Below are 56,019 nucleotides of genomic sequence, written 5' to 3'. Positions count from 1 at the left end.
GCTCGACCTGTGGCCCCGGTTGCAGTCGACGGGCCTGCGGCTCGGCGCGCCCGCGGTGGCCACCGGCGCGGACACCGCAGGCAGCTGGCTCGACCAGTTCCTCCAGGGCGCCGCCGGCCGCGGCCTCAAGGTCGATTTCGTGCCCGTCCACTGGTACGGCGCCGACTTCAACGCCGCCAACGCCACCGGCCAGTTGCGCGGCTACCTCCAGGCCGCCTACAACCGCCACCACAAGCCGCTCTGGCTCACCGAGTACGCCCTGATCGACTTCTCGTCCGGCACACCGCGGTATCCGACGCAGGAGCAACAGGCGGCCTTCGTACAGCAGTCGACGGCCATGCTCCAGGGCCTGCCGTTCGTCGAGCGGTATGCCTGGTTCACGCTCTCCACCAGCCGCGGCGACGGCACCGGACTGTACAACGGCACGACCGCCACGCAGGTGGGCGCCGCCTACCGCGCCGCGGGCTGAGCCGCAGCCCTCCCCCGCATTCCCGCTCCGGAAAGGCAGCAACCATGGCCCGCGCACTCCCCCTTGCCCGCCTGGCCGTCGGCGCCACCGCCCTCGCCGCGCTGGTCGTGGCGGCGCCGCCCAGCTCCGCCGCGCCGCGCGCCGACACCTGCTGGGCGACGCACTACGGCCCCATCCCGCCCGGCTCCTACACCGCCAGCGGCGAAATCTTCGACAACAACGCCGACACCGCGGCGACCTCCCTCTCCCGCAACCCGCAACTCCCCTTCAACACCCGGGTGAAGGTCACCAACAACGCGAACGGCGCCTCCCTCGTCGTCCGCATCAACGACCGCGGCACCTTCACCCAGACCCCGCAGGAACCCAAGTGCCTCGACCTCACCGACGGCGCCTTCCAACGCCTCGGCGGCGTCATCGACCCCGACCAGGGCCACATCGAGGTGACGGAGGAGGTGCTGCCGTAGGGGCCCCACCACCGACGCCGGCGCGGCCGGCCAAGAACGACCGCGCCGGCATCGGCCTGCCAACCTCCACGCAGACAAGACCGACCACTCAGCCGAGCACCGGAGGTGGCTGGGCGACCGCGACGTCATACACGCGCTAAGCGTGGGTGAATTCGCACAGCCATCGCGCGTCGGGATCGCCTACCACGTAGTAGAGGTGCAGGGAGCCCCCCTCCCTCTTGACGCTCATCGCCCAGGTGTAGGTAACTGGGCTGCTTTTGCGGTCCTGGGGGACGGAAGGGGAACCGCCGAGCTCAGCTAGCCCGGCTTTCGCGGCACGCGACTCCCCGTTCCTGATCGTCACCTGCACGTTTGGGCCTTCGGCGACGGTGCGGCCCCCGTTGTAGGTTTCGAGGACCCGCCAACTCCCTTTGCCGGAAAGGCTCCAACGATCATCGAAATCCATTTCCTGGCCTCGAAGTTTCACCGCCGTGAGGATCCCTGTGCCGCTGAGGGTGAGACGGGCCCCTTCGGGGCCGCGCCACTCCCCTGCAAGTTCCTTTGTCTTGAAGTGAGGTGCCGGCGGCAGTGGTTCATATGCCGCCGCACACGAAGTCGCGGGAAAGGCGAATAGCGCCAGCCCTAAGGCGAGGAGTCTTCTGTTGCGCATGGCAGTCGGCTCAGGCTTCCGCTCTTGTCGTTGGTATGCGAGAGGGCGTCAGTTGCTGTCGAGTGGGTGTCTCATCTTGACCTGGTCCCACCCCGCACTGCAGACGCGGACCAGATGTTGCGGACGAGGAGCAGGACACTCAGGACGAGGCGCAGGCCATCACCCTCCGGCCGACGGAACGAAACCGCAGGTCAACACACCCGCCGCCGCGGACGCAAGGTCACCGAGGGCAGTTCAGGTGCCGGCAGTCGGTCGCCGTCGTAGCCGTGCACCTCGCCGAAACGGGTACCCGCCATCCAGTCCGCGCGGGCCTGGACGATGTCGTCATGGGACCGGCCGATGAAATTCCACCACATGACGATCTCCTCCTCGAAGGGCTCACCGCCGAGGAGGATCGCGCGGGCGGGCTCCTCCGTGGCGTTCGTCAGCGTGAGGCTGTCGATGCCCGGGTGGACGTAGCCCAACTCGGCTTGCTTCAGCGGGGTTTCGGCCATGCGGACGGAACCGGTGTCGACGAGGAGGCCGTGCTCGAAGGTCGGGTCCAGGTCGAGCGTGATCGTGGCGTGCGGCGCAAGGAGGACCTCGGCGCCGAGGAGGGGCGTGAAGGTCCGCACCGGGGACTGGGCGCCGGCCAGCGAACCGAGGAAGACCTTGAGCTCGGCTCCTGGGAGGCGTACGGGATCGGGGACGTAGTGCTGGAAGTCGCGGTCGGTGTGGCGGTGTTGCTCGGGTAGCGCCACCCACAGTTGCACGCCGTGCAGGACGGTGGTCCGCGGGGTGGAGACCTCGGAGTGGGCGATGCCGTATCCGCCGGTCATCAGGTTCAGTTCGCCGGGGCGTACGAAGGCGTGGCTGCCGAGGCTGTCACGGTGCTCGATCTCGCCGCGAAACAGCCAGCTCACCGTCTGCAACCCGGTGTGCGGGTGGGGTGCGACGTCCATGCCGCCGGTGGCGGCGACGTCGTCCGGTCCGTAGTGGTCGGCGAAGCACCACGCCCCGATCAGGGTCCTGGCCCGCTGCGGCAGCGTGCGCCGCACGGTCATCGCACGCGGCCCGCCCAGGGGCACCGCCCGCGAGGAGAGGATCTCGACCCGCGGCGCGTCGGCGCTCCGCGCACCGTCCACCGGCGCATCGCAGCGCACCTCGGTCGGTTCCGCCTCGACATTGCTCACGGCGCACACCACCTTTCACTCACCCAGCAAGATAGTTCAATTTGAAAATACTGGACGCCTGCGCGAGCGTCCGCAAGCACCGCATTACCGCACACCAACGCCGATTCGCGCATGCACACCGTCGCCGCGCATCACCCTCCGTCGCCAAACAGCGCCACCCCACACCGCCCGACACCGCCTCCACAGTCGCCCGATCGACTGCGGAATACCCCTCGCCCCGGATTTTGTTTATGATTCAACCAACCGCGAAAGGGGCCCTCCCTCCGGCCACAGGCACCCGCCCTCAGGCCCGAGCCACAGGCCCCGGACCGCCCGCACCAGCCAGAAAGGACCGCCGCACCATGGCTTCGACCCTCGACATCCGTCGCGCCGACGAGCGCTTCCACACCCGGGCCGGGTGGCTGGAATCCCACCACTCCTTCTCGTTCTCCCGCCACTGGAACCCCGACAACACCCACTTCGGGCTGCTGCTGGTCTCCAACGACGACATCGTCGCGCCGGGTACCGGCTTCGACACCCATCCGCACCGCGACATGGAGATCGTCACCTGGGTGCTCGACGGCAGCCTCGTCCACCAGGACTCCGAGGGGCACAACGGCGTGATCTACCCGGGTCTGGCCCAGCGGATGAGCGCCGGTACCGGCATCCTGCACAGCGAGAAGAACGACTCGTGGACCCTGACCGGCCAGCCCGAGCACCGGGACCCGGTCCACTTCCTCCAGATGTGGGTGATCCCCGACGAGGCCGGTATCCGTCCCGGTTACGAGCAGCTCGACATCAACGACGAGCTCGCTCGCGGGGGCTGGACCACCCTGGCCTCCGGCATGCCTCAGCACGCCGACCAGCGGGCGATCGGCATCCGCCAGAAGCACGCCGCCCTGCACGTCAGCCGTGTCCGTCCCGGTGAGACGCTCCAGCTGGTCACCGCTCCGTTCGCGCACCTCTTCGTCGCCCGGGGCAGCGTCGAGCTGGAAGGTGCCGGGCATCTGGCCACGGGCGACGCGGCGCGCGTCACCCGCGCCGAGGGCCAGCGCATCACCGCCAGGCCGGAGGGCGCGGAGGTCCTGATGTGGGAGATGACCGCCGCGGTCTCGATGAAGTGAGTGAGCGGCGTGGTGAGTAAGGGCGCCGCGACGGCCGGCCCCGGCCGCTGAGCGATCCGGGGCCGGCCGGGACGGGGCGGGCGGGGTGAGACGGGCCGGCCGGGCGTCGAACTGTTGCGGTCCGCCTGCGCCGCCACCAGCACCACCGGCTGGGAGATCCCGTCGGGCGGACGAGTGGGAAGAACCCGTGGGGAGAACAGGCCTTCCACAGCCGTGATTTCGGGGTCGAAGGCCACATGGGTGGCGCTCGCGGGTGGGCGTGCCCGGGCGCCGGTTGTCGCGCCGGGGCGGGCGAGTAGATTCGTGGTCGTGCGAGCAGTGGTGATCGACGGCAGGGGCGCGTTCGGGCTTGAGCGGCGCGCTGATCCGGTGGTGGGGCCCGGTCTGGTGGCGGTGCGGGTCCGCGCCGCGGGGCTCAACGCGGCTGATCTTCAGCAGGCCCGGGGGGACTATCCGGCGCCGCCGGGCTGGCCGGACGACATCCCGGGGCTGGAAGTCGCCGGTGAGGTCGAGCAGATCGGCGCGGGGGTCACGGGAGTGGGCGTCGGCGACCGGGTCATGGCCCTCGTGGGTGGCGGTGGCCATGCCGAGAGGATCGTGGTGCCTGCCGACTTGCTGCTTCCGGTGCCTGCGGGGTTGTCCTGGCAGGAGGCGGCGGGGTTCCCGGAGGCGTTCAGCACCGCCTGGGACGCGCTGGTGGTCCAAGCCGGGGTGCGCGCCGGGGATCGGGTGCTGATCACCGGAGCCGCGGGCGGGGTCGGTACGGCCATGGTGCAGGTGGCCGCCGTTTCCGGCGCCCAGGTCGTGGCCAGTGTGCGCCGGCCCGAACTGCACGACCGCGTCAGGGGACTTGCCCCTGCCGGCAGCGGCGTCGAGGTGGTGGTCCCCGGTCAGGAGGGCGGACGGGCGCCGTACGACGTCGTCGTCGAACTGGTCGGCGGGGAGGACTGCCTGCGGCGCGTTGCGCTCCTGCGCACTCGGGGGAAGATCCTCGTTGTGGGGGTCCAGGGCGGGACGGTGGCCCCCTTGCGCATGTTCGACCTGATGCTGGCGCGCGCCCAACTGATCGGCACCACCATTCGAGGCCGCTCCCCCGCGGAGAAGGCGCTCCTGGCGGCCACCGTGCGGACGCGCGTCGTCCCGCTGCTGGCCGAGGGCCGGCTGCGGGTGCCCGTCGACTCGGCTTTCCCACTGGACCGTTACTCCGACGCCTACGCCCGGCTGGCCGGCCCGGGGAAGTTCGGCAAGGTCGTCATGCTGCCCTGAGCGCACCGCATCGGGCCGTTGCCGGGCCCGGTCCGACCCGGTCCGACCCGGCCCGATCCGATCCGATCCGCGGCGGATCCGCATCCGCGTCCGCATCCGGCCGAGCGCATGCCCAGCACGGGCGGACCGACCGAACGGGGCCCAGGAAGTGGCCGGTTGCCAGGCATGCGGGTGCGGGCGTGGCCGTCAGGAGTCGAAGCGGTGGCGGGCGGCCTCGATGTGTGTGAGGTAGCGGTGGGCCCAGTCCCACATGCCGTCGACTGTCGCGCACAGGGCTCGCCCCTCAGTCACTCGCTCCGGAGCGCCGCGCCACGACTCGCCATTCCGCAATCCCGTCCAACTCCCTTTGCTTTCCTTAGAGTTGATGGATGAATCAAGACGAGGGCAAGCGGATTCGGATCAGCAGAAGTTGATGGATAGCGCGCGCTGCCCGGGCCGGTGCGGTGACGGCGGGACTGGCGTTGTTCGCCGTGTCTGTCGCCCCGGTCGGGTCGGCCGTGGCCGTGGGGCGGGGCGGCGCGTCGATCAGTGCGGCTGCGAGTATGACCGTTCCGTCGCGACCGGCCTCCGAAGAGGACGCGCGGACGCGCGGGCTGGTGTCCGTCACCCCGCCCGGCGGCCCGCGCTACGGTGGCCGCGGCCTCGGAGACGGGCGGTGGGGATATGGCCGCCCCGGGATGTATGCCGTCCGGTACGGATACGGAAGAGGTGCCCGGTGGGCGCAGAGCCGCAAGGGGAGCAGGAGGTGCCGTTCGCGCGGACGAAGGTGCGGGTGGCCTGCCTGGTGTTCTGCGGGGACGAGGTGGCGCTGCTCCGCCGGCGGCGGCCGCGGGGTGACCAGTACTCGGTGCCCGGTGGCAACGTCGAGCGGGGCGAGGACCTGTTGCACGCGCTGCGCAGGGAGCTGCGCGAGGAGCTCGACCTCGACCTGGACCTCGGTCCGCAGGAGGTGTCCGAGCCCGAACTGTGGTGGGTGCAGGACCAGTTGGTGAGCAGGCCCGGGCCGACCGCGCCGCCCCGCAAGCTGCATTTCGTCTTCCGGGTCCGGGTGAGCGCCGGGGTCCGTGCGGGGCTGGCCACGGTGGAGCGGGACGAGTTGCCGGACGGCAGCTATGAGGAGGGCGAGACCGTCTGGGTCGACTACCGGTCGACGGCCGGGCTTGCGCTGTATCCGGCCGTGGGTGGTGCGCTGGCGGCGTTGCCCGGTCCGGAGGGGCCGGTGGGGAGCGTGCTGCTGCCGGCGCTCAATGACCGCACCTATCGGTGGGTGTGAGGGGCCGGCCCCGAGCCTCGGCAGCCACCTCGCCTGGACATTTCACACCCCTCATGTGTTAAGAAAGCGTCAATAAACGTCAAAAGAACGCGTTGAGGAGTGAAGGACACGTGACGGGGCGAGAGCTGCCCGAGGAGTTTCTGGACGGGTATGCGGAGGTTCTCGCCGATGTCGCGCGGACCGGGCGGCGGCTGAACCGCGAGGAACTCCAGGCACGGCGGGTCGCCGGGGAACGCGCCGCCGAGGCGGGGCACAGCCTGCGGGTGCTGGTCAACGCGCACCTCACGGTGGCCCGGGCGGCCTGGCCGCGGTCCGCCTCGGCGCCGGCCGACAGCGCCCTGGCGGCGCTCGCCCAGGCCGTGGACGCGCTGGCCGGCGGCTATGAGCGGGCGCAGCACCTCGCGGTGCGCCAGGAGGAGGCCGCGCGCCGGGAGTTCATCGACGATCTGCTCTTCGGGGGCAGCGATCTGGGGCGGCTGGCGGAGCGCGCGGAGCGTTTCGGGCTGCGGCTCTCGCACGCCCACGCGGTGGCGGTGGCCGAGGGTTCGCAGGCGTACGCGGAGGCGGATCCGGTGGCCCGGCGGGTGCAGCAGGCGCTGGTGGGGCGGTTCGGGGACCGGCAGTTGCTGCTCACCACGAAGGAGGGCCGGCTGATCTGCATCGCCCCGGGCGATGCGACCGAGGTGCTGGAGTGCTTCGTACGGGAGGCGCAGCAGGCCACCGGCGGGGTGCGGGTGGCGGTGGGCCGGACGCACGGCGGCGCCGGGGGCATCGTGCAGTCCTACGAAGAGGCGCTGAACGCACTGGAGTTGGCCGAGCGGATGGGGCTCGGCGACCCCGTGCTGTACGCGGCCGATCTGCTGGTCTATCCGGTCCTGACCCGGGACCGGGAGGCCATGGCCGACCTGGTGCGCAGCGCGCTGGGGCCGCTGCGGACGGCCCGGGGCGGGGCCGGGCCGCTGCTGGAGACGCTGGCGGTGTACTTCGACTCGGGGTGCATAGCGGCGGAGGCGGCGCGGCGGCTGTCGTTGAGCGTGCGGGCGCTGACGTACCGGCTGGCGCGGGTGCACCAGCTGACGGGGGCCGATCCGTCCGATCCGGTGCACCGGTACACCCTGCACACCGCCGTGATCGGCGCCCGGCTGCTGGACTGGCCCGCCCAGGAGTTGTGACCGCGGCGGTGGCCGGGGCGGTCAGTGGAGGATGCCCAGGACGATGAGGGTGAGGCCGGCCAGGGCGGCGAGACCGGTGCCGATGCCGTAGCCGAGCATCCGGTGCCCCTCGGAACGCAGCAGTTCCTCCTCGGACCTGGCCGAGAGGACGAAGACGCCGCCCTCGGCGGGTGCGCCCACGGCGAGGAGGCCGCTGGCGTCGCTGGCCTCGCCGTGGACGTAGGCGCGGCTGCCGGGGCGGACGATCCACTCCTCGCGCCGGTAGCCGATGGTCCCGTTGCCGCCGCCGAGGTCGAGGCTGAGCGGGCCGATCGCGAGGCGGTTGCCGCTGCCGGTGTGCGGTTCGAAGCGGTCCAGGACCTTCTCCGCGCCGATGAAGTTCTCGCTGCCGGGGCGGATCACCATCCGGCCGGTGCCGTCCTCGACGAAGAACGCGGTGACGCTGGAGTTCTCGGAGACCACCTCGGTGCGGGTGCGGCGCTTGCGGTTGCCGCTGCCGTCCCGGTAGCGCTCCTCGTACCTGCGGGTGATCTTGTGCTTGTGCCAGACGCACTCCGCGCCCTCCAACTCCGAGCGGAGCGCGCCGTTCTTGTGCGGGAGCGCCTGGCCGGCCACCTCGCAGCGGTAGCGGAAGTGCCCGGGGCCGGCGGCCTCCTCGGCGGCCCCGTGCAGTGCCTTGAGCTCCCGGACCGGGAGGGTTTCGGTGCGCTCCATCGCACGGGCCCGGACGTTCGCCATACGCGCGAGGAAAGCACAGCAGGCCGCGACGACCAGTCCGACCAAACCCACCCAGATCACGACAGTGTCCCTCCGTCCCGTCCCTACTCGACCGCGCGACCCTACCTGGGACCGTCCAGGGGTGGGCAAGCGCGGGGCGGCGGCCTCCTAGGATCTCCGCGTGCTCACCTCCATGTTGTGGTTCGCCGGGGTCGCCGCGCTCATCAACGTCACCCCGGGGCTGGACACCATGCTCGTCCTGCGCACCTCCGTGGCGCACGGCCGGACGGGCGGACGGGCCGCCGCGCTGGGCATCCTGGCCGGGTGCTTGGCGTGGGGCGTGGCCACCGCCATCGGGCTGACCGCACTGCTGACCGCGTCCCGTCCGGCCTTCGACGTGCTGCGCATCGGCGGGGCGATCTACCTGGTGTGGCTGGGTGGTTCGGCGCTGTGGCAGGCCCGGCGGCAGCGCACGGCGGAGGGTGCGGCGGCAGGCTCGGGCGGGGTCGAGGACGCCGCCCCGGTGCCGGCGGGGAGCGCCCGGCAGGGGCGGCGGGCCGCCTTCCGGGCCGGGGTCGGCACCAATCTGCTCAACCCGAAGGCGGGCATCTTCTATATGAGTCTGATCCCGCAGTTCATCCCGCACGGCACCCCGGTGTTCGGCGCCACGTTGCTGCTCACCGCGGTCGATGTGCTCGAACTGGCGCTGTGGTACTGGGTGGTGTGCCTCGCCGCCTCCGCCCTGGGCGAGCGGTTCCGGCGGCCGGCCGTCCGGCGCCGCCTGGAGCAGATCAGCGGCATCACGTTCCTGGGATTCGCCGCAAACCTGCTCCTCGCGGAACGGGCCTAGGGCGACCGCGGCGGATCGGACCACCACCGGCGACGCCAACTCACGTGATTCCCGGAGATCTTGGCTGCGGGACGCGCCGAGCACGTCCTGGCCCAGGGCCGGTCTCCCGGCCCCGTGGCCGCGGTGGCGCATGCTACGGTTTTACCGTGCGGTCAAAAAATCGAGCAAGCGGTAAGCAGGAGCTGACCTTCGTCGAGGCGGCGCGGCGTGCGCAGTTGGTGGACTGTGCGATCGCGGCCATCGCGGACGTGGGGTTGCACCGGGCGTCGCTGGCCGAGATCGCGCGGCGGGCGGGGATCACCAAGCAGGCGATCTTCTACCACTTCGCCACCCGCGAGGAGTTGATCCATGAGGTCCTCGCCGTCGCCACCAGGCAAGGGGCGGAGTTCATGGCCGAGCGGTCGCGCCGCCGGCCCACGCCCGCGGACGAGTTGCGGGCGTACATCGAGGCCAATGTGGAGTACATCGGCAGTCATCGCGACCGGGTCAAGGCGCTGGTGGCGATCGCGATGAACTTCACCGACGAGGACGGCCGCTCCCGGCTGCTGCCGCTCGACGCGTCGGTCTACGGCGACAGCCTCGCCCCCTTGCAGGATATTCTCCAACGCGGCCAGGAGCAGGGCCAGTTCGGCGTCTTCAACATCCGCACCACGGCCATGTCGATCCGCGCGGCCATCGATGCGATCGGACCGCAGCTCAACGCGATTCCCGACCTCGATCTGGACGGCTACGCCCGCGATCTGGTGGAGCTGTTCGACCGCGCCACGACGAGGGGGCGGGCCTGAGGCCCGCTCCTCGGCAACACCGGGCAGGAAGAAAAGGGGGAGTCAGCAGTGAACGGATCAAGTCCACGCGTCGTCCTGGTCACTGGCGGCGCGCAGGGAATCGGGGCCGCGCTCGTCCGTCGCTTCGCGGCGGCCGGAGACCGGGTGGTGATCGCCGACACCGATGCCGACGAGGGCACGCGCCTCGCCGAGGCGACCGGCGGCCTGTTCGTCCGCACCGACGTCGCGCGGCTGGACCACAACCGCGCCGCCGTGGCAGCCGCCGCGGAGCGCTTCGGCGGTCTGGACGTGGTGTGCCTCAACGCCGGTATGTCCGGCGGCACTTCGCTCGGTGACGACTTCGACCCCGAGCGATACCGCCAGGGCATGAGCGTCAACCTCGACGGCGTCGTCTACGGGGCCAACGCGGCGCTGCCGCAGCTCAAGGCCCGCGGCGGCGGAGCGATCGTCATCACCTCCAGCCTTGCCGGTGTGCAGCCGTCGGCCGACGTGTACTACTCGGCGGCCAAACACGCCCTGATCGGCCTGACCCGCTCCCTGGCGCTCCTCACGCACCAGGACGGCATCACCGTCAACGCCGTGTGTCCCGGCTTCGTCGACACCCGCCTTGTCGCACCGCACCGCGACGCGGTGGCCGCCCTCGGGCTGGCCATCACCGACGCCGACCACGTGGCACGGGCCGTCGAGATCGTCCTGAGCGCCGGGGACACCGGGCGCGCCTGGCAGGTGCAGGCCGGTCAGCCCGTCGCGCCCCTCGACTTCCCCGACGTCAGCGCCAGTCGACTCGACGGATGACGCGCGGGCACGGTGCCACCCGTCTCGGTCTCACCCCGGGGATATGAGCCGCGCCCGGCCGGACCGCTCGCGGTAAGCGGTGGTCCGGTCGGGCGCGGGTGGTGCGGGCGCTGTGCGCGCGGGCGGTCGGCCGGTTCAGGCCGTGCCCTGCTCCTTGCGACGGCGGAGGGCGAAGACGGTGCCGGTGGCGCCGGCCGCGACCGCGGCGGCGGCGATGCCGACGGGCAGCACGGGGAAGCCGGAGTCACCGTCGACGGCCGCGGTGTTCTGCATCGCGGGGCCGGGGGTGATGCTGGTGTGGACCGGCTTGACCGGGCGGATCGGGCCGACGGACTTCACCGAACCGTCGGCGTTGAGCAGCACCTGCTTGTTGTTGGGGTGCCGGAAGTCGAACATCGGGCTCAGCGAGCCGGCGCGGGCGTCGAAGGAGGCGTCGCCGATCCGGCCGAGGTGCCAGTTGTCCTCAATGAACTTGATGATCGAGGTCTGCTCGGTGGCGGTGTGGTCGATGTGGTTGGTCTTGCTGTACGGGGAGATGACCAGCAGCGGCTGGCGGGTGCCCGGGCCGCAGCGGTCCTGGTAGCCGCCGGCGGCCGCCGGGCCGGACTGGCAGGCCGGGTTGTCGGTGGACTTGCCGTTGGACCCGGTGGAGGTGTCCTTGGAGCCGTTGCGCGGCTTGGCGAAGACGTGGTCGTACCAGCCGTCGGAGTCGTCGTAGGCGACGACGACGGCGGTGTCCTTCCACTGCGGCGACTGCTGGATGCGGTTGATCTGGTCGACGAGGAAGTGCTGTTCGTCGATCGGGTCGGAGTTGCCGGCGTGGCCGTCCTGGTAGGCGGGGGCCTTGAGGAAGCTGACGGCCGGCAGCTTGCCGGCGCGCAGTGCGGCGTCGAAGTCGGTCAGGTCGTAGTTGTGGTTGGCCTGGCCGGCGTGGCCGACCTCGTCGACGCTCTTGGGCGGCAGGTGGTGCGGGTTGGCCGTGGACTTGTAGTACTGGAACGGGGCGTGGTGCGGGCTGTAGTCGACGACCGCCGCTCCCCCGACGTTGGCATGGGTGGTGCCGCTGCACTTGGCGTAGTGGCCCTGCCGGCCGTCCCAGGCGGCGCTGGGGCGGAAGCCGCCCTGGAACCAACCCCAGCTGATCTTGCGGTCGTTGAGCAGGTCGCCGATGTTGCGGCCCTGCATCGCGGCGAGCGCGTTCTTGCTGGTGTGGTCCTTGCCGGAGCAGTCGTCGTAGGCCGGGTCCGGGTCGTTGATCATCGTGCCGACGCCCTTGGCGTCGGGCGACTGGACGGCGTAACCGTCGGGCTTGTCGGTCTGCTTGGGGTTCTCGGTGCCCGAGGCCGGGTCGGTGGAGATCACGCCGTGGGTGTTGCCGGACGCCAGGTTGATGGCGCCGGGTGTGGAGGGGCCGTAGACCGAGCCGAAGGAGCGGTCGTTGAGGGCGTAGTGCTGGGCGTAGTTCCACAGGCCGGTGACGGTGTTGCCGTCGTAGTAGTCCATCACCAGGCCGGGCTCGCCGAAGAGGCCGCCGGAGCACTTGCCGGAGTCGGTGTTCTGGACGAACTTGTCGGCCTTGCCCGCGTTGTAGGCGTACTGCTCGGGGCCGTACTCGTGGTTCTGGTCGCAGGTCACGGCCTGCTCCGGGGTGAGCCGCTTGGGGAGGTACTGGTTGGGGTTGTGCTTGAGCAGCCCGGCGGTGCGCAGGTTGTCGATGTCGTGCGGGGTCTTCGGGGACGGGGTGAACTTCGTCCCGTCGGTGTTGGCGGCCTTGGGATACGTGGCGAAGTAGTGGTCGAACGAGATGTTCTCGTCGAAGATGACGACCACGTGCTTGATCGGGGTGGCGGGACCGGCGGAGCCGGGGTGCGGGCCGCCGGCGGCCAGGGCGGGCGCTCCCCCGCCCAACGCGGCGAGCGCCACGGCGCCGGTGACGGCCCCCAGGGTCCGTATCACTCTCGTCTTTCCCCTCATGGCCATCTGGTTCTCATCCTCCGGGCGGTTCGCGGGTGCTCCGTTCGACCGGATGTTCTGCCGGGCGGACGGCGGCGGGGCAGAGCCATGATGACGTGCGGGTGAACACCGGGTCAGGTATCCGAGGACAAAACTTGACCGTCTGTTGACTCTTGGGTTCCGGCTCGCTCGCGCCTCCGTTGTACGTGAGCGGCCGGCGCACCGCCAAGCGACACGGCCCCAACTACGGTGCGAGGAGGGCCCGTCCGTACCAGTCGTCCCGGTCCCGCACGCCCGGCAGCGCGAAGAAGTAGCCGCCACCGAACGGCGTGACGTAGTCGACCAGCGGCTCTCCCTCGAGCCGGCGCTGGACGGTCTCGAACTGCCGGGCCAGGTCCTGCTGGTAGCAGCAGAAGAGCAGGCCCATGTCGAGGTTGCCGTTGGCGTCCATCCCGCGGTCGTAGTTGTAGGCGCGGCGCAGCAGGCGCTGGTCCGTGGTGTCGGAGGTGCGGGGGTCGGCCTTGCGGATGTGGCTGTCCAGGGGGATGACGTCGCCCTTGGGATCGCCGGGGTAGTCGGGCGCGTCGTGCTCGTCGTTGCCGTCGAGCGGGGCGCCGCTCTCCCGGGCGCGGCCGAACATCCGCTCCTGTTCGGTCAGCGAGACCCGGTCCCAGAACTCCACCAGCATCCGGATCAGGCGGACGACCTGGTAGCTGCCGCCGACCGCCCAGTCCGGCTCGCCCATGCCCCGATCGACCCACACCAGGCGCTTCATCTCGCGGGCCGACGCGGGGTCGGGGTTGGCGGTGCCGTCCTTGAAGCCGAAGAGGTTGCGGGGGGTGCCGGTGGGGCGGGGCGGGCTGGCGAAGCCGTCCAGCCGCCAGCGGACCTGGAGGGCGCCGCGGGTGTGGCGGGTGAGGTCGCGCAGTGCGTGCAGCACGGTGTCGGTGTCGTCGGCGCACAGTTGGAGGCTGAGGTCGCCGTGGCACCAGTCGGGCTGGAGGTCGTCGTCGGGGAAGGCCGGCATGGCGGCCAGGCGGCGCGGTGCGCGGGAGTGCAGCCCGAACCGGTCGTCGAAGAGGGAGGCGCCGACGCCGAGGGTGACCGCCAGGGCGCCGGGCGGGAGTTGGGGGCCGAGGATGCCGGAGTCGGCGGGCGGGCCGGTGATGCCGAGCGGCTCGGGGGTGCCCCCGCCGGTCAGCAGGCGGGCCCGCTCGGTAAGAGTGCGCAGCAGGTCGGCGAGGTCGCGGCGGCCCTCGGCGGTGACGTCGCAGGCGACGTAGGCGGTGACCCGGCGGGGCGGGGTGAGGACGGCGGCCTGGTGGGGGCCGTGGAAGGGGACGGCGGGCGCGGCGCCGCCGAGTTGTCCGGTGCCGGCCAGCGAGGGCTGCGGGGCGGGCGCGGCGGCGCCGCCGGCCGCGAGTCCGGCGCCGGCCAGTGCCGCGCCGCGCAGGAAGCCGCGCCGGCCGACGCGGGACCGCCGCGGGCCTTGCCTTCCGTCGTCGTTGCCGTCGTCGTTGCCGTGGGTGTCGTGCCCGGCCTTGCTCACACCGTCCTCCGCGGATCGCACAGGGTGGCCACCGAGGCCAGCCGTTCCACCAGGTCGCCCACCGCCGCGTTGGTCCGCTGCCGTTCGGGGCGGCTCAGGCCGTCGAGCGGGGTCCAGCGGCCGTCCCGCCGGAAGCCGTCGAGCAGCCGCGCGGTGCGGTCCAACTCCGCTTCCAGACGGGGGAGTTCCGGGTAGCGCGGGGCGAGCAGGGGGCGCAGGCGGGAGAGTACCGCGCGGGTGCCGTCGAGGTTGGCGCGGGCGGTGGCGAGGTTGCTGGCGCTGCCGTAGTCGGTGCGGGCGGTCAGCTCGAACTGCGCGGTGTTCTCCAGGATCTCGTGGGCGCGCAGGCCGAGCGCCGCGGGGTCCATCCGGGCCTGGGCCCAGTCCTCGCGCAGGGCGCGCACCGCGTCGGTGAGGGCGGCGGACGGGGCCCGCAGCCCGCCGGCGGACTCGCCGTGCCACAGGCCGTATTCGATGCGGTGGAAGCCGGTGAACGCGGGGTCGTGGACGCCGCGCGCCAGTCCGGCGGTGGTGCGGTTGATCTTCTTGTCCGCGTCGCCGAACGCGCCGTAGGCGGCGCCCAGTCGCTCGTAGGTCAGGTGGGCGGGCAGCCAGGCGGAGCGGGCCGCGGCCAGGTCGCCGTCGTCGACGGCGGTGCGCAGGGCGTCGGTTCGGTGGACGAGGTCGTCCAGGCCGCCCGCGACCCACTTCTGGTAGTCGATCGCCGGGCCGATCAGGTCGTGCTGGGTGATCGGCGCGGCGGCCGGACCGCCGCGGCCGCCGCCGGTGAGGCGGACGGTGGGCCCGGTGACCGCGTTGGCGTCGTCGGGCAGGCAGGTGAAGGCGTACGCGCCCGGGCCGAGGCGGACCTGCAAGTGGCGGGTGGTGCCGGGCCCTATGCCCTCCACCTCGCCGTAGACCGGTCCGCCGTCGGCGCCGCGGAGGTAGACCTCGGCGGCATGGCTGGAGCTGTTGCGGAGGTCGAAGACCTGGAGGCCGGGGCGGGGGTGGAGCCAGCCGCGGCCGCAGGCGCCCGGGTCGATCTCGACGGTGGTGTGCGGGAGCCCGTCCGCGGTGGCCGTCTCCGGCCCGGCGCCGGTGGTGAGGGCGACGGCGGTGACCGCGCCGGCCACGAGCAGCGCGCCGCCGGGGCCCCAGACGCGCGGCGACCGCAGCCGCCGCAGGCCGGCTCGTGGCACGGGGCCTCCTGGTGTCGTTCGGTAGCGGCGTCTGCGGGGGCGGAGCGACCCGCGGTCCCTCCCACCTCCGCACATGCTAGGCGGACGCGGCGCCTCCGAACATCCTTCCGGTGCACCGGACACCGAGAGTTTCCCCTGGTTTCACCGTCCCGTGGGGCGGTGGCGACGACCGGCGGGCGGAGATCCGGCCGGCCTCCGGCGATTGATGGCTCCGCCCAGTGAACCCACCCTCCCCCTCGACCGTCTACAGTCCTGTAGACATTCGCTGACCAGGAACGTGCGCCACCATGCGCCGGAAGGGCACCACATGACGATCGGACAGCCGAACGGCACGGCGGTGGCGGCACCACAGGCCCGCGGACGATACCGCGGCGCCGCTCCGGGCCTGAGCAAGGTCCCCGAAGTCACGGCGCTGTTCTGGGTGGTGAAGATCCTCACCACCGGCATGGGCGAGACCGCCTCGGACTACCTGGGCCGGACGCTCGGGCCGATACCCGCCGGCGCCCTGGGGTTCGCCGGCTTCGCCGTCCTGTTGGCGGCCCAGTTCCGCGCGCCCCGCTACCGGGCCGCGCTCTACTGGTCGGCGATCGTCATGGTGAGTGTCTTCGGCACGATGGCCGCCGACGTCGTCCATGTCATCCTCGGCGTCCCGTACCTGGTCTCGACGATCGCCTTCGCGGTGGCGCTGGCCGTCATCCTGACCGCCTGGTACGCGAGCGAGGGCACGCTCTCCATCCACAGCGTCCGCACCCGCCGCCGGGAGACGTTCTACTGGGCCACCGTGCTGACCACCTTCGCCCTGGGCACCGCCGTCGGCGACCTCACCGCGGGCACCCTGCACCTCGGCTACCTGACCGCGGGCCTGGTCTTCGGCGCCCTCATCCTGGTGCCCGCGCTCGCCGGCCGGTTCCTCGGCCTCGGCGCGGTCGCCGCGTTCTGGGGCGCCTACGTCCTGACCCGCCCGCTCGGGGCCTCCTTCGCCGACTGGATGGGCGTCCCGGCCGCCCGCGGCGGCCTCGGCTGGGGCACCGGACCGGTCACACTGACCCTGACCGTGCCCATCGCCCTGCTCATCGGCTACCTGGCGGTGAGCGGCAAGGACACCCCAAAGGACGCGGCGGACGTCCCGCGGCGCGTCGCCTAGTTCCGGAAACACGTCCGCGATGTCCCGCCCGCCGGGCGGTGTCCGGTGCGCACGCCCGTCGCACCGGACACCGCCCGCCCCGTCCTCCGGGCGGACGGCGGGACTTGGCGACCGCGCCCGCAGGTCCGCCGTCGCCTACCCTTGGCCGGTGGATCACGGGTGGGCGGTATGTCGACATGAACTGCCTGAAGCGGAGAGCGAGTTCGTCCGCCCGCCGCTCCTCCTGCCCAACGGACGCACCAGCACCTCGCCCGAGGCCGCGCAGCGTCCGCACACGGAGAACCCGGCCCGTTCCACCGCCGAACCGATGCCCCCCTGGAGACGATATGAGCAGCGCCCTTCTCGTGATGGACGTCCAGCAGACCATCGTGGACCTCGCCGACGACGGCTCCGGGTATCTGTCACGTGTGCGCAGCGCGATCGACGGGGCGCGGGCGGCGGACCTGCCCGTGATCTACGTGGTCATCGCCCTGCGTCCCGGCTTCCCGGAAGTCGGCACGCGCAACAAGCCGCTCGCGGCCATCGCCCAGGCCGGTCTCTTCGTCGAGGGTGCGCCCGGCACCGAGATCCACCCCGAGGTCGCGCCCCGGCCGGGCGACGTGGTGGTCACCAAGAGGCGGGCGAGCGCGTTCTCCGGCAGCGATCTCGACGTGGTGCTGAGGGCACGCGGTATCGACAGTCTCGTGCTCACCGGCATCGCCACCAGCGCGGTGGTGCTGTCCACCGTGTGCCAGGCGAACGACCTGGACTTCGGCCTCACGGTCCTCTCCGACGGCTGCCTGGACCTCGACCCGGAGGTGCACCGGGTCCTCGTCGAGCGACTGTTCCCGCAGTGGGCGGACGTCGTCACCGTCGACGAGTGGTGCAGGACGATCGCGCGTCCGTAGCGGCAGGCCGACAACGGCACAACGGTGTGCCGGCAGGCGCTACCGGATCGCGACCAGCACGCAGCTGTCGCCGAACTGCCACACCGGGACGACGTGCGCGAAGCCGGCCTCACGCAGCAGTGCCGCGTGCTCGGACACCGACAGCCCGTTGTCGGCGCCGCCGTCGCCGTCGCCGGCGGCCGGCACGCTCAGCCGGCGGCGGCGCTCGGCGAGCGGTGCGGCCAGCTCCGGCTCGGCGGCCACCGCCGCCCACCACGACTCCCAGTCCTCGTGGTCGCCGTCCCGCAACCGCCGGGCGCGGCACCGGCCGATGTGGGCGGCGAGCGCACCGGCGACGGCGCCGGACTGCGGCAGGTGGTCGCCGTTGACGAGGGCGCCGCCGGGCCGTAGCAGGGCGGCGAGTTGGGCGTAGGTGCGGCGCAGGGTGGGCATCGGGAGGTAGTGCAGCGCGGTGGTGGAGACCGCGGCGTCGAGCGGGCGCCCCAGCTCCAGCGCCTCGGTCCAGCCGTCCGCGCCGATCACCGCGTCGACGTAGCGGGCGGCCGAGGCGTGGTGGGTGCGGGCCAGCTCCAGCAGCAGCGGGTCCATGTCCACCCCGACGACCTCGGCGGACGGCAGCCGTTCGGCGAGCCGGGCGGCGAGCGAGCCGGGGCCGCAGCCGAGGTCGACGACCAGCGGTGTGCGCTGACCGCTCGTCACGTACTCGACGACGTCGGCGATCACTGTGAACCGCTCCTCGCGGTCGATGGCGTAGCGCCGCTGCTGGCGCTCCCAGCGCTCCACCCACCACTCCGCGACGGCCATGCTCAGCCCCATCTGGTCGCACCACTCCTACCGTGTCCCGCTGCGTTGAGAAGATCAGCAACGAGGCTACAGGTGGAAACGGTTTCCATTAGCCATAGGGCCCCCCTTTCACTCCGGAGAGGCACCGACCGACAGCGAACGGCCACACAACGGCACCGAACAGACACGGAACGGCACTCACGCCAGGGAAGCGAGCACGGCGAGCAACCGGTCGATCTCCTCAGGGGTGTTGTAGACGTGCAGGCTCGCCCGGACCGAGCTGTCCCGCTCCCCCGCACCCGCCTGGCAGTGGCCGTCCGTCCGCACCATGAAGCCGTGGCTGAAGAGGATGAAGCCGAGGTCGCTCGCGCCGATGGAGCGGTGCCGCAAGGTGACGATCCCGCAGCGCTGCTGCACCGACGCGTCGAGGGCCAGGCTGCTCTGGCACCCCACGATCTCGTAGGCGTCGAGCGTGCGCAGTCCCTCGGTCAGCCGGGCGGCCAGCGCGACCGTCCAGCGCCCGATCCGCTCGGTGCCCGCGGCGTCCAGCCAGTCCAGCGCGGCCGCCAGGCTCGCGATCCCGGTGGTGTTGGGGCTGCCGCGCCAGCCGCCGGGGTCCAGCTGCGGGCCGCGGGCCTGCCGGGCCCAGACCGCGCCCGAGCCGGGCAGCGCCAGCGCCTTGTGACCGGAGAACACCACGAAGTCCACGTCGAGTCCGGCCACCGAGACCGGCAGATGGCCGACGCTCTGCGCGGCGTCCAGGCAGATCGGCACGTCGGGACCGACCACCTCGCGGAGGAGGTGGACGTTCATGTTGCCGCCGTAGACATGGTGGACGTGGGTGGCGGCCACGAAGCGGGTGCGGGGGCCGACCAGTTCGGCCAGCGCGGCCGGATCGTAGTCCCCCGACGAGGTCTGGTACGGCAGCTCCCGCACCTCGATCCGCACGCCCTGCCGCGCCAGCAGCCGCTGCGCCTCCTGCCACGGCGCCAGGTTGGCCTCGTGGTCGGCGAACGGGACGATGATCTCGTCCCCGTCGGTGAGGAGTTCCGGCAGCCAGTCCCGGGCGATCAGCCGCAGCCCCTCGGTGGTCCCGCTGGTGAAGTGGACGGCCGAGCGCTCCGGGGCCGGGTCGCCGAGGAAGGTCTTGATCCGGTCGCGGACCTCGGCCACCAGCGCGGTGGAGGCGTTGGCCCACGGATAGGAGCCGCGGCCCGCGTTGGCATTGGCGGTGGTCAACTGGGCCTGGACGGCGTCCAGTACGGCCTGCGGCTTCTGCGTGGTGGCGGCGCTGTCCAGGTACGCCAGCTCCGGGTTCCCGGTGATGATCGGGAACTGGGCGCGCAGGGCGCGCTGCCACGGGCCCAGCTCCTCCAGGAGCGCGGCGCTCTGCCCGTGCGCGGTGATCGGGGCCATCGCGGTCAGTCCCGCACCAGCGGCGCGCCGGCGTCCCGCCAGGCGATGACGCCCCCGGTGAGGCTGCGGACGTCGGGATGGCCCATGCGGGTCAGCAGGGCGGCGTAGCGGGCGGACTGCTCGCCGACCGGGCAGACCAGCAGCACCGGCTGGCGGGTGCTGAACGGCAGCCCGCCCTGCACCAGTTCGTCGAAGAGCTGGTCCACGATGTTGATCGCCCCCTCGATGTGCAGTGCGGCGTAGGCGAACGGGCTGCGCAGGTCGACGACGAGCGGCCGGTCCCGCTCGATCCACTTCTGCGCCTCCTGGGTGTCGATCGCGGGCGCCGCGGCGACCTCGGCGTCCGTCAGGGCGGCCGGGTCGTTGCCGCGCGCCGGCTGACGGAACAGGTCGGGGCGTCGGCGCTTGGTGTAGCTGAGGTAGCTCTCGATCCGGTCGCAGACGATGAACACCGCCGATCTGCGCGCCTCCTCGCCGCCGGCCCGCCGCTCGGCCGCCAACTCGGCGTCGATGTCCTTCAGATGGCGTACCGTGCCGTAGTACGCGGCGCCGCCGGTGGGTCCGGCCAGGATGCCGCAGCGCCGGGACAGGGCCAGCATCCCCTCGATGGCCTCGCCGGAGCTGACCGACTCGACGGTGTCGTAGGTCGCCGGGTCGAAGAGGCCGACCTCGTGGACCTCGTCCAGGGTGCGGATGCCGGGGATGAAGTCGGACTTGGCGGCGACCAGTCCGACGACCTGCACCCGGGGGTCGTGCTCGCGCAGCGTCCGGGCCACGCCGGTGGACGAACCGGCGGTGCCCACACAGGCGACGAAGTAGTCGGGGGCCCGGCCGTCCAGGTCCTTGACGATCTCCGGGCCGGTGCCGGTGGCGTGCGCCTCGGTGTTGCGGGAGTTGAAGTACTGGTCGGTGTGGAGGTAGCTGGTGCCCGGTTCGGACAGCTCCCGGTGGAAGAGGGTGAGCGGGTCCTCGGTGTTGGTCGGGTCCAGGCACTCGCTCTGCCCGGGCAGCTCCTCGATGTCGGCGCCCAGCAGCAACAGCAGATCCTTGATCTCCGGTATCCGCATCCGGTTGGTCACGCTCTTGAACGGGAGCCCGTGCATTCCCGCGATCACCGCCAGGGCCTTGGCGGTGTTGCCGCTGGAGAGTTCCACGACCTGGCTGCCGCCTTCCACCGCCGCCGCCAGGCCCGGCCGGGCCATGTTCCAGGCCGCCCGGTCCTTCACCGACCCGAAGGGGTTGAGCAGTTCCAGCTTGGCGTACAGGTCGATATGGCGCAGACCGTGCACGGCCGGATCGATCCGCACCAGCGGGGTGTTCCCGATGGCCTCGGTGATGCTCTCGTACCTCAATGCTCTCCCCCTGGACGTGTGATCGGCCAGTACTGCTCGTCGAGGCACCAGCGCCAGGAACCGTCCTCCTGCCAGGCGGCGACCTTGCGCGCGACGGGCTGGTGCTGCGCGCGGCTGGTCTGGAAGTCCATGCAGTAGCCGGCCGTGTTGGCGAAGGCCAGCAGTTCGCCGGGGCGGGGCAGCCGGGGCAGGAACACCATCCGGCGGGTGATCAGATCGGCCTCCAGGCACAGGCTGCCCGCCAGATAGGCGCCCACCGCCGGGCCGTCGCCGTCGCCCCGCCCGACGCGGCAGCCGTCCCGGCCGAGCAGCATGGGGTCCATCAGCACCCCGTGCTCCTCCAACGCCGCGTCGTCGGCCTTCATCGCCAGCCGCACCAGCGGCTCCCCGCTGTCCGTACGGCGCACCTCCAGCACCCTGGCGAGCACCAGTCCGCACTGGTCCACCAGCGCCCGGCCCGGCTCGGTGTAGAGGTCGTAGAGGTTCTCCAGCAGGAGGGTGGCCAGCGCCCGGCCGCCGAACGAGGGGGACGGCAGCGCGAGCAGTTCGTCGAGATAGCGGGCGCCGGCGACCGGTCGGTGCGCCGGATAGAGACCGAGCGCACCGCGCAGCGTCCCGGCGTCGTTGCGGAGCCCGTAGCCGTGGCCGCGCCAGGTGAGCGGCGGGCGGTGGCCGAGCACCGCGGCGGTCAGCTCGGAGGTGTAGCGCTCCCACTCCCCCGCGTGCTCAAGGTAGTTGACGCCGAACCCGCCGCCGATGTCCACCACCTGCGGCCGCAGCCCCCGCCCCCGGGCGGCGTCCATGACCCGGATGCACCCCTCCAGGGCACGCGCCTTCTCCTCCGGGCTGGTGGTGTCGAGGTGGTAACCGACACCGATCAACTCCAGTGCTTCCGCGTGCTGTTCGACGGCCTTGAGGAGGCCGTCCACCTCTCCCGCCGGGATGCCGAAGCGGCTCGGCCGGGACCGCACCCGCACCCCGGGCCCGTCGAAGGCGGAAAGCCTCACCAGTACCCGTATTCGGGCGAGTCGACGAGCGCGCACCAGGGCCGCCAACTCGTCCAGCTCACCACGGGAGTCGGCGTTGACCAGCACGCCCGTGCGCGCGGCGAGCCACAGGAACTCGCGGTTCTTCGGCCCGGTCGCCATGATGCGGTCCGGGGTGAACCCGGCGCCGAGGGCGTGCTGGAGCTCGCCCAGCGAGGCGACGTCCACCGCCGCGTCGGTCGCCGCGAGCCGCCGCAGCAGCGCGCTGGAGCGGTTCGCCTTGTGTGCGAAGTAGACCTGACCGCCGAGGCGGTGGGTCCCGTACGCGCCACGGAACCGCTCGACGTTCTCGGCGATCTGATCGGGCAGCAGCACGCTCAGCGGCGAGCCCAGCGCGTCGACGAGCGAGGGGAGGAAGTCCCCCGCACCCAGCAGCGACGCCAAACGCCGCTCCAGGCGCGGTTCCAGAGACAGCGGCTCCGGAGACGAGGGCACAGCAGCCGCCAAGGGATCCCCTCCGATGTGGGCACGCACACGACCTGCTCGGTTCGCCGTTAACCACTTCCCGCTCCTGGCGGCCTTTACGCCCGCCCATCGCCGTCGGCATCCGGCGACACGCCTCGTGTCCGGACCGGGCGCCGCACGGCGTCGACGTCACACGGGCCATGCCTCAACTGGACTGTCCACCCACGCCCGTTCACCCTCGGCATCCACGGTCAGGCCGAAACGCTCGTGCCCTGGTGGACCAAGCCGCAAGAGGCGGTTGCCCGAGCTTGTCCGCCCATGGTCCTGACCGTGCTGGACGAAAGCTGCCTCCGTCGGCCCGTCGGCGAACCCGCCGTCATGCGCGCACAGCTGGCGCGGCTGATCGAGTTCGCCGAGCTGCCGAACACCACACTTCAGGTCGCTCCGTTCAGCATGGGCGAGCACCGTCCGTTTGATCTGCCGGTCACAGTGCTGACGCTTCCGAAGCGACAGCTCATGACCTACGCGGAATCAGCGCAGCGAGGGCGCTTGGACCGCGAGAGCGTCGCAGCGTCGCCCATACTGACGACTTACCATCAGATGCACGCTGTCGCGCTCAGCCAAAAGGCGCCTGTCGCCTGATCAATCGGTTACGAAAGGGCACCCTGTGACTCCCGATTCCTTCCGCTGGGTCAAGTCCTCCTACAGCAACAACGGCGGCCAGTGCATCGAGTGGGCGCCGGAACACGCCCTGGACACCGGCAAGTTCATGATCCGTGACAGCAAGAAGCCCAACGGCCCGCATCTGGCCTTGACCGCCGGAGCGTGGTCGGGCCTGGTCGGCTTCGCCAAGACTCACGGCTGATCGCGGCGCCGTACGTGCTCACGCGCCCCCGTCAGGGACCTCCCGGCGGGGGCGTCTCGCGCCAGGCACCGCGAGTATGCCCCGCCGGCTGCGGGGGGTGTCAGCCAGGGGCATCAGGTTCGTTTTGGAGTCAGGTCCGTTTTCTCCATACGATCCGGCGATGATCACCAGAACGATCAGCAAACGGATCACCAGAAAAAGGCTGGCGTCCGGGGTGTGCGGACTGCTCGCCGCGATGGCGTTGGCGCTGCCGTCCACTCCGGCCTTCGCCGGCGAGCCCACCGGGGAGACCGCCGCGTCGGCCCCCAAGGTGGAGCTGACCCTCGACGTCAGCGGCTCGATGCGGGCCCGGGACATCGACGGGCAGAGCCGGATGGCCGCGGCGAAGCAGGCGTTCAACGAGGTGCTGGACGCCGTCCCCAAGGACGTCCAGCTCGGCATACGCACGCTGGGCGCCAACTACCCCGGCAACGACCGCCTGGTCGGCTGCAAGGACACCAAGCTCCTCTACCCGGTCGGGCCGCTGGACCGGACCGAGGCCAAGACCGCGGTGGCCACGCTCCAGCCCACCGGCTGGACGCCGATCGGCCCGGCCCTCCAGGCCGCGGCCCAGGACCTCAAGGGCGGTGACGGACAGCGCCGGATCGTCCTGATCACCGACGGCGAGGACACCTGCCAGCCGCTCGACCCCTGCCAGGTGGCCCGCGACATCGCCGCCCAGGGCATCCACCTCACCGTCGACACCCTCGGGCTGCTGCCGGACGCCAAGACCCGCCGCCAGCTGAGCTGCATCGCCGAGGCGACCGGTGGCACCTACACCTCGGTGCAGCACTCCGACCAACTCAAGAAGCGTGTGCACCAGTTGGTGGACCGCACGGCACGCCCGGTGGCCACTCCGGTGGCGACCCAGGGCGCGGCGCAGTGCGCCACCGCCCCGGAGCTCAAGCCGGGTCTCTACAGCGACCGGGAGAAGTTCGCCGAGCACCGCTGGTACCGGGTGGACGTCAAGCCGGGCCAGGAGCTGCGCGCTTCGGTGAGCGTCGGCGCGGACCGCGCGGTCAACAACGACTACGGGGTGCTGCTGCGCGCCTCGACCGTGCACGGCCGGGAGATCGTCCGCGGCGCGGAGGCCGGCGACGGCCGGACCGATGTGATCTCCACCGGGCTGCGCTACGCCAAGCCCGATGACAGCTCCGCCGACGACGCCTCCAAGGACCTCGCGGAGACGGTCTGCCTCCAGGTCAGCAACTCCTTCTCGGCGGGCCCCTCGGTCAAGACCGAGCCGGGCATGCCGGTGGAACTGGCCGTCGACCTCGTCGACGGGCCGCACAACGCCGCCGACGTGGCCTCCTTCGGCCTCGGCCGGGGCTGGTGGCTGCTCGGCGCCCTGGTGCTCACCGGTCTGGTGGGCGGCGTGGTGTGGGGCTGGATCTCCCGTTGGCGCGTCACCGTCTGGAGGACCAACTGATGCGTAGCGTACGTCGCATGACGACCCGTACGGTGCGGGCCGCCGGGCTGCTGGCGAGCGCCGCGGTGCTGGCGTTCGCCGGCGGTGTGGCCGGGGCCGGGGCGGCCGTCGCCGACAGCCCCAGCCCGAGTGCCGGCGCCACTGAGGACGGGGACCTCGCCAAGGGCCCCACGGAGGCCGGCACGTCCTTCCGTACCGCGACCCCGATCACCCTGGAGCAGCGGGCCACCGCCAGCGCCTCCACCGGTGACTACCTGTACTGGGTGCTGCCGGCCGACGCCGGGCAGCGGGTCACCGTGAAGGCGAAGGTCACGCTGCCGGAGACCGCGCGGCACGGCTCGGCCACCTGGCAGCTGGACGTGTACGACGGGCTGCGCCGCCGCCAGGCGTGCCGGTACGGCGTGCAGACCAAGGCCGCGGCCCAGGACGCCCGCACGGTCGAGCTGTACTGCTCGCTGCGCACGGTGCGCGGCTGGGCGGAGCAGTGGTCCAACGACCCGCTGCCGGGCAACTACTACGTCCGGCTGACCGTCCTGGACCTGCCGCAGGAGGACCTGGGGCAGCCGGTGGAGACGGAGGTCGAGGCGTCCGCGACCGACGCGGGCGGCGCCCAGGCGGTGGACGGGAAGCTGTCCACTCCCCTGGTGCAGGGGGCCGGGGCCGCCTCGCCCCAGCCGCAGCAGAGCGCCTCGGCGCAGCAGCCCGCCGCGGACGGTGCGCCGGACGGCGGCTGGACCTCGGGCTGGTGGTCGGACCGCTGGGTGTGGACCGGGATCGGCGGTGTGCTGGCGGCCCTGGCCGGTATCGGCGGCTACCGCATGACGCGCGGGTCGGGCCGGCCGACGTACCTGCCGCCGGGCGCCTGACCGGACCGGCGGCCGGATCGGACGGTCGCGGTGGGGTGGTCCCGGCGGGGGCCTGCGGGCGCCCCGCCGGGACCGCCCGGCCGCCGGACCTCCCTGGCGAGGAGCCGACGCGCCGGGCCTGCGGGCGCCCCGGCCTGCGCAGGTGTAAAGAAGAGGTATGCGTGTCCGGCACCGTCGTTCCGGCAGCGGCCGGCCCTGGCGGCTCAGCCACGGGTTGGTCGCCCTGCCGCTCGCGTTGATCGCGGCGGTCACCGTGCTGGACCTCACCGCGCCCGCCACCGTCCACCTGGGGCCGTTCCTGGTGGCGGCGCCGGCGCTCACCGCCTCGTTCGCCGGCCCCGTCCTCACCGGCGCCATCGGGGCCCTGGCGGTGGCCGCCCAGATCCTCATCGCCTTCCTGCACGGCGGGGTCACGACCTCCAACCACCAGGCGCAGATCGCCGCGCTGGTCGTCATCTCGGTGCTGGTCACGCTCTTCCGCTACGCCCGCGACCGGCATCGGCGGCAGTTGAGCCAGGTGCGCACGGTGGCGGTGGCGGCCCAGCAGGTGCTGCTGTGGCCGTTGCCGCGCCGGAGCGGGGCGCTGCGGATCGAGTCGGCGTACATCGCCGCGGAGGCCGAGGCCGAGATCGGCGGCGACCTCTACGCGGCGGCACCGGTGCCGGGCGGGACGCGGCTGGTCATCGGGGACGTCCGCGGCAAGGGTCTGACCGCCATCGGGGAGGCCGCGGCGGTGGTGGGGGCGTTCCGGGGCTCGGCCTACCAGCACCTCCCGCTGCGGGCGGCGGTCGCGCACCTGGGCAACGCGGTGCACTGGAACATGGCGCACGCCCCGGAGGAGGACCCCGAGTCCTTCGTGACCGCACTGGTCCTGGACGTCTACGACGAGGGACCGTGCGTCGAGGTGGTCAACTGCGGGCATCCCCCGCCGCTGGTGCTGCGGGACGGGGAGATCCGGTCGCTGGAGGTCGCCGAGCCGGCGGTGCCGCTGGGACTGACGGCCCCGGCGGAGAACGACTACAAGGTCGAGAGCTTCGCGTTCGGGCCGGGCGAGGTGCTGCTGCTCTACACCGACGGCGTGATCGAGACCCGGGACCGCTCGGGCGCCTTCTATCCGCTGACCGACCGGCTGGCCTCGTGGAACGAGACCGATCCGGCCGCGCTGATCCGGCGTCTGCGCGAGGATCTGCTGCGGTACGCGGGCGGCAATCTCGGCGACGACGTGGCCATGATCGCCCTCACCCGGCCGCCGGCGCCCGCCCACCGCTGAGCGCGCTCAGGGGCCTACGGGCGCGAGGTAGGCGCGGTAGCCGCGGAAGCGGCCGGCGTCGGGCAGGGGGGCGGGTCGCCAGCCGCGGGCGAAGGGGGGCGGGGCGGTGGCCGGCGGGACGAGCAGTGCCACCGGGCGGTGGGCGGCCTCGGCGCGCAGCTGCTCCGGCGTGGTGCCGGCGTCCGGTCCGGCGGTCTGGCGGGAGGCGCAGCCGGTGTAGTAGGCGAGTTGGACGGCGTGGTCGCCGGACAGGGTGCACGGCGGGCGCACGCCGATCCTGTGCAGGGCGGTGGCGGCGGCCGTGAAGTCGCGGCGCATATGGCGGTTGCGGGCGGTGTTGCCGGTCAGCACCGCGCATTGGATCACCAGGTGGGCGGCGAGCGCGGCGGCGAGGAGGGCGGTGGGGCGCGGTCGGAACCGGCCCGCGGGGGCGGCCGTCCGCCACAGTCCGTCGGCCGCCGGGAGGGACAGCAGGGCGTAGGCGGGCAGCAGGAAGCGGGGCGCGGCGTAGTCGATGAGGAAGAGGTAGGGCACCGCGGTCGCCGCCGCGACGGCGGCCGGCAGCACGGCGGTGGCGGGGCGCCGGGCGCGGCGCGCGGCGAGGATGCCGGCGGCGGTCAGCAGCGGCAGCAGGAACCACCACACGGCGGTGGCGGGGTGCGTCCAGGGCACGTCGCAGGGCCGGCACAGCCCGCGCCCGTCCAGGCTGCGGATCTGGTCGCCGACGGCGAGGTGCCAGCCGATGCCGCCCTGGATCTCGCCGGCGCGGTGCAGCCGGGCGAGCAGGCCCCCGAAGCGGGTGTGGGCCTCGACGATCCAGTCCGCGGCGCCCAGCAGCAGCCCGCCGGCCATCAACGGGACCAGGGCGGGGCGCCGGAGGCCGGGCACCGCCAGGGCCGCGACGGTCGGCACCAGGACCAGCCAGACGGCGTCGGGCGGGCGCATGAGCGCCGCCGCCGCGACGGCCAGCGGGAGCCCGACGAGCGCGCGGCGGTCCGCGCGGTCCTGGACGGCGCGGAGGAAGTAGCCGGTGGCGGCGAGCGCGGCGTAGGCGGACCAGAGGTTGGGCATGGCCTGGGGGCCGTAGTAGAGGGTGATCCACAGGGTGGCGAAGAGGGCGCAGCCGAGGGCGAGCACGCGGGTGGGGAGCAGGTGGCGCCAGACCCGCAGCGCCGCCCACAGGCCGGCGCCGGAGAGGACGGCGAGGGCGATCCGCAGGGCGGCGGGGGCGGGGGTCAGCGCGGTGACGGGGGCGATGAGGTAGGTGATGCCGCGGGCCCGGGGCGCGCTGAAGAAGGCGGCCGGGACGTCCCGGGCGAGCTGGCTGGCGTAGACCGTCTCGTCCCAGCCCAGTCCGGTTCCGGGCACCACCAGGGCGAGTTGGAGGAGGGTGAAGGCCGCGGCGGTGAGGGCCGGCCAGGGCAGCGGCCGGGGTCCGGGGGACGGCCGCCGGCCGGTGCGGGCGGGTGCCGGAGCCGTCCGTACCGCCCGGGGCTCCGGCAGGGACCGGCTCTCGTCCATGATCAGACCTCGCGGGGTGGGGCACCGGTGGGGCCGGGGCATGCCTTCGCCATCATGCGGGCAGCGGGCCGGCCCGGCGCTCCGTACGCGCCGGTCCGGCGGCCGGCTGCGGCCTGCCGGCGGATCCGGCGCGCCGCCTACACTGGGCGCTTCGGGGCACGGGGTGTGAAGGGACGGAGTGCGGCTGTGGTGCGGAGCATCGAGGGGGAGGCGATGGTCGATCCGTCGGCCGAGGTGCTGGCCGAGGCGGCCGGGGTGTTCGGGCTGCTGGCCTCGCCTCCCCGGCTGCACCTCGTCTGGGCGCTGGCCCAGGGCGAGAGCGACGTCAGCGGACTGGCCGAGCGAGTGGGCGGAGCGCTGCCCGCCGTCAGCCAGCACCTGTCCAAGCTCAAACTGGCCGGCCTGGTCCGCTCCCGCCGCGAGGGCCGACGGGTGGTCTACTTCGTCGACGACCCCGAAACCGTCGCGGTGATGCGCACCCTCGTCCTCCAACGCGCCGCCCGCAGCGCACACCCGGCACCGTCCCGCCTGCGACGGTTCGGTGCCTGAGACCACCGCGGTGCCGGGGACCGGCCCGGTGCCGCCGGACGCCGAGGCGGTGTGCGCGGGCGCGGTCGGGCCGCCGGGCGCTGCCGGGGATTCGGCGGCGCTGACGTCGTTGCAGTTGATGCGGCGGCTGGACAGCGGGCCGCGCGGGCTGACCGAGGCCCAGGCCGAGGAGCGGCTGGCCCGCTTCGGGGAGAACGTCGTGCCGTCGTGGCGGCCGGTGTCCTGGCCGCGGCGGTTCCTGGGGGCCTTGCGCGATCCGTTCACCACGGTGCTGCTGTGCCTGGCGCTGGTCTCGGCGGCCGTCGCGTCGTGGGGCACCGCCTGCGTGATCATGACGCTGGTGGTGGTCAGCTGCGCGCTGCGGTCCGGCGGTGAGCACCAGGCGGGCCGGGCGATGGCGGCGCTGCGGGAGATGGTCGCCACCACCGCCTCCGTCCAGCGGCGGGCCGATGAGAACGCGCCGCCGCAGGTGCGGGAGGTCCCGGTCGACCAGGTGGTGGTCGGCGACGTGGTGCGGCTGGGGCCCGGCGATCTCGTCCCGGCGGACGTGCGGTTGCTGCGCACCAGCGGGCTGACGGTGCATCAGGCGGCGCTGACCGGGGAGTCCGCGCCGGTGCCCAAGCAGGCACTGGACGCCCCGCCGGCCACGGAGCGGGAAACGGACGAGCCGGGGCACCTGTGCTTCCAGGGCAGCAGCGTGGCGACCGGGAGCGGCACCGGCCTGGTGGTGGCGACCGGTCGGGACACCCGGTTCGCCGCGGCCTATCGCGAGCAGGCCCGGCGGCGCGGCGAGACCGCCTTCGACCGGTCGGTGCACGGCATCGCCTGGACGCTGATCCGCTTCATGCTGCTGACGCCGCCGCTGGTGCTGATGGCCAACGCCGCGCTGCGCGGGCGGGGGCTCGAGACGCTGCCGTTCGCGGTGGCGGTCGCGGTCGGGCTGACGCCGGAGATGCTGCCGGTGATCGTGACCACCGCGCTGGCCCGCGGCGCCGCACTGCTGGCCCGGACCAGCGGGGTGATCGTCAAGCGGCTGCCCGCCCTGCACGACCTCGGCGCGATCGACGTGCTGTGCCTGGACAAGACCGGCACGCTCACCCAGGACCGGCCGGTGGTGGCGCGCTCCGTGGACGCCGACGGCGCGCCCGATCCGGAGGTGCTGCGCTGGGCGGCGGTCAACAGCTTCTGGACGATCGAGCTGGCCGAACTGCCGGTGCCGGACGCGCTGGACGAGGCGGTCCTGACGGCCGCCGACGAACAGGGCGCCGATCCGCTGGAGTTCGACGGGATCGCGGCGCTGCCGTTCGACCCGGCGGTGCGGACGTCCACCGCGGTGGTCCGCCGCCCTGGGCAGCACGGCTCCCACACCCTGGTCGTCAAGGGCGCGGTGGAGGACGTGCTGGCCCGCTGCCGGCGGCTGCGGACCGGTGGGGCGGAGGCCGTGCTGGACGAGGCCGCCCGGGAGCGGCTGCTGCGGTTCGCCGCCGCGGAGGCGGACGGCGGGCTGCGGCTGCTGGCCGTGGCCCGCTGCGACCGCCGCCCCCGGCTCGGTACGTACACCGACGCGGACGTGCGGGGGTTGACCTTCCTCGGCTTCGTGGCGCTGAGCGACGCGCTGGCGCCGTCGGCGGCGGCTGCGCTGCACGTGCTGGCCGAGCGCCAGGTGGCGGTGAAGGTGCTCACCGGCGACCACCCGGGCACCGCGGCCCGGGCCTGCCGGGATCTGGGCCTGGCGCCGGGCGAGGTGCTCACCGCCAACCGGCTGGCCGGGCTGGAGGGGGCGGCGCTGGCCGAGGCGGTCGAGCGGGCCACGGTCGTGGCGCGGTGCACGGCCCAGGACAAGGCCCGGATCGTGACGGCGCTGCGCGCGGCCGGGCACACCACCGGCTTCCTCGGCGACGGCGTCAACGACCTGCCGGCGCTGCACGCCGCCGACGTCGGGATCTGCCCGCGCGGGGCGGTGCCGGTGGCCCGGGAGGGCGCCGATGTGGTGCTGGCCGAGAAGGACCTGACCGCGATCGAGCGGGCGATCACCACCGGCCGGCTGGCCAGCGGCAACATCGCGGCCTATCTGCGGATCACGCTGTCGTCCAACCTCGGCAACGTGATCGCCATGCTGGCGGCGGGGCTGCTGCTGCCGTTCCTGCCGATGCTGCCGGCGCAGGTCCTGGTGCAGAACCTCTGCTTCGACGCGGCCCAGCTCTCGCTCGCCTTCGACCGGCCGGCCGCGGGCGCCGCCCGCCGGCCCGCGGTGCTGCGGCCGCGGGTGTTCCTGCGCTTCATCAGCGTCTTCGGCCTGATCAACGCCACGGCGGACCTGGCGACCTTCGGGGTGCTGGCGCTCGCCGCTCGGGCCACGCCGGGGACGGATCCCCCGACGATGTTCCACGCCGGGTGGTTCACCGAGAACCTGCTCACCCAGGGGATGGTGATGCTGCTGCTGCGCACGGGGCGGCGGTCCGCCGAGGGGCGGCCGGTCGGTCCGGTCCACCTGGCGGTGACCGCGCTGGCGGTGGTCGGCCTGCTGCTGCCGGTGTCCCCGCTGGCCCCGGTGCTGGCGATGTCGGCTCCGCCGCCGCTGTACTACCTGCTGCTGTCGATCGTGCTGATGCTCTACGGGGCGGCGCTGGCGTTCGCGCGGACGCGGTACGCGCGCCGGGAGCGCCGCGACGACGGCGAGGGCGCGCCCGACGGATCGTCGGCCTGATCCGTGGGCGCGCCCTCGTAGGGGGCGGCGCGGCTCTCGTAGGGAGTCGGCGCGGCTATCGGGCCGGTCGGCTCACCAGTCGCCGCCGCCGAACCCGCCGCCGTCGCCGAAGCCACCCCCGTCACCGAAGCCGCCACCGTCGCCGAAACCGCCGGCGAAGTCCCCGGGGTTGAAGTCGGCGCCGGACTCGGAGCCGCCCTCGGGGCCCATGAACGACGGGGAGTCGGCGTACGCGCTCGGGGCGCTGAGCACCGAGCCGAGCACGGTGCCGGCGACCATGGCAGTGAGCACGCTGCCGCCGCCGAAGTAGCCGCCGGCCCACGGGGAGTAGGCCGGTCCGGCGTCCCAGTAGGGCTGCGGGCCGCCCGGGGTCTGGACGGTGCGGGACATCGGCTCCAGGCCGTCGGCGACCCGGGTCGCATCCGCGGCGCACGCCGGGACCGGGCGCGGGGCGCCGCCGGGCGGGGCCCACGGGACGTCGGTGGTCGACGGGCCGTGCCGCGGGTCGAAGAAGCAGGGCAGCCGGCGCTCGGGCAGCGGGGCGCCGGTGCGGCGGGCGGCCAGGGTGGCCAGCGCGAACCGGCCGTCCTCCAGGACCTCGGTCACCGGACGGACATCCTCGGGGCGGCGGGCCTCGGCCATCCGCGTCTTGGCGAGGTCGTAGGCGTCCAGGGCGCCGGTGTAGTCGGTGCGCATGGCGTCGGTGGCGCCGGGCTCGGACGGGTTGAAGTCCAGGCGCTCCAGCTCCTCGCCGAAGGCGGTGATGTCCTCGTCGACGACCACCCGCAGCGCCTCCAGTTCGGCGCGCTCCCGCTCCTCGCGCTGCTTCTTGGCGCGGCGGAAGAGGGCGTAGCCGCCCACACCGCCGGCGACCACCACGGCGCCGCCGACCAGCAGCCCGGTGACGGAACCGCCGGCGCCCTCGCCCTCGCTCCACGAGGAGGGCGCCGCACCGCGGGCCTGGGTGACGGCCTGCTGGGCGAACTCGGTGACCATGCCCTTGGCGTCATGCTGGTGGGACCGCCGCACGGCTTCGGTGAGGTTGTGCGCCGCGTTGCGGGAGAGCACCTGCGGGTCGGCGCCGGCGTTGAAGCCGTTGGGGCCGAGGTGGACGGCGTAGACGCCGGTGATGCCGACCTTGGTGCGCAGGTCCTGCAGCAGGGTCGCCGGGGGGAATTCGGGGGCGGCGGGCAGGACGGCGACGAAGACCGGCTTGTCGGCGTCCCGTATCTTCTGCGCGAGCGCGTTCCGGTCGGCGTCCGGGAGCTGGTCGCTCACGCGCGGATCGACGTACACGGGGCTCTTCTTGAGTGCCTCGGCGACGGTGTCCAGGCCGCTGCCCGCGGCGTGCGCCGGCTGCGGCAGGACGGCCGCCCCGGTGAGCAGCACGAGGGCCGCCAGCAGGAATCCGGCCAGGAGTCTGGGCAGGGTTCTGGGCGTCGGGCCGGGCGAGGGCCGGCTAAGGGCTGTCATGGGACTGATCTTCTCCTCAACTTCAAGGTGACATAGGGGACATGGGCGATAAATGAACGTACCGGTGCCGGCGACCGCTGTGGGGTGCGCTGGGTCAACCGTACGAGAGGTCGGAACAGGGGTTGTCGGCGGCGGAGCGGGCCGCACCTCCCACGTGCCCCGTCGGGGTGGCGGCCGCGGGCGCGGGGCCGCCTGCGTAGTCCTGGCCGAGGGTGACGGCGAGGCCGGGTGCGGTGGCCTGCTGGAGCGCCGCGCCGGGGAAGTACGGGACGAGGGCCTGCGCCGGCCCCTGTTGGCCGGGGCCGTAGGCGATGACGGTGGCGGTGTGCTGCTGGGCGGGGGCGGTGGCGGTGCGGGTGACGGTGAACCCGGCGGCCCGCAGTACGGCCGCGGCGCGTGCGGCGAGCCCGGGGACGGTGGTGCCGTTGTAGACCGCGACGGCGACACCGGCCGCGGACGGCGTCGGGGCGGACATCGGGGCGGTGGCCTTGTGGTCCTCCCGGGCTCCGGCGCCGGCGTCCTGGCCGTCGACGGTGCGGTCGGCGCGCAGGTCGGACCAGAGCGCGTCGGCGTCCGGGTGGACGATCGCGACCCGGGCCCCCTGGTAACGCCAGGGCACGGTGAGGAACTTGGTGTCGTGCAGGTCGACGTCCTTCATCGACAGGGCGAAGGAGAGCAGTCGGTCCGCGGAGCCGAGGTCGGGGTCGACGGTCAGCGCCGCGGTGGCCGCCCGGGCCAGCGGGAGCAGCGTGGAGGGGTTCATCCCGCGGGACTTGACCTTCTTGATCAGGGCGGCGGTGAACGCCTGTTGGCGTTTGATCCGGCCGATGTCGGAACCGTCCCCGATGCCGTGCCGGATGCGGACGTAGTCCAGCGCCCGCTGCCCGGCGACGGTCTGCGGCCCCTGGGGGAAGAGCAGCCTGCCGCGGGACCCCAGGTGCGGGTTGAGGTCCCCTTCGTAGACGTCCTTGGGCAGGCAGACGGGCACCCCGCCGACGGCGGTGGTCAGCGCGGCGAAGCCGGCGAAGTCGACGACAACGGTGTGGTCCACGCGCAGTCCGGTCAGCTGCTCCACGGTGTTCTGGGTGCAAGCCGGGTTCCCCTTGGGGGTGTTGCCCACGGCGAACGCGGAGTTGAACATCGCGCCGGGCCGGGCCGGCGTCCACGTCCCGCCGGGCAGCCGGCAGGGCGGGATGTCGACGAGGGCGTCCCGGGGGAAGGAGACCGCGAGCGCGTGCCGGCCGTCGCCGTAGACGTGCAGCAGGAACGCGGTGTCCGAGCGTCCGACGTCGCCCTGGCCGCCGCCCAGCCGGCGGTTCGCGCCGGCGCGTGAGTCGGAGCCGATGACCAGGACGTTGCTGCCGCCGGCGCCCGCGCCGGGCCGGTCCCGGCTGAGGCCGTCCGCGCCGAAGGTGTTGATGTCCCCGTTGAGCTGGAGGTAGAGCCAGCCGGCCCCGGCGACCAGCAGCACCAGGAACGAGAGGGTCGCCCCGGCCGTGGCACGGACCGCGCCGGGACCGCGCCGGCGCACGGGCCCGTCGCCACCCCCGTCTGCGCCCTCTGCCCTGTGGCTGCGTGTCACGTGTGCACCTTCGTCCGTGCGATTTCCTGCCGGCAGACGTCTCCCCCCTGCCCAGGGTTATACAGTTGCGCAATGTAGCAAGTGAACTGTGGGCCGGGTCCGCGCAAAACCGGCCGCGAAGACCGACCGTCGTGTCAACGACAGAAGGGTGGCAGCGATGCTGCGCAATGGACTGGAACCCTGGCATCTGCTGATCGTGGCGCTCGTGGTGATCCTCCTCTTCGGTTCCAAGAAGCTGCCGGACACCGCCCGCGCGCTGGGCAAGTCGCTGCGCATCCTCAAGAGCGAGACCAAGGCGATGAAGGAGGACGGCGTGACGCCGCCCACCGCCGCCTACGCCCCCGGCCCGCAGGAGCCGGCCGAGGCGCCGCGGACGATCCATGCGGCACCCGGAGCCGCCGCGACCGGCACCGCGACCGGCCCCACCCCCGGCACCACGACCAGCCCCGCATCCGGCGGCACCGGCACCGAGCGACCGGCCGCCGCCCCCGCGAACCAGGAGGCCGGACCGAACCCCGCACGCTGAGTCCGGCCCGGCCGGGAACGCCCCGGGACCGCGAACCGCCCACCGGGGACCGTCCGTCAAGGACTACTCCCCAAGGGACCTACCCGGATTCACGGACTCACCCCGTCGAATCCGTACCGCAGGGGCTCGCTCTTCACCTTGAAGTCGCGGCGGTAGATGTGCAGCGCCGCGATCTGCATCCCCTCGGGTGCGTTCTCCGCCCGGCAGGGGTGGGTCACCTGGAGCACGCTCGGCCGGCCGCTCAGTTGCAGCCGGACCCCGTCGGCGGGACCGCCGGAAAGTACGGCGGTCTCCCAGCGTGCCGCGTCCGTCATCGTGCCCTGCACAGCGTTCATTTCATCCATGAGCAACACTTTAGGGATTGCGCAATCAGGGAACCATCATGGAGTGCCCCGCGTTGTCCGGAGGGCGGCCGCACCCGTTCACCGTCCGGGCGACGCGGCCGGGCTCCGTGCCAGGCCGTCAGGCAACTTCACTCTCACTTCCATCGGGGATGACACGTGCACCAGAACGACCGCCTCATGGCACAGGACGCTCCCGCGTTCGAGCGCGCCCTGGACCAGGCCCTTGCGTCCGCGGACATCGGGGCCGCCCTGTCCCGCACGAACGGTGCGCTCAACACCGAGCAGTTGCGCACGGCGGCGCTCGGAGCACGCGACACCCTCACCGCCGCGGCGGCCTCCGAATACCGCGAGCTCGTCCGGCTGCGCACCGCCGCGAGCGGGTCGGACACCCGCCCCACCGTTCCGCCGCCCAGCTCCGGCACGACGTCGCGGAGCGGCGGAGTGCTGCCCGCACTGGGGGTGTTGATACCGAGCCTGGCCGCCACCGCCGCTGCCGTCTTCCTGCTGATCGGCTTCGGCATGCGCGCCGTGGCCACCTCGTCCCGGCTCGCCGAGGAGCTGATCACGGCGGGCTGGACGGCCGCCGGGGTCGCCGCCGTGGCCACCCTGACCGGGCTGGTCTGGCTGCTGGTGACGGCCTCCCGCAACCGCGCGGTGGCCGAGGCCGACACTTTCGGCGAGTCCGATCCGGCGGCCGCCCAGGCACACGCGGCCTGGCAACTGGCGCTGCTGGAGCGGGGGATCATGCCGTTCCTGCTCGGCCGGATCGAGGCCGCGGCGAGCGGTAGGAGACCCTCCGGGCGCACCGCGCTCCCCCGCCCGGCCGCGGCCGGCGTGGCCGGTGGCGCCGGCGAGAGCCGTCCGGCGCGGGCCGACGGCCCCGGCTTCAGCTCGCCCGACTTCGCCAGCCCCGATTTCGCCAGCCCGGACTTCGGCAGTCCCGACTTCGCCGGCCCGGACTACGGACGGCCGGGCTTCTCCGGCCCGGCAGCCCCCGGCTCCCCCTGACCCGCGCCGCAGACGGCAGTCCCCTCGGCGACGCCCGGCCCCGCCCCGCTCCGGCCGCGACACCGCGCCCGCGACCGTCGCTCACGCGCGGCCGGGCGTCGCGGCCGGGGCCTCACAGATGCGCGGCGATGGCGGGCATCAGGTCGTCGAAGGTGCGCCCCTGGGCGGGTGCACCGAGCGCGGCCATCTCCCAACCCCCGTTCGACCGGAAGACCTTGGCCATGATCTGGGCGGTGTGCGAGCCGCCGGCCGAGAGGGTGTAGCGGGCCAGCTCCTGCCCGTTGGCGTCGTCGAGCAGCCGGCAGAAGGCGTTCTCCACCTCCTCGAAGGTCTGTCCGGTGAAGGAGTTGACGGTGAAGACGATCTGGTCGACGTGGGCCGGGACCCGCTGGAGATCGACCAGAATCGACTCGTCGTCAGCCCCCTCGCCGGCGCCGCCGACGAGGTTGTCGCCGGTGTGCCGCACGGAGCCGTCGTCGCTGACGAGGTGGTTGAAGAAGACGACGTCGACGGGCCGTTGGCCGGCGAAGAGCACGGCCGAGGCGTCGAGGTCGATCTCCCGGGCGGTGAGCCGGGCGAGGAAGCCCTTGCGGCGGGCGGCCTGCCAGCCCAGCCCCATCCGGACCACGCTCAGCGCGCCGCCGTCGGACTTGCTCAGGCTGACCTTCTGACCCTTGCTCAAATTCACTGTCATCTGATTCCCCATATGTCGATCTCCCCTGGAAACGGACGCGCCGGCACGGCAGTTCCGCCTTCCGCCGACGAATCCGCGATCCATCTCACACCAGGAAACGGCATACCGGGATGAAATAGGCCATTCGTGGCCGGGCCGGCGCCCGCTCAGTTCCGGGAGTTGCCGAACAGGACCCGGTAGATGATGAGCAGGACCAGAGCGCCGGCGACGGCCGAGATCCAGGTGGCGACGTCGAAGAAGTTGTGCGCGATCGGCCGGTGCAGGAACTTCGCCGACAGCCAGCCGCCCACGAACGAACCGGCGACGCCGATGAGCGTGGTGCCCACCAGCCCTCCGGGGTCGCGCCCAGGAAGCAGGAACTTGGCTATCGCCCCGGCCAGGAGCCCGAGCACGATCCAGCTGATGATGCCCACGGACATCCTCTCCTCGGTGGTGGTGTACGGATTTCGGTGCGTACGGCGGTCGTTGGGTAAGCGGTCGTCGGGTGCGGCCGTCATGGACAAGGACGCCATCGGGTACTGGCACCGTTGCGTGCGCGGGCGAAAATCTACATCACTGTAGAAGTTGGCCGCGCGCGATCGGGCCAGGTCCCCGCACCGCGTTTGCCGGGGCGGCGGACGGGCGGGAGCCTGGGGAGTATGGCGTGCACCGCGCGCCCGGAGACGCTGTCCGGGTGGGCCGTCGAGCGACCGGGGCCCATGGCCACCGGGCCGCTGACGGCGGTGCGCCGCCCCGTTCCGGAGCCGGGTCCCGGTGATCTGCTGGTGAGGGTGGAGGCTTGCGGTGTCTGTCGTACGGATCTGCATCTCGCTGAGGGTGATCTTCCGCCTCACCGGCCGGCGACCGTGCCAGGACACGAGATCGTCGGGCGGGTGGTGGCCGCGGGTACGGCGGCGACGCGGTTCCGGACGGGCGACCGGGTAGGCGGTGCCTGGCTCCGCGACACCTGCGGCACCTGCCGCTACTGCCTGGCCGGCGCCGAGAACCTCTGCCCCGCCTCGCGCTACACCGGCTGGGACGCGGACGGCGGATTCGCCGACCTGACCCTCGTACCGGCGGACTACGCCTACCCGCTACCGGAGTCGCCGAGCGCGCAGACGCTGGCGCCCCTGCTCTGCGCGGGCATCATCGGCTACCGGGCGCTGCGCCGCAGCGCGCTGCCACCGGGCGGACGGCTGGGCATCTACGGCTTCGGCGGCTCCGCCCACCTGGCGGCACAGGTCGCGGTGGCCGAAGGAGCCCGGGTCCACGTGCTCACCCGGTCCGCGCGGGCACGCGAACTGGCGCGCACACTGGGCGCGGTGTCCGTCGCCGGCGCCTACGACCGCCCGCCCGAACCACTGGACGCAGCGATCCTCTTCGCCCCGGTGGGCGACCTGGTACCGGTGGCACTGGCGGCACTGGACCGCTCCGGAACGCTCGCCGTCGCCGGCATCCACCTCACCGACATCCCGCCGCTCACCTACCAGGAACACCTCTTCTACGAGCGGAACCTGTGCAGCGTGACCGCCAACACCCGCCGCGACGGGCAGGAGTTCCTCACGACGGCGGCGCGCATCGGCATCCAGGTCACGACCAGTCCCTATCCGCTCAGCCGCGCACCGGAGGCGCTCGCCGACCTGGCCGGCGACCGGGTCCAGGGGGCCGCGGTGCTGCTGCCCGACGAGGAGTTCAGTCCGTCGTCGTGAGGTAGGCCGCGACGAGTTCGGCCGGGGCCGCCTGCTTCCAGGAGTCGACGAGGATGTCGCGGAGCTCGTCCCCGTCGTCGAGGGCGGCCAGGCGGACCCGGACCCAGTGCGAACCGGCCTCGTGCGGCGGCACCCAGAACTTCTCCGGCTCCGCCGCGATCAGCTCACCGCGTTCGTGGACGGGGCACCGCACCGCGAACGAGGTCTCGTCGTCGGGCACGGTGACGAACATCTTCCCGGCGACCCGGAAGGTGGGCATGCTCCACGCCTCCTTCTCCACGGTCTGCGGGAGGGAGAGCGCGATGCGGCGCACGTCGTGGGAGTCGAGGCCCTTACCGGAGCCGGATGCCGTCGTGGTCACGTCACCAGGGTACGGTCCGTCGATCTCCGGCCGGGCCCCACCTGCGGAACACCGGCCGGCGCATCGCGGGCGGGCCGCCGCCGGCTCACCACGGGGACGGGGCGTAGTCCTTGAGGAAGCAGCCGTGCAGGTCCTCGCCCTGTTCACCGCGGACGATCGGGTCGTAGACCCGGGCCGCGCCGTCGACCAGGTCCAGCGGGGCGTGGAAGCCCTCGTCGGCCAGGCGCATCTTCTCCGGGTGCGGGCGCTCGTCGGTGATCCAGCCGGTGTCGACCGCGGTCATCAGGATGCCGTCGGTCTCCAGCATCTCCCGGGCGCTGGTGCGGGTGAGCATGTTCAGCGCGGCCTTGGCCATGTTGGTGTGCGGGTGGCCGGCGCCCTTGTAGCCGCGGCTGAACTGGCCCTCCATCGCGGAGACGTTCACCACGTACTTGCGCCGGGCCGAGGAGGCGGTCATCGCCGGGCGCAACTTGCTCACCAGGAGGAACGGCGCGGTCATGTTGCAGAGTTGGACCTCCAGCAGCTCGACCGGGTCGACCTCGTCCACCTTGTGGATCCAGCTGTTGGTCGCGTGCAGGTCGGGCACCAGGCCGCCGGCGTCGATCGCGGTGCCGGCCTCGATCCGGGCGGGCGAGGCGGAGCCGCTGGTCAGGGCGAGGGCGGTGAGGTGCTCGGCGGTCATCCCGTCGGATATGCCGGGCGCCGCGGCGGGCAGCGCGGGCGCGCCGCTGCCGAAGTGGCCCAGCACGACCGAGGCGGGCAGTTCACCGGCGGGCAGCGGCGCGGACTCGGCCTCCACCAGCTTGCGGTACGCCTCGGGCGAGCGGCGGACGGTCTGCGCGGCGTTGTTGATCAGGATGTCCAACGGCCCCTCGGCGCTCACCGACTCGGCGAGCGAGAGCACCTGGGACGGGTCGCGGAGGTCGATCCCGACGATCTTCAGCCGGTGCAGCCACTCCGCGCTGTCCGGCATCGCCGTGAAGCGCCGGATCGCGTCGTTGGGGAAGCGGGTGGTGATGGTGGTGTGCGCACCGTCCCGCAGCAGCCGCAGCGCGATGTACATGCCGATCTTGGCGCGACCGCCGGTGAGCAGCGCCCGCCGTCCCGTGAGGTCCGTCCTGGCCTCCCGGCGGGCCCGGTTCTCCAGGGCGCAGGAGGGACACAGCTGGTGGTAGAAGGCGTCGACCTCGACGTAGCGGTCCTTGCAGACGTAGCAGGAGCGGGGCCGCTCCAGGATGCCGGCGATTTCCGTGGACACCGAGCTGGCCAGCGCGCGGCCCATCGTCTCGTCGTCGATCCGGTCCGCGGCGCCGGTGGCGGTGGCCTCGGTGACCGCCTTGTCGTGGGCGGTCTTGGCGGCCCGGCGCTCCTGCCGGCGGCGGCGCTTGACCTCGCGGAAGACGCCGGCGGTGGCCTTGCGTATGGCGATCGCGTCGGGGTGGTCCAGCGGCAGCTCGTCGAGCTCTTCGAGGACGCCCAGGCAGATCGCCATCCGCTCCGCGTCGATTCCGGCGCCCTCGGCCCGGCCTTCTTCCATCACCGTCATCGCCGCTGCCGCTTTCCTGGATCGTTCGGTCTCTCCAGGCGGGGCGTTTCGATGCACGGCCCTGGGAACTGCCTGTTCGAGCTACGGGCGAACTTTACTTGACTTCCGTTGGCCGACCCAAAGGGCGGGGCTCCCACCAGGGCGGGGGCAGTCCGGGGGCGGCGGACTGCCCCCCGTCGCCCGGCGGCGTAACGTCAACACTGTGCCGCGGCTGTGGGCAGGTGTGCCATGACGACCCGAGGGGCCGGGGAGGCCCTGCTGGGCCAGGAGCTGCTGCGGGCGATGGCGGAGACCGGGGCCTCCTCGGCCATGGTCTACGAGCTGGCCCCGGACGCCCCGGTGCTCCGGCTGACCGCGCTGAGCGGCCTGCCCCCGCCGGTGCTGGTGCCCTGGCGCCGGATCGCGCTGGTGGCACCGAGCCCGGTCGCGGTGGCGACCCGCCGGCAGACCATGGTGTGGGCGGGCGGCCACCAGCAGTTGGCCCGGGAGTACCCCCGGACGGCGGTGGCCCTGCCCTACGACTTCGCGCTGGGTGCGGCGCCGCTGAACGACGGGACCGGCTGCCGCGGCGCGATGGTGATGCTGTGGCCGGCCGGCCACCCTCCGGAGCTGTCACGGGCCGAGCGCGCCGCGTTCGAGACCGCCTGCCGGCGGCTGGCCGCGCTGCTGCCCGTGGCGGGGAATCCGGACGGGCCGCAGGTGGTCCTCACGCCCCCGGTCCGGACCGCCGATCCGGACGAGGCGCAGGCCGCGGTGGGCTATGTGGAGCGGCTGCCGGGCGGCGGCTGCGCGCTCGACATGGAGGGGCGGATCACCCTGCTCAGCAGCGGCGCGGCGGAGCTGCTGGGCGCGGACCCGGCCCAGTTGCTCGGCGCGCGGCCGTGGGAGGCGCTGCCCTGGCTCGCCGGCCCGGGCTTCGAGGACCGCTGCCGGGCCGCGGTGATCAGCCGCCGCCCCGCCTCGTTCACCGCCTGCCGCCCGCCCGACCAGTGGCTGACGTTCCGGCTGTTCCCGGACAGCCGGGGGGTGAGCGTATGGCTCGGCGCCACGGAAGGGGAGCAGGACCCGGGCGCCCGCTGGCCGACGGAGGTGCTGCCGCTGCGGGCCACGCACCTCTACCACATGCTGCACCTGGCGGCCGCGCTCACCGAGACGGTGGGCGTCCAGGACGTCACCGAGCTGTTCGCCGAGCAGATCGTGCCGGCCTTCGGCGCCCAGGGGATGTTGATGTACGCGGCGGAGGCGGGCCGGCTGCGGACCGTCGGCCAGCGCGGCTACCCGCCGGAGGCCGTGGAGGCGTTCGAGGGCATCCCGCTGAGCGCCGCGAAGAGTCCCGCCGTGCGCGCCCTGGCCACCGGCGAGCCGAGCTTCTACGGCTCCGCCGAGGAGACCGAGCACGACTTCCCCGGACTGGTGAAGCTGACCGGGATGGCGGCCCGGGCGGTGCTGCCGCTGATCGTCTCCGGCCGCCCGGTCGGCTGCTGCATCCTGGCCTACCGGCATCCGCGGTCGTTCGCCCCGGAGGAGCGCAAGGTCCTGACCTCGCTGGCCGGACTGATGGCCCAGGCACTGGACCGGGCCTTCCTCTACGACACCAAGCAGCAGCTGGCCGCCGAGCTGCAGGCCGGGCTGCTGCCGCACCGCCTGCCGTCGGTCCCGGGGCTGTCGGTCGCCGCGCGCTACCTGGCGTCGACCCGCGGCATGGACATCGGCGGCGACTTCTACGACCTGATCCGGCTCGGCGAGCAGCAGGTGGCCGCGGTCATCGGCGATGTACAGGGCCACAACGCGGCGGCCGCCGCGCTCATGGGCCAGGCCCGCACCGCGGTGCACGCCTACGCGACGGCCGGCGCGGCCCCGGACGAGGTGCTGGCGCGCACCAACCGCCTCCTGGCCGACCTGGACCCGGACCTGTTCACCAGCTGCCTCTACGTCCACCTCGATCTGGGCACCCATCTGGCCTGCCTGGCCAGCGCCGGCCATCCGCCGCCGGTGCTGCGCCACCCCGACGGGCGCGCCGACGTGCTGCGGGTGCCGCCCGGGATGCTGCTGGGCGTGGCGCCCGGCACCCGCTACACGGCCACCACCGTCGCCCTGCCGCCCGGAGCGGTACTGGTGCTCTACACCGACGGGCTGGTCGAGCGGCCGGGCGCGGACCTGGACGACGGGGTGGCGGACCTGGCCGCCGAACTCACCGCGGCGGGGCACTCGGACCCCGCCGGCCTCGCCGAGGCCGTGCTCGCCCGGCGCGGCACGAACACCGAGCGGCTGGACGACGTGGCGATGCTGCTGCTCGCCCCGACGGCCGACCGGCCGGGGGACGACGGATGACCCGGTGCACCGGGTGGCCGTACGCCCGCGGGCGGCGTTCGCAGAGGCGGGCCGAAACACCCGGGGCCAGCACCCTCAGATGGGGTAAACAGTGCATATAACGCATTCACCCGGCTCGTCCGACGGAGACGGAACGGCTCAGATGGTGGACTTCGAGGAGCACGGCAACGCGGAGCGGCGAGCGCCGCTCGACATCGCCGACGCCGTCCTGGTGCTGTGCGACGCCCACGGCCACGTGGAGAGCTGGCCGGAGGGCGCCGAACGGCTCTTCGGCCACCGGGCCGCGGACGTCCTGGGCCGGGCCGCCGCGGGCCTGCTGGCACCCGACGACGCGGCGCGACTGCCCGCGATCGCCGCCGAGTGCCGGGCGCACGGCGGCTGGAGCGGCACCCTCACCGCCCGCCGCGAGGACGGCGGGCCGGTCGACGTCATGGTGCAGCTGGCCCGGGCCACCGACGGCGCGGGCACGGTGCACTGGCTGGCGGTGGCCGCCGACGCCGCACCGTTCCCCGGACGGGAGCTGAGCCGGGCGGTACTGGAGCAACTGCTGCTCCAGACACCGATCGGGATGGCGGTCGTCGACACCGACCTGCGGTTCGTCTGGTCCAACGTCGCGCTGGAGCGGTTCGGCGGCGGCCCGGCACACCAGCGGATCGGACGGCGGCTGGCCGAGATCCAGCCGGGCCTGGACGCGGAGGCGCTGGAGGCGCAGATGCGGCGCGTCCTGGAGAGCGGCGAACCGGTCCTGGGCTACGAGCACATCGGCCACCCCCGGTCGGAGCCGCACCGCGAACGCGCCCACGCGATGTCGTTCGTCCGGCTCGACAACGGCGACGGCCGGCCCATCGGCGTCTGCTACACCGTCACCGACATCACCGAGCGGTACCGCAACCGCCAGCGGCTGATCCTGCTGGACCGGGCCGGCACCGCCATCGGCCAGACCCTCGACGTCCTGCACACCGCCCAGGAACTCGCCGATGTCGCGGTGCCCGACCTCGCCGACTTCGTCACCGTGGACCTGCTGGACTCGGTGATCCGGGGCGGGGATCCGCTCACCGGGCCGCCCGGCGACACCGACCGGGTCGCCCTGCGCCGCGGCGGCCAGCAGTCCGCCCGCACGGGCATGCCCGAAGCGGCCATCGGCGTCGGGGACCTGGCGTCGTACCACTCCTGGTCCCCACCCATCCGGGCGCTGGTCGACGGCAAGCCGTGGCGGATGGAGTGGCTGGACCCGCACGGCCCGGAGTGGGCCGCGGACGTCCCCGGCGGCCGGCGCCGGCTGCTGCGCGAACAGGGCCTGCACACCGCGATGGTGGTCCCGATCCGCGCCCGCGGCACGACGATGGGCGTCACCAGCTTCTTCCGCACCGAGCGCGGCGAACCGTTCGGCGCCGACGACCTGCGGCTGGCCGAGGAGTTCGTGACCCGGGCCGCGGTCTGCCTGGACAACGCCCGCCGCTACACCCGGGAACGCGACGCGGCACTCACCCTCCAGCGCAGTCTGCTGCCCCAGGGCGTCCTGGACCACAGCTCACTGTCGCTGGCGACCTGCTACCGGCCCGCCGACGAACTGGCCGGGGTCGGCGGCGACTGGTTCGACGTGATCCCGCTGTCCGGCGCGCGACTGGCGCTGGTCGTCGGCGAGGTGCGCGGGCACGGCATCGGCGCGATCGCCACGATGGGCCGGCTGCGCACCGCGGTGCAGACCCTCGCCGCCCTGGACCTGCGCCCGGAGGAGCTGCTGGCCCATCTCGACGACCTGGTCGGCCGGGTCTCGGAGGAGGGCGGCCAGGGCACGGACACCCGCGCGGTGGGCACCAGCTGCCTCTACGCCGTCTACGATCCGGTCGGCCGCAGCTTCACCGCGGCCAGCGCCGGGCACCCGCCGCCGGTCATCGTCGCCCCCGACGGCACCGCCGCCTTCGCGGACCTGCCGATCGGGCCCCAACTCGGCGTCAGCGGGCTCCCGTTCGAGGCCGTCGAGGTGGCGGTCAAGGAGGACAGCGTGCTCGCCCTCTACACCGACGGGCTGCTGGCCGGCACGGACGGCACCGCGGGCGAACCGGCCAAGGAGCGGCTGCTGCACACCCTCGCCACCCCGGACGAGCCCCTCGACGCACTGTGCGACTCGGTCATCGGCGCCCTGGTCCCGCGCCGCCAGCACGACGACGTCACCCTGCTGCTGGCCCGCACCCGCGGCCTGGCCCCGGACCGGTTCGCCTCCTGGGAACTGGCCGCGGACCCGGCCGTGGTGAGCCGCGCCCGGGAGATGGCCACCCGGCAGCTGGCCGAATGGGACCTGCCGGAACGGGAGTTCACCACCGAGCTGGTGGTCAGCGAGCTGGTCACCAACGCGATCCGGTACGGGTCGGGACCGATCCGCCTGCGGCTCATCCTGGAGCACACCCTGACCTGCGAGGTGTGCGACGGCTCCAGCACCTCCCCGTACCTGCGGCATCCGCGGACGACCGACGAGGGCGGCCGCGGACTCTTCCTGATCTCCCAGTTCACCCACCGCTGGGGCACCCGCTACACCACCGACGGCAAGGTCATCTGGGCGGAGCAGCTGCTGAGTTGAGTCGCCGGGCGCCGCTCAGGCCGTCCGCGGCACGCCGGCCGCCTGCGCCTGCGCCTGCGCCCGCTCCCGCGCCGCCGCCGCGCGCTCCGGCGCGCCCGCCCGCTCCTCCAGGCGCGCCTTGACCGACCAGTTGTAGGGGCAGACCGGGCGGAGCCAACTGCGCTCGCTGAGCAGAGTGCGGGCCAGATCGTGCCGGCCGGCCCGCAGCGCGGCCTCGACCAGCGTCCGCTGGACCGCGTCCCGCTGGGCATGGCTGCCACCGAAGTCGTTCAGCCGGTGCCGGACGGGCAGCAGCAGATCGGTGGCGGCGGCGTAGTCCTGCCGGCCGTAGGCGAGCAGGGCCCGGCAGACCGGCAGGCCGACCTCGGCGGTCATGGCGCGGTTGGTGGGCACGGTGCCGGCCGGGGTGTCCGCCAGCCACCGCTCGCGGTCCGCGACGAGCCGTTCGGCCCGCGCCAGGCGCCCCGCGCCGACGTACGCCATCACCGCGTGGGCGTCGTTGAAGGCGTAGTGCGGGCCGTCGGCCCGGCGCTCCCAGGCGTCGGCGACGGACGCCCAGCGGACGCCCTGGTCGTCGCCGGCGAGGTACAGTCGCCACAACAGGGCCGCGGCGTCGATGAGTTCCATGGCCACGTCCGCCGAGTCCTCGTGGTGCACCGCGGCGTCGTAGATCTCCAGGACGCGGTCGGTGTCGCCGGTCTCCAGGGTGTAGAGGGCGTAGTGCCACCAGTTGTGGACGGTGAGCAGGGTGCCGTCGGACCAGGCGTCGGTACGGGCGTCCAGGAACCGCGCGCCGTCGGCGAACCGGCCGCGCATCTCGTAGGTGTGGGCGACGCCGTGGATGCCCCACACGTCGTGCGGATGCCGCTCCAGGGCGGCCAGGCCGGTCTGCTCGGCGTGCTCGTAGTGGCCGTTCTCCTCCAGGCCGAAGGTGTACATGCCCAGCAGCGGACCGTAGTGCGGATCGTCCTCGTCCCAGGCGTCCAGCGCCCCGCCGACCCGGTCGCGCAGCCGCAGCGCGTCACCGGTGAGGAAGTCGTGGTGGTGACCGGCGAAGAGGGCCAGCACGTCACGGGGGTGGGCGACGGCGATCTCGCCGAGGATCCGGCCGGCGGTGCGGTAGTCCCCGTCCAACCACGCGCCCGCGGCGGCCAGATGCATCCGCTCGCGCGGGGTGAGGCGGTCGGTGTCGAGGCCGGCGCGGAAGGCGCCGAAGGTCGCACGGGCGGCCGCGGCGGCCGCCTCCTCGGTGCCCAGCATGCCCAGGTACGCGGCGAGGGCGTGCCCGATCGGCGAGCGGGGCGCGGCACGCAGCAGCGCCTGGGTGCCCTCCTCGATCCTCGGGCGGAAGAACAGCAGGTCTTCCAGGGCCTGTTCGTAGTGGCCGAGGGCCTCGGCGCCGGTGTCGGTCATGGTGTGCCCGTGCCGGTCGGCTGTCATGGTGACTCCTGCGGGTGAGTGGAGGAACCGCCGGATCCTGCCGGATCCATGGATCCCTCGTTCCGGATCCACGGGCACATAGGTACCCCACCACCCGCCCCCGCCCCGCCTTTTCCGGAAAGGTCCGATCATGCTCCCTCTCCCGCTGGACGGCATCACCGTGGTCGCCCTCGAACAGGCCGTCGCGGCGCCCTTCGCCACCCGCCAACTCGCCGACCTCGGCGCCCGGGTCATCAAGGTGGAGCGCCCCGGGACCGGCGACTTCGCCCGCGGCTACGACGAGACGGTGCGCGGAATGTCCAGCCACTTCGTCTGGCTCAACCGCAACAAGGAGTCGATCGCGCTCGACGTCAAGAACCCCGACGACGCCGCGGTGCTGCGACGCCTGATCGCCCGGGCCGACGTCTTCGTCCAGAACCTCGCACCGGGCGCCGCCGACCGGCTGGGCCTGGCCGCCGGGAAGCTGCTGGCGGCACACCCCCGGCTGGTGGTGTGCGACATCTCCGGCTACGGAACCGGCGGCCCGTACGCGCACGAGAAGGCCTACGACCTGCTGGTCCAGTGCGAGGCCGGCGCGATGTCCCTGACCGGCACCGACCAGGAACCAGCCAAGATCGGAATCCCGGTCGCCGACATCGCCGCCGGAACATACGCCTACAGCGGCATCCTGACGGCCCTCTACGAACGCGAACGGACCGGCCGGGGCGGCGCCTTCGAGGTCTCGATGCTGGAGGCACTGGGCGAATGGATGGGCTACCCGGCCTACTTCACCCGCTACGGCGGCACCACCCCGCCCCGTTCCGGCGCCGAGCACGCCGCCATCGCCCCCTACGGGCCGTACCGCGCGGCGGACGGCGCCCGCGTCTTCCTCGGCGTCCAGAACGAACGGGAATGGGCGACGTTCTGCACTCAGGTGCTGGAACTCCCGGAGCTGGCGACCGATCCGCGCTTCGCCCGGAACTCCGCGCGGGTGGCCAACCGGACGGCGCTGAAGGAGCAGATCGAGGCACGGTTTTCCGACCTGCCCGCGGAGGAGGTCGAGCGGCGGCTGGCCGGCGCCCGCATCGCCCACGGACGGCTGCGCGACGTCGCGGAGTTCACCGAGCACCCGCAACTCGCCGCCCGCGACCGCTGGCGCACCGTCGACTCCCCCGTCGGCCCGCTCCGGGCGCTCCTGCCACCGGTCACCGTCGCCGGCCGGGAACCCCGGATGGACCGCGTCCCGGCCCTGGACGAGCACCGCGAGCGCATCCTGGCGGAACTCGACGGCACCGCACGGGAAACGGACGGGGACGCGGCAGCGAAGAGGTGACGCCCCTCTGGTCAGCCGGTCGCCGGCGTACGACCATGTCGGCCTACCCTCGCACGCCGCCGGCCGCCCCGACCGAGCCCCACCCGGCGCCCCCGCTCCCCGGAGAGACCGCATCCTCCACCCACCGGGAATCACCTCAACTCACCTACGACGTAAGGAATCCGACCATGGGCAGACCCCTCGCCGCCCGCGGCGGCCGCCCCGTCCCCGCGCGGCTCACCGCCCTTCTGGTGCTCGTACTGGCACTGCTCGCGGTGCCGACGCCGCCCGCGCACGCCGCGGGCGCCCCGGCCTCCGGCGTCGACGCGTACTGGACCGCGCACCGCATGGAGACCGCCGAACCGGTGACGGACAAGGGCGCCACACCCCCGCAGTCCCCGTCGCACTCCGCCTCTCCCTCCACCGCACCGATCCCGCCCAGCCACCCCTTCCAGGGACTGCCCCAGGTGGGAACGTTCTTCTGGACGGACGGCGACAACATCGGCCGCTTCTGCGGCGGAACGGTCATCCGCAGCCCGCACCGCGACCTCGTGCTCACCGCGGGGCACTGCCTGCGCTCCCCCGACCCGAAGAAGTACCTCTCCTTCGTGCCGCAGTACCACGACGGGCTCAAGCCGCACGGCATCTACCCCGTGGAGCGGACCTACCTCGACCAGCACTACTACGACCTCGGGACGGCCGGCGGCGCCCGCTGGGACTACGCGATCGTCCGGGTCGGCGCGCGCGAGGACGGCGCCCGCGTCCAGCAGGCGACCGGCGGCTTCGACCTGCTCCCCTACCCCGGCTACGACCATGCCAAGGTCCGGCTCATCGGCTACCCCGGCAACGACGACGCCCACCACCCCGAGCCGCTGGACTGCTCCTCCGCCACGCACCGCTACACCAGCACCGACCCGGCCGCCCCCGGCGACTTCCTGGAGATCCCCTGCGCCGGGTACATCGGCGGCACCTCCGGAGGCCCGTTCCTGGTCCGGGACTTCCTCGGCTATGCCGTGATCGGCGTGATCGGCGGCTACCACACCGGCGGCGACACCCCCGACGTCTCCTACAGCTCCTACTTCACCGCCGACATCCTGCGGCTCTACCTGCACGCCGTACGGGGCGACCCCCCCGCGGCACCGCGCACCACGACCTGACGACGCACCCCCGAGCACACGAAACCGCCCGGGCACCGGAACGCCCCGGCGCCCGGGCGGTCCGCGTCACCCACCGTCCGCGCCACCCACCGTCCATGTCACCCGCGCTCCGCGGCCGGTACAGCGGGACGCCTGGCCCTGCACGCAGCCCGGCCATCAGCCGGCGAACTGCCGTGGAGGAGGTCTGCATAGGATAGAAAGGACGAGCAGGGTGACCCGAGAGGAGCCAGAGATGTCCGGCTACAAGGAAGTCGCGGCCCGTATCCGCCGCGACGTGGAGGCCGGCGTCTGGCCGACCGGCCGGCCGATCCCCGGCATCGACCGGCTGAAGGACCGCTACGAAGTGGCCCGCCAGACGGCCAACCGCGCCGTCCAGCACCTGGTCGCAGAGGGGTTGCTCTACAGCGAGGGGCGCCGCGGGACCTTCATCCGACCGTCGGCCCCGGCGCCGCTGGCCGCCCGGGATCAGCACGTGTACCGCGACGCGTCGGGGTACTTCTTCACCCCGGGCGCGCAGGACTGGCGGGGCATCGGCACCCCGACCCAGAAGGCGGACGTTCCGCCGGCCGACGTCGCCGCGTTGCTCGGTATCGCCAAGGGCGAGCACGTCATGATCCGGGACCGGGCCGTGGGCCCACCGGACGCCTCGCACCCCCTTCAACTGGCCACCTCCTACCTGCCGATGCCCCTCGTCGGGCAGCTGCCGGCCCTCGGCGCCGCCGACACCGGGCCCAGGGGGATCTACGACCGCATCGAAGAGCACTTCGATGCGCCGCTCTCCTGGGAGGAGACGGTGGGGGCCCGGCCGGCGGACGACCGTGAGCAGCAACAGCTGAAGATCGGGGCCGGGTTGCCGGTTCTGGTGGTGACCCGCGTGGCTCGGGTGGGTGAAGAGGTCGTGGAGGTGAACCGCACACGGATGTCGGCCGATCGGTTCTCGGTGACGTACCCGGTCCTGCGGGACGACACGGCGCGCCGGCCGCGTGCGGCGGAGCGCAGCGAGTAGCCGGCGCCCCGGGTCCCATTCGTTCGCCTGCTCTTCATCTGACGCACGCGGCCGCGTCCATGCGGCCGCTCCTAGGGTTACCGCGCTCCCTCCCCCGTACGCCCGTCGCTTCCGTCCGGAGGACAGTCATGACCGCAGTCAAGGCACGCAAGCGCACCCGGCGCCCCTTCTCCGCGCTGGCCGGCGCCGCGACCCTCGCCGCCGCCTCGCTCGGGTTGTGGGCCACCACCGGCGCCACCGCCGGCGCGCAGACCACCGGACTCCCCTCCCCCGACCACGTGGTCGTGGTGGTACTGGAGAACCACGCCTACGGGCAGGTCGTCGGCAGCTCCAACGCTCCCTACCTGAACTCCCTCAAGGCGGGCGGCGCCGACCTCACCCAGTCGTACGCCCTGACCCACCCCAGCGAGCCCAACTACTACATGCTGTTCTCCGGCTCCAACCAGGGGCGTACGGACGACAGTTGCGTACGCGTCGGTTCGATGTCCGCGCCCAACCTCGCCTCCGAGCTGATCGCCGCCGGCAAGAGCTGGGCCAGCTACAACGAGGCCCTGCCGAGCCAGGGTTCGACGGTGTGCAGCAGCGGGACGTACGCCCAGAAGCACAACCCGTGGTTCGGCTTCTCCAACGTGCCGACCGACACCGCCCAGACCTTCGACCAGTTCCCCTCCGACTACGCCACCCTGCCGAAGGTCTCCTTCGTCATCCCGGACCTGTGCAACGACATGCACGACTGCTCGGTGTCCACCGGCGACACCTGGATCAAGGACAACCTGAGCGGCTACGCGGAGTGGGCCAAGAGCCACAACAGCCTCCTCGCCGTCACCTTCGACGAGGACGACAACCGGTCCGGCAACCGCATCCCGACGCTGCTCTACGGCGCACATGTGGCCCCCGGCAGCTCCAGCGACACCACCTACAACCACTACAACGTCCTGCGCACGCTGGAGGATCTGGCCGGTCTGACCGCCCACGCCGGCAACGCCGCCACCGCGACCGACATCACCGGCATCTGGAACTGACGGCCCGCCTGCCGGTGTCACCGGCACGGTCCTTGTGCCCGCCGCCCCGGGCAGCCTGCGTCCCGGGGCGGCGGCCCGTGAATCCGGCGATGCGGCGTCCGCGCACGGTCCGTCACGGCAAACCGTTACAACACGTCCCCGCCGATCTCCGCGTACTCCTTCCGCAACGTGTCGACGATCGCGTGGGATTCGGGGAGTTCGATGCCGTCGATCGCCTTGATGGCACGGACGCCGATCGCCGCGTTGGTGGCGAACGCGGCGCGCATACGGGGCAGTTCGACCAGCCGGACCGGCCGCGTCTCGTGGCCATGGGCCCCCTTCAGGAGCTCCATCGTCACACCGACGAGGCAGTCCGCGGCGGGCCAGATCACGCGGGCTCCGTCGAAGAAGCCGACGTTCCAGGTGCCGCCCTCCGAGACGGCTCCGTCCCGGTCCACGAAGAGGGCGTCGTCGAATCCGCCCAGCTGTGCCTGACGCCGGTGGTGGAGACCGGCGAAGAGACCGACGCTCTTGACGCTCGGGACCTCGCGCACGTACGGCGTGGACCGCACCCTGAGCGGTGGGAGCGGGAGGGCACCCGCCGGCCGCGAGGTCACCAGTACGTGCGGGTCGTCGGCCGTACTCGGGTGGCCGAGGTCGAGGTGCGGGTCGAAGACCGTGACGCGAACGACCGCCGATCCGCTGGTCGGGACCGCGCGGCGGGCCAGCTCGCGGACGCGCTCCAGGTCGAGGTCGGCGTCGAACAGCATGCGGCAGTCACGCCGAAGCCGGTCCATGTGCAGGGCCAGACCGCGTACCCGCCAGTCGTCGACCCGCATGGTGGTGAAGTGGCCGTAATTGGTCAGGGCCAGGGATTGGAGCTGAGCCGGCTCGACCGGTTCTCCATCGAGTTCTGCCATGCGGCCAGCGTGCCACCTGGAGCGTTTCTTGGGGGGTGACCGTCCTGGTCGGGGTCGGCCGATGCGCTGCCCCACAGCGTTGACGGACCAGGCTGACGGACCGGGGAGACTGCACCGGCTCTCCTCGGCGACGGGCCAAGAGGAGTCTCGGCGCCTAATCGCGGCGCTGGGACCGCGCGCCCGAAGCACTGGGCTGCTGATCGCCGTTCCGGCCGGTCTGCAGATCACGGGCGAGCGACACCTGGGAGAGCAGCACCGCGCCCCACAGGATGAGGCCGACGCCCATCGCCGCCGGGATCAACCACCATCCGGCACGGACCTGTTCGTCGAAGAGCGTGACCCCGAGGGAGAGGCTGATCAACGCGTCCCCGAGGGTGAGCACCGGCTGGGAGCCGGTCAACGGGCCGGACTGCATGGCGTTGCTCATCATGAAGAGGGCCAGCACGCCGGTGACCGCGAAGGCGTAGGTCTGCCAGGAGGTGAAGAAGTCGGCCGGGCCGCCGCGCTGCCAGCTGTGCGTGGCGTTCTTCAGCAGGGCCGCGGTGAGGGCGTAGGAGACCGCGGCGGCCGCGCCGAAGCAGGCGGCGCGGACGCTGCCGACCCCGCGCCGCAGTCCCGCCGCCACCGCCACGAAGATCACCGAACCGCAGACGACCAGGGTGGGAATCCAACGGGCCATCGAGGCGTGGTCGCGGCCGCCCGTGGGCGCGGCCGCCGCCAGACCCAAGGCGAGCCCGGCGACCATCAACCCCACCCCGGCCCAGCCCCGCCCGGAGATCCGCACCGGCGCCGCCCCGCCCAGCAGCACCCGGCCGATGAGCAGGGCCAGCGGAAGCTCCAGCACGAAGATCGGCTGAACCACCGACATCGGGCCCAGCAGCAGCGCCAGGGCCTGGAAACAGGCGGCCGGCAGCACCATCAGCATCCCGGCGAGCCACACCGCCCGGTGCAGCAGATCCGCGAACAGGCTGACCTGGAGGCGGTCGGAGACCGGCACCGTACGTGCCGCGCGGCGCTGGAGCACGGTGGACAGCGCGTTGCTTGCCGCCGCGAGCACCGCGCACAGGACGGCCACCCAGATGGCCACGTGTCCACCTCTCCCTCGCCCGACGTCGACTCGACGCTAACCGGAGCCCGGCCGGGCCGCTCGGCACGGCCCGGCGAGCGGCCCGCGATTGTCGTTCGTCCGCGTGACCGCACGGCGCGTCGCTTGGCCCCCCGGGACCCGTCCCGCACGGTGAAACCGTGCGCCGCTTCTCTCCCCTCCTCACCACCGCGCTGGCCGTCGCCGCCCTCGCCGCCGCCGGCTGCTCCACGGCCCCGCACCCCGGGCCGGTCCCCGGCGGCGGCTCGGCCCGCCGCACGGTCGCCCCCGGACGGCCCTCGCCGCTGCTGACGCCTCGGCCGCTCCGCGCGGACGTGGCGGAGCGACCCGGGCGGCGCCCGGCCCCCCGATGGGAGCATGTGGCGATCGGCTGAGCCCCGGCCGACTCCCGGCCCGAGGAGAGGACCGCCATGACGCCCCACAACGCGCCCCACGACCCGACACTCGACGCGTCCGACGCCCCATCCGGCACCCCGAGGAACGACCGGTCCGACACCCCGACCGGCAACCGGCCCCAGGCCCCCGCCCCCTCCCCGTCGGACCGCACCGACGTCCCCCCGCCGCACGCGCCGTCCCCCGCCTCGTCGCCCCACGGAGCAACCCCGGGCGACGCCTTCCATCCGCACCTCTCCGCCCCCGACCCTGAGGCCACCGAGGAGAGCGAGTCGGCACCGTTGCGGGCCCGGCTGCACCACATCCGCGCCGACGCGTTGGACGGTGCCACCGCCCAGACCGGCGGGATGCGGCGCTTCGCGGCGATCAGCGGCCAGCGGGTCGGCTCGGAACGGATCTGGATGGGCCAGACCCACGTCGCCCCGGCCACCGCATCCGCCAACCACCACCACGGTGCCTCGGAGACGGCCATCTACGTGGTCAAGGGCCACCCGGAGTTCGTGTTCGCCGACGACACCAGCGGCACGCGCGAGGAGGTCCGCCTGCGGACCGCGCCCGGCGACTACGTCTTCGTCCCGCCCTACGTCCCGCACCGGGAAGAGAACCCCAGCCCCGACGAGGAAGCCGTGGTGGTGATCGCCCGCAGCACACAGGAGGCGGTCGTCATCAACCTGCCGACGCTGTAACTCGGCGCGGGGTCAGGGGGTTTGACCCAACTTGCTCGCCCGCTGGCCATGTTGCCGACCGTCTCGTATGGTCGAGTTGGTCGAGGACGAGCGGAGAGACGACCAGGATCCGCGGCGTTGCCAAGGCGCGGACGGCGGCGTCGTGATGGTCATCGCGGCGGTTGAAAGCGGCCAGCCATACGCAGGTGTCGACAACCGCGAGGGCGGTGCAGCGGTCATCGGTCGAGGTCCTCACGCAGCAGCTCGTCGGTGCGGGACGAGAGGTCCGCGGGACCGTCGAAGAGCCCCCAGGCATCGGGCGGAACGGTCTCGCCGACCGGTGCACTCGGCAGGCGCAGGGCGCCGGCTGCCCATTCGATCGCCAGCGCTTCCGGTGTACGGCCGAGGATGCTCGCCAGGTCGCGCAACAGGGCCGCTCGACTACCGGTCACCGTCACACTGGCGGTGATCTCACTCTCCGACTCGGGCGGTGAGTCGGCTGGCTGGTCGCTCATCAACGACTCCTCGCTCCGAATGTGAACCTGCCGTACCGGTTCCACTGCGGACCACCTACGGAAAATCGTAGGCGATCGGAACCGGCAGTTGGTGTCGAACGTGAGCCGCCGCGCCCCTGACGGCAGGGTGGCATGTCCAGGAGCGAAGTCAGCGATATCGCCAGAGGTGGACTGGCCCGTGCGCGGCGAGCGCGGTTGTCTGCACCGCCGCCGACGTCGCCGGCACACAGAACCGGCCGACCTCCACACCCTCCACGTCACGATCCACCGCGCTCCCGGCAGAGCCACCCTCAGCCAGACGTGTAAGCCGGAGTGAACGCCAGTGCAGTCCGCTCCGTTGCGTTGCGGCTGGCAGCATTCACCAATCACCAGTTCCCATACCCGGCCGGCACCTTCGAGGCGGGCCAGGCAGGGCCGGGGAAGCGGCGTGTCCACGCGTCAACAGGCCTTCATATGCTGCCAGTCGGGGCTCCGTGCTCGCGTGGATCCTGAGGTACGGTGACGGACATTCGGTGGCTTCGCGCCGAATATGAAGCGGCCCCCGGCGGTGTTGGAGCACCAGTCCGAGGGCCTTCACCGCCAAGGAGTTAGGACCCTCCCTGGGATGCTTAGTGGTCGGATCCGTAAATCCTTCGGGGGTTGACTTCGTTGGTGCCAGGTTCACCCCAGCCCCGGCAGGCTGCGCAGCTCCGCGATCCGC

51 protein-coding genes (1 of these 51 only partly in view) are annotated in these 56,019 nt (G+C 73.0%); 29 read left to right on the top strand and 22 right to left on the bottom strand.

Translation table 11 applies throughout. The features are described from left to right. Together ACIQE0_RS14490 and ACIQE0_RS14485 are read left to right on the top strand one after the other, a co-directional pair. Window positions 1-469 carry the 3' portion of a glycoside hydrolase family protein gene (locus ACIQE0_RS14490; protein ID WP_402331699.1) on the top strand. It extends 404 nt beyond the left edge of the window, so 469 of the gene's 873 nt are visible here — the last part of the coding sequence; the start codon falls outside the window, past its left edge; its stop codon occupies window positions 467-469. 44 nt (window positions 470-513) lie between these two features. Then, window positions 514-933: a septal ring lytic transglycosylase RlpA family protein gene (locus ACIQE0_RS14485; RefSeq protein ID WP_366329082.1), complete on the top strand. Its 420-nt coding sequence runs from the start codon at window positions 514-516 to the stop codon at window positions 931-933. Between the two features lie 840 nt (window positions 934-1,773). On the opposite strand, the gene ACIQE0_RS14480 is transcribed toward ACIQE0_RS14485, so the two are convergent. Continuing rightward, window positions 1,774-2,754 carry a pirin family protein gene (locus ACIQE0_RS14480; protein ID WP_402331696.1) on the bottom strand — a complete coding sequence of 327 codons (981 nt, stop codon included), beginning with the start codon at window positions 2,752-2,754 and terminating at the stop codon, window positions 1,774-1,776. 341 nt (window positions 2,755-3,095) lie between these two features. Here ACIQE0_RS14480 and ACIQE0_RS14475 point away from each other — a divergent pair, with 341 nt between their 5' ends. The 4 genes from ACIQE0_RS14475 (at window position 3,096) to ACIQE0_RS14460 (ending at window position 7,568) form a co-directional block, all read left to right on the top strand. Then, entirely contained in the window at window positions 3,096-3,857 is a 762-nt protein-coding gene (locus ACIQE0_RS14475; RefSeq protein ID WP_402331693.1) for a pirin family protein, read from the top strand. A gap of 309 nt (window positions 3,858-4,166) precedes the next feature. Continuing rightward, on the top strand, window positions 4,167-5,123 hold the full coding sequence (locus ACIQE0_RS14470) for an alcohol dehydrogenase catalytic domain-containing protein (protein WP_402331690.1): 957 nt from the start codon (window positions 4,167-4,169) through the stop codon (window positions 5,121-5,123). 715 nt (window positions 5,124-5,838) lie between these two features. Beyond that, window positions 5,839-6,396 (top strand): NUDIX hydrolase, encoded by a 558-nt coding sequence (locus ACIQE0_RS14465; RefSeq protein WP_402331687.1) that lies wholly within the window; start codon window positions 5,839-5,841, stop codon window positions 6,394-6,396. A gap of 110 nt (window positions 6,397-6,506) precedes the next feature. Next, entirely contained in the window at window positions 6,507-7,568 is a 1,062-nt protein-coding gene (locus ACIQE0_RS14460) for a PucR family transcriptional regulator (RefSeq protein ID WP_402331684.1), read from the top strand. A gap of 21 nt (window positions 7,569-7,589) precedes the next feature. On the opposite strand, the gene ACIQE0_RS14455 is transcribed toward ACIQE0_RS14460, so the two are convergent. Next, a complete protein-coding gene (locus ACIQE0_RS14455) occupies window positions 7,590-8,306 on the bottom strand; it encodes an E3 ubiquitin ligase family protein (RefSeq protein WP_366329094.1) in 717 nt (238 codons plus the stop codon). A 160-nt stretch (window positions 8,307-8,466) separates the two neighbouring features. Between ACIQE0_RS14455 and ACIQE0_RS14450 the strand changes: the two genes are divergently transcribed. The 3 genes from ACIQE0_RS14450 to ACIQE0_RS14440 all read left to right on the top strand — a co-directional run bounded on the left by ACIQE0_RS14450 (window position 8,467) and on the right by ACIQE0_RS14440 (window position 10,715). Further along, window positions 8,467-9,135 (top strand): LysE family translocator, encoded by a 669-nt coding sequence (locus ACIQE0_RS14450; protein ID WP_402331681.1) that lies wholly within the window; start codon window positions 8,467-8,469, stop codon window positions 9,133-9,135. 146 nt (window positions 9,136-9,281) lie between these two features. Beyond that, window positions 9,282-9,920: a TetR/AcrR family transcriptional regulator gene (locus ACIQE0_RS14445; RefSeq protein ID WP_402331679.1), complete on the top strand. Its 639-nt coding sequence runs from the start codon at window positions 9,282-9,284 to the stop codon at window positions 9,918-9,920. 48 nt (window positions 9,921-9,968) lie between these two features. Continuing rightward, complete coding sequence (locus ACIQE0_RS14440; RefSeq protein ID WP_402331676.1) at window positions 9,969-10,715, top strand: SDR family NAD(P)-dependent oxidoreductase; 747 nt, start codon at window positions 9,969-9,971, stop codon at window positions 10,713-10,715. Window positions 10,716-10,850: 135 nt separating this feature from the next. Here the strand turns inward: ACIQE0_RS14440 and ACIQE0_RS14435 are convergent, their stop codons facing one another. The 3 genes from ACIQE0_RS14435 to ACIQE0_RS14425 form a co-directional block, all read right to left on the bottom strand. Then, window positions 10,851-12,695 carry a phospholipase C gene (locus ACIQE0_RS14435; protein WP_402331674.1) on the bottom strand — a complete coding sequence of 615 codons (1,845 nt, stop codon included), beginning with the start codon at window positions 12,693-12,695 and terminating at the stop codon, window positions 10,851-10,853. Window positions 12,696-12,912: 217 nt separating this feature from the next. Continuing rightward, window positions 12,913-14,217 carry an iron uptake transporter deferrochelatase/peroxidase subunit gene (gene efeB, locus ACIQE0_RS14430; RefSeq protein ID WP_402331671.1) on the bottom strand — a complete coding sequence of 435 codons (1,305 nt, stop codon included), beginning with the start codon at window positions 14,215-14,217 and terminating at the stop codon, window positions 12,913-12,915. Beyond that, window positions 14,214-15,416 (bottom strand): EfeM/EfeO family lipoprotein, encoded by a 1,203-nt coding sequence (locus tag ACIQE0_RS14425; protein WP_402331668.1) that lies wholly within the window; start codon window positions 15,414-15,416, stop codon window positions 14,214-14,216. The genes efeB and ACIQE0_RS14425 overlap by 4 nt, the downstream gene beginning before the upstream one ends. Before the next feature lie 307 nt (window positions 15,417-15,723). Here ACIQE0_RS14425 and ACIQE0_RS14420 point away from each other — a divergent pair, with 307 nt between their 5' ends. Next, window positions 15,724-16,560, top strand: a complete 837-nt coding sequence (locus ACIQE0_RS14420; protein WP_402331666.1) for a hypothetical protein — start codon at window positions 15,724-15,726, stop codon at window positions 16,558-16,560. 326 nt (window positions 16,561-16,886) lie between these two features. After that, the gene (locus tag ACIQE0_RS14415) at window positions 16,887-17,447 is read left to right on the top strand and encodes a cysteine hydrolase family protein (RefSeq protein WP_402331663.1); all 561 of its coding nucleotides are present in this window, start codon (window positions 16,887-16,889) and stop codon (window positions 17,445-17,447) included. A gap of 39 nt (window positions 17,448-17,486) precedes the next feature. Here the strand turns inward: ACIQE0_RS14415 and ACIQE0_RS14410 are convergent, their stop codons facing one another. The 4 genes from ACIQE0_RS14410 to ACIQE0_RS14395 all read right to left on the bottom strand — a co-directional run bounded on the left by ACIQE0_RS14410 (window position 17,487) and on the right by ACIQE0_RS14395 (window position 22,479). Beyond that, window positions 17,487-18,263 (bottom strand): class I SAM-dependent methyltransferase, encoded by a 777-nt coding sequence (locus ACIQE0_RS14410; protein ID WP_366329114.1) that lies wholly within the window; start codon window positions 18,261-18,263, stop codon window positions 17,487-17,489. A 165-nt stretch (window positions 18,264-18,428) separates the two neighbouring features. Then, on the bottom strand, window positions 18,429-19,646 hold the full coding sequence (locus tag ACIQE0_RS14405) for an aminotransferase class V-fold PLP-dependent enzyme (RefSeq protein WP_402331659.1): 1,218 nt from the start codon (window positions 19,644-19,646) through the stop codon (window positions 18,429-18,431). Window positions 19,647-19,651: 5 nt separating this feature from the next. Further along, window positions 19,652-20,998, bottom strand: a complete 1,347-nt coding sequence (locus ACIQE0_RS14400) for a pyridoxal-phosphate dependent enzyme (RefSeq protein ID WP_402331657.1) — start codon at window positions 20,996-20,998, stop codon at window positions 19,652-19,654. After that, on the bottom strand, window positions 20,995-22,479 hold the full coding sequence (locus tag ACIQE0_RS14395; RefSeq protein WP_402332270.1) for a Y4yA family PLP-dependent enzyme: 1,485 nt from the start codon (window positions 22,477-22,479) through the stop codon (window positions 20,995-20,997). Before ACIQE0_RS14395 ends, ACIQE0_RS14400 begins: the two co-directional genes overlap by 4 nt. Before the next feature lie 288 nt (window positions 22,480-22,767). Here ACIQE0_RS14395 and ACIQE0_RS14390 point away from each other — a divergent pair, with 288 nt between their 5' ends. The 5 genes from ACIQE0_RS14390 (at window position 22,768) to ACIQE0_RS14370 (ending at window position 26,918) form a co-directional block, all read left to right on the top strand. Further along, window positions 22,768-23,091, top strand: coding sequence for a Scr1 family TA system antitoxin-like transcriptional regulator (locus tag ACIQE0_RS14390; protein WP_402331654.1), 324 nt, complete (start codon window positions 22,768-22,770; stop codon window positions 23,089-23,091). Window positions 23,092-23,116: 25 nt separating this feature from the next. After that, window positions 23,117-23,314: a DUF397 domain-containing protein gene (locus ACIQE0_RS14385; protein ID WP_402331651.1), complete on the top strand. Its 198-nt coding sequence runs from the start codon at window positions 23,117-23,119 to the stop codon at window positions 23,312-23,314. A 160-nt stretch (window positions 23,315-23,474) separates the two neighbouring features. After that, complete coding sequence (locus ACIQE0_RS14380) at window positions 23,475-24,782, top strand: VWA domain-containing protein (RefSeq protein WP_366329130.1); 1,308 nt, start codon at window positions 23,475-23,477, stop codon at window positions 24,780-24,782. After that, a complete protein-coding gene (locus tag ACIQE0_RS14375; protein WP_402331647.1) occupies window positions 24,782-25,648 on the top strand; it encodes a hypothetical protein in 867 nt (288 codons plus the stop codon). The genes ACIQE0_RS14380 and ACIQE0_RS14375 overlap by 1 nt, the downstream gene beginning before the upstream one ends. A 157-nt stretch (window positions 25,649-25,805) precedes the next feature. After that, a complete protein-coding gene (locus ACIQE0_RS14370) occupies window positions 25,806-26,918 on the top strand; it encodes a PP2C family protein-serine/threonine phosphatase (protein ID WP_402331644.1) in 1,113 nt (370 codons plus the stop codon). A gap of 6 nt (window positions 26,919-26,924) precedes the next feature. Here ACIQE0_RS14370 and ACIQE0_RS14365 read toward each other — a convergent pair whose 3' ends face one another. Further along, window positions 26,925-28,439 carry a hypothetical protein gene (locus ACIQE0_RS14365; protein ID WP_402331641.1) on the bottom strand — a complete coding sequence of 505 codons (1,515 nt, stop codon included), beginning with the start codon at window positions 28,437-28,439 and terminating at the stop codon, window positions 26,925-26,927. Window positions 28,440-28,652: 213 nt separating this feature from the next. Here ACIQE0_RS14365 and ACIQE0_RS14360 point away from each other — a divergent pair, with 213 nt between their 5' ends. Together ACIQE0_RS14360 and mgtA are read left to right on the top strand one after the other, a co-directional pair. Further along, entirely contained in the window at window positions 28,653-28,988 is a 336-nt protein-coding gene (locus ACIQE0_RS14360; RefSeq protein WP_366329259.1) for a metalloregulator ArsR/SmtB family transcription factor, read from the top strand. Beyond that, window positions 28,981-31,695 carry a magnesium-translocating P-type ATPase gene (gene mgtA / locus ACIQE0_RS14355; protein WP_402331638.1) on the top strand — a complete coding sequence of 905 codons (2,715 nt, stop codon included), beginning with the start codon at window positions 28,981-28,983 and terminating at the stop codon, window positions 31,693-31,695. Before ACIQE0_RS14360 ends, mgtA begins: the two co-directional genes overlap by 8 nt. A gap of 72 nt (window positions 31,696-31,767) precedes the next feature. On the opposite strand, the gene ACIQE0_RS14350 is transcribed toward mgtA, so the two are convergent. Together ACIQE0_RS14350 and ACIQE0_RS14345 are read right to left on the bottom strand one after the other, a co-directional pair. Next, a complete protein-coding gene (locus ACIQE0_RS14350) occupies window positions 31,768-33,168 on the bottom strand; it encodes a hypothetical protein (RefSeq protein ID WP_402331635.1) in 1,401 nt (466 codons plus the stop codon). Between the two features lie 94 nt (window positions 33,169-33,262). Beyond that, complete coding sequence (locus ACIQE0_RS14345) at window positions 33,263-34,750, bottom strand: LCP family protein (RefSeq protein ID WP_402331632.1); 1,488 nt, start codon at window positions 34,748-34,750, stop codon at window positions 33,263-33,265. Window positions 34,751-34,907: 157 nt separating this feature from the next. On the opposite strand from ACIQE0_RS14345, the gene tatA reads away from it, so the two are divergent. Further along, on the top strand, window positions 34,908-35,276 hold the full coding sequence (gene tatA / locus ACIQE0_RS14340; RefSeq protein WP_402331629.1) for a Sec-independent protein translocase subunit TatA: 369 nt from the start codon (window positions 34,908-34,910) through the stop codon (window positions 35,274-35,276). Window positions 35,277-35,365: 89 nt separating this feature from the next. On the opposite strand, the gene ACIQE0_RS14335 is transcribed toward tatA, so the two are convergent. Next, entirely contained in the window at window positions 35,366-35,620 is a 255-nt protein-coding gene (locus tag ACIQE0_RS14335; RefSeq protein WP_366329142.1) for a hypothetical protein, read from the bottom strand. A 156-nt stretch (window positions 35,621-35,776) separates the two neighbouring features. On the opposite strand from ACIQE0_RS14335, the gene ACIQE0_RS14330 reads away from it, so the two are divergent. Further along, complete coding sequence (locus tag ACIQE0_RS14330; RefSeq protein WP_402331625.1) at window positions 35,777-36,628, top strand: hypothetical protein; 852 nt, start codon at window positions 35,777-35,779, stop codon at window positions 36,626-36,628. Between the two features lie 112 nt (window positions 36,629-36,740). Here the strand turns inward: ACIQE0_RS14330 and ACIQE0_RS14325 are convergent, their stop codons facing one another. Next, window positions 36,741-37,322, bottom strand: a complete 582-nt coding sequence (locus ACIQE0_RS14325; RefSeq protein WP_366329146.1) for a TerD family protein — start codon at window positions 37,320-37,322, stop codon at window positions 36,741-36,743. Between the two features lie 146 nt (window positions 37,323-37,468). After that, window positions 37,469-37,735 carry a GlsB/YeaQ/YmgE family stress response membrane protein gene (locus ACIQE0_RS14320; protein ID WP_366329265.1) on the bottom strand — a complete coding sequence of 89 codons (267 nt, stop codon included), beginning with the start codon at window positions 37,733-37,735 and terminating at the stop codon, window positions 37,469-37,471. A gap of 252 nt (window positions 37,736-37,987) precedes the next feature. On the opposite strand from ACIQE0_RS14320, the gene ACIQE0_RS14315 reads away from it, so the two are divergent. Further along, on the top strand, window positions 37,988-39,010 hold the full coding sequence (locus ACIQE0_RS14315; RefSeq protein ID WP_402332267.1) for a zinc-dependent alcohol dehydrogenase family protein: 1,023 nt from the start codon (window positions 37,988-37,990) through the stop codon (window positions 39,008-39,010). Here ACIQE0_RS14315 and ACIQE0_RS14310 read toward each other — a convergent pair. After that, window positions 38,994-39,371 carry an MmcQ/YjbR family DNA-binding protein gene (locus ACIQE0_RS14310; protein ID WP_366329148.1) on the bottom strand — a complete coding sequence of 126 codons (378 nt, stop codon included), beginning with the start codon at window positions 39,369-39,371 and terminating at the stop codon, window positions 38,994-38,996. The two genes, ACIQE0_RS14315 and ACIQE0_RS14310, sit on opposite strands and share 17 nt — an antisense overlap. An 85-nt stretch (window positions 39,372-39,456) precedes the next feature. Further along, a complete protein-coding gene (locus tag ACIQE0_RS14305) occupies window positions 39,457-40,917 on the bottom strand; it encodes an SDR family NAD(P)-dependent oxidoreductase (RefSeq protein ID WP_366329150.1) in 1,461 nt (486 codons plus the stop codon). 228 nt (window positions 40,918-41,145) lie between these two features. On the opposite strand from ACIQE0_RS14305, the gene ACIQE0_RS14300 reads away from it, so the two are divergent. After that, window positions 41,146-43,248: a SpoIIE family protein phosphatase gene (locus ACIQE0_RS14300; RefSeq protein ID WP_402331620.1), complete on the top strand. Its 2,103-nt coding sequence runs from the start codon at window positions 41,146-41,148 to the stop codon at window positions 43,246-43,248. Window positions 43,249-43,390: 142 nt separating this feature from the next. Next, complete coding sequence (locus ACIQE0_RS14295) at window positions 43,391-45,826, top strand: SpoIIE family protein phosphatase (protein ID WP_402331617.1); 2,436 nt, start codon at window positions 43,391-43,393, stop codon at window positions 45,824-45,826. 15 nt (window positions 45,827-45,841) lie between these two features. Here the strand turns inward: ACIQE0_RS14295 and ACIQE0_RS14290 are convergent, their stop codons facing one another. Next, window positions 45,842-47,266, bottom strand: coding sequence for a tetratricopeptide repeat protein (locus tag ACIQE0_RS14290; RefSeq protein ID WP_402331614.1), 1,425 nt, complete (start codon window positions 47,264-47,266; stop codon window positions 45,842-45,844). A gap of 130 nt (window positions 47,267-47,396) precedes the next feature. Here ACIQE0_RS14290 and ACIQE0_RS14285 point away from each other — a divergent pair, with 130 nt between their 5' ends. From ACIQE0_RS14285 to ACIQE0_RS14270, 4 genes are all read left to right on the top strand, one after another. Further along, window positions 47,397-48,578 carry a CaiB/BaiF CoA transferase family protein gene (locus ACIQE0_RS14285; RefSeq protein ID WP_402331612.1) on the top strand — a complete coding sequence of 394 codons (1,182 nt, stop codon included), beginning with the start codon at window positions 47,397-47,399 and terminating at the stop codon, window positions 48,576-48,578. A gap of 167 nt (window positions 48,579-48,745) precedes the next feature. After that, window positions 48,746-49,714 (top strand): trypsin-like serine peptidase, encoded by a 969-nt coding sequence (locus ACIQE0_RS14280; RefSeq protein ID WP_402331609.1) that lies wholly within the window; start codon window positions 48,746-48,748, stop codon window positions 49,712-49,714. A gap of 232 nt (window positions 49,715-49,946) precedes the next feature. Further along, window positions 49,947-50,720 (top strand): GntR family transcriptional regulator, encoded by a 774-nt coding sequence (locus tag ACIQE0_RS14275; protein ID WP_402331606.1) that lies wholly within the window; start codon window positions 49,947-49,949, stop codon window positions 50,718-50,720. A gap of 128 nt (window positions 50,721-50,848) precedes the next feature. Then, complete coding sequence (locus ACIQE0_RS14270) at window positions 50,849-51,742, top strand: alkaline phosphatase family protein (RefSeq protein WP_366329165.1); 894 nt, start codon at window positions 50,849-50,851, stop codon at window positions 51,740-51,742. A gap of 125 nt (window positions 51,743-51,867) precedes the next feature. Here the strand turns inward: ACIQE0_RS14270 and ACIQE0_RS14265 are convergent, their stop codons facing one another. Both ACIQE0_RS14265 and ACIQE0_RS14260 read right to left on the bottom strand, forming a co-directional pair. Further along, complete coding sequence (locus tag ACIQE0_RS14265) at window positions 51,868-52,641, bottom strand: aminotransferase class IV family protein (RefSeq protein ID WP_402331603.1); 774 nt, start codon at window positions 52,639-52,641, stop codon at window positions 51,868-51,870. 154 nt (window positions 52,642-52,795) lie between these two features. Beyond that, a complete protein-coding gene (locus ACIQE0_RS14260; protein ID WP_366329169.1) occupies window positions 52,796-53,728 on the bottom strand; it encodes a DMT family transporter in 933 nt (310 codons plus the stop codon). Window positions 53,729-53,886: 158 nt separating this feature from the next. On the opposite strand from ACIQE0_RS14260, the gene ACIQE0_RS14255 reads away from it, so the two are divergent. Next, window positions 53,887-54,120, top strand: a complete 234-nt coding sequence (locus ACIQE0_RS14255) for a hypothetical protein (RefSeq protein WP_402331599.1) — start codon at window positions 53,887-53,889, stop codon at window positions 54,118-54,120. Window positions 54,121-54,420: 300 nt separating this feature from the next. Then, window positions 54,421-54,825, top strand: coding sequence for a cupin domain-containing protein (locus tag ACIQE0_RS14250; protein ID WP_402332265.1), 405 nt, complete (start codon window positions 54,421-54,423; stop codon window positions 54,823-54,825). Here ACIQE0_RS14250 and ACIQE0_RS14245 read toward each other — a convergent pair. Further along, entirely contained in the window at window positions 54,806-55,120 is a 315-nt protein-coding gene (locus ACIQE0_RS14245) for a PIN domain-containing protein (protein WP_402331596.1), read from the bottom strand. The two genes, ACIQE0_RS14250 and ACIQE0_RS14245, sit on opposite strands and share 20 nt — an antisense overlap. After that, window positions 55,041-55,319, bottom strand: coding sequence for a hypothetical protein (locus tag ACIQE0_RS14240; RefSeq protein ID WP_402331593.1), 279 nt, complete (start codon window positions 55,317-55,319; stop codon window positions 55,041-55,043). The genes ACIQE0_RS14245 and ACIQE0_RS14240 overlap by 80 nt, the downstream gene beginning before the upstream one ends. Window positions 55,320-56,019: the final 700 nt, after the last annotated feature.

This window comes from Streptomyces sp. NPDC093097, from assembly GCF_044754325.1.
Lineage (GTDB): Bacteria > Actinomycetota > Actinomycetes > Streptomycetales > Streptomycetaceae > Streptomyces.
This window is presented reverse-complemented; position numbering and strand designations above follow the sequence as displayed.

Excerpts from the sequence above, each read along its gene's own strand:
- ACIQE0_RS14485 (WP_366329082.1), top strand. The coding sequence starts at position 514 with ATGGCCCGCGCACTCCCCCTTGCCCGCCTGGCCGTCGGCGCCACCGCC.
- ACIQE0_RS14475 (WP_402331693.1), top strand. The coding sequence starts at position 3,096 with ATGGCTTCGACCCTCGACATCCGTCGCGCCGACGAGCGCTTCCACACC.
- ACIQE0_RS14455 (WP_366329094.1), bottom strand. The coding sequence starts at position 8,306 with ATGGCGAACGTCCGGGCCCGTGCGATGGAGCGCACCGAAACCCTCCCG.
- ACIQE0_RS14435 (WP_402331674.1), bottom strand. The coding sequence starts at position 12,695 with ATGGCCATGAGGGGAAAGACGAGAGTGATACGGACCCTGGGGGCCGTC.
- ACIQE0_RS14420 (WP_402331666.1), top strand. The coding sequence starts at position 15,724 with ATGACGATCGGACAGCCGAACGGCACGGCGGTGGCGGCACCACAGGCC.
- ACIQE0_RS14415 (WP_402331663.1), top strand. The coding sequence starts at position 16,887 with ATGAGCAGCGCCCTTCTCGTGATGGACGTCCAGCAGACCATCGTGGAC.
- ACIQE0_RS14410 (WP_366329114.1), bottom strand. The coding sequence starts at position 18,263 with ATGGGGCTGAGCATGGCCGTCGCGGAGTGGTGGGTGGAGCGCTGGGAG.
- ACIQE0_RS14405 (WP_402331659.1), bottom strand. The coding sequence starts at position 19,646 with ATGGCCCCGATCACCGCGCACGGGCAGAGCGCCGCGCTCCTGGAGGAG.
- ACIQE0_RS14390 (WP_402331654.1), top strand. The coding sequence starts at position 22,768 with ATGGTCCTGACCGTGCTGGACGAAAGCTGCCTCCGTCGGCCCGTCGGC.
- ACIQE0_RS14380 (WP_366329130.1), top strand. The coding sequence starts at position 23,475 with ATGATCACCAGAACGATCAGCAAACGGATCACCAGAAAAAGGCTGGCG.
- ACIQE0_RS14375 (WP_402331647.1), top strand. The coding sequence starts at position 24,782 with ATGCGTAGCGTACGTCGCATGACGACCCGTACGGTGCGGGCCGCCGGG.
- ACIQE0_RS14370 (WP_402331644.1), top strand. The coding sequence starts at position 25,806 with ATGCGTGTCCGGCACCGTCGTTCCGGCAGCGGCCGGCCCTGGCGGCTC.
- ACIQE0_RS14365 (WP_402331641.1), bottom strand. The coding sequence starts at position 28,439 with ATGGACGAGAGCCGGTCCCTGCCGGAGCCCCGGGCGGTACGGACGGCT.
- ACIQE0_RS14360 (WP_366329259.1), top strand. The coding sequence starts at position 28,653 with ATGGTCGATCCGTCGGCCGAGGTGCTGGCCGAGGCGGCCGGGGTGTTC.
- ACIQE0_RS14350 (WP_402331635.1), bottom strand. The coding sequence starts at position 33,168 with ATGACAGCCCTTAGCCGGCCCTCGCCCGGCCCGACGCCCAGAACCCTG.
- tatA (WP_402331629.1), top strand. The coding sequence starts at position 34,908 with ATGCTGCGCAATGGACTGGAACCCTGGCATCTGCTGATCGTGGCGCTC.
- ACIQE0_RS14335 (WP_366329142.1), bottom strand. The coding sequence starts at position 35,620 with ATGGATGAAATGAACGCTGTGCAGGGCACGATGACGGACGCGGCACGC.
- ACIQE0_RS14325 (WP_366329146.1), bottom strand. The coding sequence starts at position 37,322 with ATGACAGTGAATTTGAGCAAGGGTCAGAAGGTCAGCCTGAGCAAGTCC.
- ACIQE0_RS14305 (WP_366329150.1), bottom strand. The coding sequence starts at position 40,917 with ATGACGGTGATGGAAGAAGGCCGGGCCGAGGGCGCCGGAATCGACGCG.
- ACIQE0_RS14300 (WP_402331620.1), top strand. The coding sequence starts at position 41,146 with ATGACGACCCGAGGGGCCGGGGAGGCCCTGCTGGGCCAGGAGCTGCTG.
- ACIQE0_RS14295 (WP_402331617.1), top strand. The coding sequence starts at position 43,391 with ATGGTGGACTTCGAGGAGCACGGCAACGCGGAGCGGCGAGCGCCGCTC.
- ACIQE0_RS14290 (WP_402331614.1), bottom strand. The coding sequence starts at position 47,266 with ATGACAGCCGACCGGCACGGGCACACCATGACCGACACCGGCGCCGAG.
- ACIQE0_RS14285 (WP_402331612.1), top strand. The coding sequence starts at position 47,397 with ATGCTCCCTCTCCCGCTGGACGGCATCACCGTGGTCGCCCTCGAACAG.
- ACIQE0_RS14280 (WP_402331609.1), top strand. The coding sequence starts at position 48,746 with ATGGGCAGACCCCTCGCCGCCCGCGGCGGCCGCCCCGTCCCCGCGCGG.
- ACIQE0_RS14275 (WP_402331606.1), top strand. The coding sequence starts at position 49,947 with ATGTCCGGCTACAAGGAAGTCGCGGCCCGTATCCGCCGCGACGTGGAG.
- ACIQE0_RS14270 (WP_366329165.1), top strand. The coding sequence starts at position 50,849 with ATGACCGCAGTCAAGGCACGCAAGCGCACCCGGCGCCCCTTCTCCGCG.
- ACIQE0_RS14265 (WP_402331603.1), bottom strand. The coding sequence starts at position 52,641 with ATGGCAGAACTCGATGGAGAACCGGTCGAGCCGGCTCAGCTCCAATCC.
- ACIQE0_RS14245 (WP_402331596.1), bottom strand. The coding sequence starts at position 55,120 with ATGCCTGGGGGCTCTTCGACGGTCCCGCGGACCTCTCGTCCCGCACCG.
- ACIQE0_RS14240 (WP_402331593.1), bottom strand. The coding sequence starts at position 55,319 with ATGAGCGACCAGCCAGCCGACTCACCGCCCGAGTCGGAGAGTGAGATC.